Raw genomic sequence first — 44,378 nt, forward strand, 5'->3', positions numbered from 1 at the left:
GCTTTTAATCAAGGAATGAATACCTATTTAACAGATAACAAATATGGAACAGGAGAAGCTCATCAGTTGCGTTTAGCTTTTGAAAAGGTATCTGGGAAGGATTTGAATTGGTTTTTTAATCAATGGTATTTTAACAGTGGTCACCCAAAGTTAGATATATCATATGATTATAATAAACTTAGAAAAACGGTAACAGTAAATGTAATTCAATCACAGGCAAATGAGTTCAAATTTCCTTTGGCTATTGATATTTTCGACTCAGGGAAAAGGACAAGACATAATGTATTTGTTGACGGTAGAGACGCATCATTTACTTTACCTTATACCAGTAAACAGCCTAATTTGATTGTAATTAACGCTGATGGTGTTGTACTATGTGATGTAAGCGAAAATAAAGTCTTGAGTGATTATATTTTTCAGTTAAAACATGCAGAAAACTATATCCATAAAAGAGAAGCTTTATTGGAGGTTGCAAAAAAGCAAGATGATAGAAATGCTTTTGAGGCAATTGCTGCTGCATTAAATGATGAATTTTACAAGATTAGAATTCTTGCTCTGGAAAATATTAACCTCATTAATAAATATGCCAAGAAAAATGTGATTGCTAAAATCAAATCTTTAGCAATGAACGATAAGAAAACGCTGGTACAAGCAGCAGCGATTGAAACTTTGGGGAAGTTGACGGATCCTGAGCTTAAATCTGTATTTGAAAAAGGATTGACGAGCAAGTCATATGCGGTTTTAGGAAAATCTTTAGTTGGAATGTATTATGTTGATAAGAATCTCGCTATTCAAAAATCCAAAACATTACCGCTGGAGGTTAAAAAAATCATTGCTACACCTTTAACAAGAATATATTTAGAAGAAAATGACGATGATGAATTAAATTTTATTGCTAGTAATGTAATGTCTGGCATGTTTTTGAGTCAAAATAAAAAGATACAATCATTGTATAAGAAGGCTTACGATAAAATAGCCGAAAGTAATAACTCAAAAGCAATTGGTAATTTAGTAGAGGATATAGTAGATAAAGGAATTCAATACAAGCAATATAATTTTGATAAAGTAGGAATCAATTTATTGCGTCAAATGGTACAACGTCAAAAGACAAAAGCTCCAGAGAATAAATTAAAGAATATTGAAATCATAAAAACTGGAATCGCTAAATTATTAGAATAATTAATAATTTATGGATAATATTAAACTTCTAATAGGAACGGCAGCGGTAGTCATAGGATTACTAAGTTTTACAAAAACAGATAAGAACGGTTTAGCTGATGAAAGAGCAGAAGAACAAAAAGTAGCATATTTTGCTAGTGGTTGTTTTTGGTGTGTTGAAGCAATTTTTGAGAGTGTTAAAGGAGTAGAGGAAGCAGTATCGGGATATTCTGGAGGGAAAACAAAGAATCCTACTTATTATAAAATAGGAACAGGGCGCACAGGACATGCAGAAACGGTGGCTGTATACTATAATCCTAAGAAAGTAAATTTTCAAACCCTAGTTGATGTTTTTTTTGGATCGCATAATCCAACAACTGTAAATGGACAACATCCTGATTATGGAACACAATATAGGTCTATTGCTTTTTATCAAAATGAAGCAGAAAAAAACATCATAGTAAATACCATTAATAAGTTAAACAAAGAAAAGTATCGTGGTAAGATAGCTACTGAAGTAACGGAGTTTAAAAAGTTTTATAAAGCAGAGGATTATCATCAAAATTATGAAAGGTTAAACCCTAATAACCCTTATGTTAGAAACGTTTCTATTCCAAGGTTAAATAAATTCAAAAGAAAATTTCCTCATTTATTAAAGGAAAGTCATTAAATAAAAAAGCGATACTCTAAAGTATCGCTTTTTTATTTTAAAGGAGTTAAAATTAACTATCTTTTCTATACCAATACGCGGTTCTTCCAAGCAAAGAAAAGCCAATATATCCTCTAATTTTAAGTTTATTCTTTTCTTCAAGTTTAATATAACATTTGTATTCTTTTCCATTTTTTGGGTCAAGAATTTTTCCACCGCTCCATTCACTACCATCCTTTTTAAGGCCTGAAAGGATATTCATTCCTAATATTGGCTCATTTTTTCTTTTACCGCTACACTTATCACAAAGCGCATCCTGCCTGTTTTCATCCATTATTTCAATGATTTTAGCATAGGCTTTTCCATTTTTTTCATAAACTTCAATAACGCTATCTACTTCATTGGTAGTTTCGTCACGGTTTTCCCATTTACCAAATATTGATTGTGCATTCATATTGGTGGCAAAAAGGGTAATCAAAAAAGTAAAAATTAGTCTTTTCATATGTTATCGTATAATGTTTATTTTTTCTTATTTATATAGTATTTAACAGATTTCGTACCAATCTAGTATTATTTTAATTCAAATTTAATTCTTTATTAACAATAATAAAGAACATAAAAAGGCAATTGTTTCAAAAAGAATTCTTGCCCAATGCCAATGCTCCCAGTTTTTTAAAGAATTTGGTAACTGAATGTCTGAAATGCTTCTGTCAGCAAAGCTCTTATTAGCATTTTTGAAATATAAGAAATACGTTGTGAAAAAAGCTATCGTAGATGTTCCCATAAATAAAGCAGTCCATTGAAAGTTATTTGAAGATTTTATGATTAGTATTGAAGTTATTAAAGGAATTACAGTCGCAATGATCGTTATTGGGGCAAAGAAGCGATATATTTTTTTTCCATAAGTTTTATGAAGTTGAAAGAATTCATTTGGAGTAAGACTTTTCCAATAGGGAACCATGAGTATGGCTTCTGTGAGCTGTGTTCCTAAAAAAATCCCTAAAGAACCTGAAGAAATTGCGAGTAAAATATTCATCATTGTAGTTTTAATTTCACTACAAATTTGAAGAGTTGTGGGAAGTATTTCAATTACATATGTAAACAGAATTACGAGCGAAGTAATTTTTTTCTTATTCTGCTTAACTGAGTTCGAGAAATTCCTAGGTAAGAGGCTATATAATACTGAGGAATAATCGATTCTAAACCGGGAAAACGCTCTTTCATTATTAAATATCTCTTGTCAGCATCGAGTAAAGCCATTTCAATTTCTTTTTGCTCTTTTTCCAAAAAGTAGTATTCAGCAATTTTTCTACCTAAACGCTCTATTTCATGGTAGTTTTCATATAGTTTTTCTATTTCAGAGTACTCTGCAGCTAAGATGGTACAGTTAGTAAGTGCTTGTTGAGCAATTTTATTTGGTTGTTTGGTTAGTAGGGAAGTATAGGCTCCAATGATAGAAGGACCTACAAAAAATTGTTTGTTGTATTCTTTTCCGGCTTGATTAAGAAAGTATGCCCGAACAATACCGTTCTCAAGAAAACCGATTTGCCGAGCATATTCTCCTTCTCGAACAAAGAACTCTTTTTTCTTTAATTCAAGAGGTTGGAAACATTTTTTTAACTTATTAAATGTTTCGTCTTTTAAATCGCTAATATTACTTATATATTCTTTAAGCCGGCTCATAGAAACCTAAAAGATAAGTAATTATTTAGTGGATTTAGTCATATTTTGCATCAAAATTGTCATCCCATTTCTTTTGAACTCTCATAACTTGTTCAATAACATCTCTTACACAACCTTCTCCACCTTTTTTATCTGAAATATATTTGGATATACTTTTTATTTCTCGAGCACCATCATTTGGACTACATGGCATTCCTACTAATTTCATTACAGGATAGTCTGGTAAATCATCACCCATGTATAAAACGTTTTCATGAGTTAAATTGTATTTTTCAACCAATTCATGGTACTGATCCGTTTTATTATGAGCTCCTAAGTAAATGTCTTTAATACCTAAATTTGCTAGCCTTGTTCTTACACCTTCGTTAGTTCCTCCAGAAATAATACAAACTCTATATCCTGAATTTACAGCAGCTTTTAAGGCAAAACCATCTTTGATATTCATATTTCTTATTAATTGACCATCAGGCATAATAGTGATCATTCCATTTGTTAAAACGCCATCTACATCAAAGATTAATGTATCGATTTGAGGAAGTATCTCCTTATAACTTTTTTCCATTTATTATTGAATCTGTTAATGTTTTGTATAGTTCTTGTTGATTTTTATTAAGAATACTTAAATGTTTTTTAATTGTGTTTTTATCATTTCTAACCGCTGGCCCCGTTTGAGCTTCTTTTGGAGATAAAGATTCAACTTTTAAAGCAGTTTCTTTAATTAAAGGATACAGAACTTCAAAAGGCACATTATATTTATCACAAATATCATTCCCAACAGAGTATAAGTGGTTTGTGAAATTGTTTACAAATACTGCAGCCACATGAAGATAACTTCGTTGTTCAGAGCTAATATGGTATACTTTTTTTCCTATAGTTAAGGCTAGCTTTTCAAGCAGTTTAAGGTCTTTATCATTTTCAGCTTCTAAGCAAAAAGGAATTTCATCAAAATTTACTTCTTTGTCTTTTGAAAAACTTTGTAATAGGTAGAAAATTCCTTTTCGTCCCTTGTTTTTCAAAGACATCAGGGAAACCGTTCCAGAAGTATGGACTACAAGACCTTGTTCGATAATATTGGAAGAGACTTTTTCAATAGCATCATCAGAAACTGAAATTATATAAACATCCGCTTTTTTTAATTTTTGAAGATCATCAGTAAGTTCCGTTTGGTGTTCATATTCTTTTATTTGCTTTATATTTCGAGCATAAATTTGAGCTAACTGAACATCAGAAGCATTTAAAAAAGCTTTAATTAGGTGATTAGCAACCTTTCCACCTCCAATTATAACAACTCTAATCATACTGGCGAATTTATTGAATTTTATTCAAAGAGATTCGCTTATTTTTTGCATATTTGTGACATTATGATTGTTTAAGCCTTTCTACGGACATATAATTTTGATATACAAAACCTTGAAAACTTCTTGTCAAGGCATCATTTACTATTAAACAATTTACAATGACAATAAACAATCAAACTACATCTAATAATAATATATTATCACTTTTTAAAGACGCTATACTTGGTAGGCAACAAGATTTTACCTCTGGTAGTCTTAAGAAAGCAGTTTTTATGCTTTCTATACCAATGATATTAGAAATGCTAATGGAATCAATCTTTGCCTTGGTTGATATCATCTATGTTTCAAGAGTAAGTGTAAATGCAGTAGCTACAGTTGGTTTAACCGAATCAGTATTAACTTTGGTATATGCTGTAGCAATAGGGTTGAGCATGGCGGCAACAGCAATGGTTGCGAGAAGAGTTGGAGAAAAAGATATTAAAAAGGCTAATGAAACAGCAGTTCAAGTCATCTATTTAGGAATATTTATATCCATTTTTATAAGTATCATAGGAATAATGTTTCCAAAGGAAATTTTACAACTAATGGGAGGTGAGCCCGATTTAATTGAAGAAGGTTATGGTTATACTCAGATTTTATTGGGAGGAAATATTACCGTAATGCTTATTTTCCTTATAAACGCAATATTTAGAGGAGCTGGTGATGCGTCAATAGCTATGTGGACGTTGATCTTATCAAACGGATTAAATATAATTCTTGACCCAATATTTATTTTTGGTTTGGGACCTATTCCTGCTTACGGAGTAGAAGGAGCAGCAATAGCAACAACAACAGGTAGAGGAGTAGCAGTAATAGCGCAATTATTGATATTATTCTATGGAACTGGGAAAATAAAACTAGCAATTAAAGATTTAATTTTAAGAATACAATTACTGTTTAATATTGTTAAAGTATCTCTTGGAGGTATTGGACAATTTATTATTGGTACATCAAGTTGGGTATTTTTAATGAGAATAATCTCCGAATTCGGAAGTGAAGTCTTGGCAGGGTATACAATTGCTATCAGAATTATGTTATTCACATTGATGCCAGCATGGGGAATGAGCAATGCAGCAGCTACTTTGGTGGGGCAAAATTTAGGAGCACAGCAACCTGATAGAGCTGAAAAATCGGTATGGATTACAAGTAAATATTGTGCCTTTTTTATGGGAGCAGTTTCAATAATTTACCTACTTTTTGCAACAACCTTTTTAAGTTGGTTTTCTGATAATCCAAATGTGGTTTCTAATGGAGCATTATGTTTACGGGTAATGTCGGCTGGTTATATAGCCTATGCTTATGGAATGGTTGTTATCCAGTCATTCAATGGTTCAGGAGATACGTTCACGCCTACTTTAATCAACTTTATTTGTTTTTGGTTGTTTCAATTACCGTTTGCCTATACTATGGCAATTCATTTAGACTTTGGTCCTCAGGGAGTATTTTGGTCAATTACTATTGCGGAAGTATTAATTGCCATTTTGGGGATTTGGTTATTTAGGAAAGGGAAATGGAAGTCTGTAAAAGTGTAATCTATATTTTGTAATTTAGACGAAACTATTTCTATTTAACTATAAACTTTTAAGAATCAATGGCAAGTTCAAACAAATACGGAATTAATACCATATGTACTCATGTTGGAGAAATAAGAGATGAACAGTTTCAAGGTGCTATTTCACCGATATACATGTCAACGTCTTATAATTTCGATAATGTCGATGTAAAACGTTATCCTCGATATTTTAATACACCAAATCAAGAAGCTCTTTGTAAAAAAATAGCGGCTTTAGAGACAATGGAAGCTGGTTTGATTTTTGGATCTGGAATGGCGGCTATTAGTACAACTTTATTGGCTTTTTTACAGAAAGGAGACCATGTGATTTTGCAAGAAACATTATATGGAGGAACCTATAATTTTGTTGTGGAAGAATTCAATAAATTTGGAATAGAGTATACTTTTACAAAAAGCTTGGAAATAGATGATTTTGTTTCAGAAATTCGTGATAATACCAAAATTATTTTTATTGAAACACCTTCAAATCCTCTGATGAAAATTGTAGACATGAAGGCGGTATCAGATTTAGCAAAGCATTATGACATCATTACAATGATTGATAATACATTTGCTACCCCCATTAATCAAACTCCTAAGGATTTTGGTGTTGATATTGTTATACATTCTGCAACAAAGTATATGGGAGGGCATTCTGATATTTTGGCAGGAGCAGTAGCTGCTTCACAAGAGCATATTCATAAAATTTGGAATTTGGCCAAAAATTTAGGTGGAAGTTTAAGTGATTTTACTGTTTGGATGTTGGAAAGGAGCTTAAAAACCATGAATTTAAGAGTAAAAAGGCAGAGTAAGAACGCTTTGAAAATGGCAAAGTATTTAGAGAATAATGAATTAATTGAGAAGGTGTATTATCCTGGTTTAAAATCACACAAGGATTATCAACTGGCCAAAAAACAAATGAAATATTTTGGCGGAATGTTATCGTTTGAGTTAAAGGAAAACATTGATCCAATGGATTTTCAAAGGAATTTGAATCTGATAAAGCCTTCTATGAGTTTAGCGGGGGTAGAAAGCACCATGTTAAGTCCGGCACAAACTTCTCATGGATTGTTAAGCCCCGAAGCAAGAGCTGAACAAGGTATTAAGGATGGTTTGATTCGTTTTTCTGTGGGTATAGAAGAAACGAAAGATTTAATTGCTGATATCGAACAAGCACTAAAGAAAACAATAAAAGTAGAAGAAAATACTATATAACTATAAATAAATGAAATTAGACATATTAGCTTTTGGAGCTCATCCCGATGATGTGGAATTGGGGTGTAGTGGTACCATAGCCAAAGAAATTGCACTGGGAAAAAAAGTTGGAATAGTTGATTTAACACGAGGAGAGTTAGGAACGAGAGGTTCGGCAGAATTAAGAGATCAAGAGGCGACTCAAGCTGCTGAAATTTTAGGAGTAAGTGTTCGTGAAAATTTAAGGTTTGCAGATGGATTTTTTGTAAACGATAAACAGCATCAGTTAGAAGTTATAAAAATGATTCGAAAATATAAACCAGAAATCGTTTTGTGCAATGCTATTGATGATAGGCATATTGATCATCCAAAGGGAAGTAGTTTGGTTTCTGATGCGTGCTTTTTAAGTGGTTTATTGAAAATCGAAACTGAACTAGATGGAGTGAAACAAGAAAAATGGAGACCTAAGCAAGTATATCATTATATACAATGGAAAAACATTGAACCAGACTTTGTCGTGGACGTTTCTGGTTATATGGATAAGAAAATTGATTCAGTGAAAGCTTATGCATCTCAGTTTTATGATCCGAATAGTAAGGAGCCAGAAACTCCGATTACGAGTAAAAATTTTATAGATAGTATTAAATATCGAGCAAATGATTTAGGAAGGCTTATTGGAGTCGAATTTGCAGAAGGCTTTACATCAGAACGTTACGTAGCTGTAGAAAATTTAAGTAAATTAATTTAAAAAAATGTTTGGTGGGATAGGAAAAACCTTATATATTTGCACTCGCAAAACAAATGGTGGTTGTAGCTCAGTTGGTTAGAGCGCCGGATTGTGGTTCCGGAGGTCGTCGGTTCGAGACCGATCTTCCACCCGAAATTAAAGCCTTAGTATTTACTAAGGCTTTTTTGTTGTTTTTAATTTAAAGAATTTTATAGCCACTAAAATTAATAAATGATTTCAAGTGTTTCTTTGAATTTTGACAAAAGTTTGATTAATATAACAAGAGAAACTCAAAATGACTAAAAAGAAAATTGTTTGTTTGGGAGATAGTTTAACTGAAGGATATGGTGTAGATATTTCTAAAAGATGGAGTACATTGTTAAGTGAGGATCTAAATTTAGAAATAATAAATGCTGGTATATCTGGAGATACAACTTCAGGGATGTTATCGAGGTTTTATGAAACAGTTGCACGACATAAGCCTAATTATGTTATTATTATGGGAGGAACTAATGATATATGGTTGAATATACCTGATAATGAAATTATCGGTAATATTTTGGCTATGAGTAGGCATGCTAGGTTTTACGAAATAACACCTATAATAGGTATTCCCACTACTTTTTTAAATTTGGAGGACTATAACGACGAGAGCCCATTTATTTCAGTATCTACTTTTAGTAAACGTCTAAGTTCTTTTAAAAACTTGTTGAGAAAGGTTTTTATCGACCGAAACAAAACAATAATAGATTTTTCATCAAATATGAGTTCTGAAATGTTTTTAGAAGACGGATTACATCCTAATGAGCTTGGACATAATCAAATGTTTTTAAATGCTAAATTGGTTTTTGATGAGTTAGGTTTGCTTTAAGTTAAAAGGTTTTTAGAGCTAATGATTTTATTAGTATTATTTGATAATTGATAGTATGCTGCTTAAGAGTCCAAACAGAAGTTAAAATTTATGATTTAGCTGGCCAATTATCTATCTTTGACAAAGATGGAATCACTTAGCATTCCCTATGAAATAACTACTAAACTATAAAATTATGTCTTTAAAAATGAAGTCACTGGGCTTATTATTACTTATGGTTTTAATAGCATCATGTCAAGTTGAAAAATCAAATCAAAAAGAAAAACCAATCTCTAAGGAAGAAATTAAAATAGCTCAAGATTTAATTCAGGGAGCTTTTGACGATTTATGGGGTGGAGTAGATTCTACAAAAATTAACAAGTATCATACGAAGGATTTCATCATTTTGGAGCAAGGTGAAATTTGGGATAATGATCGTATCAAAGAATATATGAAAAGACAGCTCGCTAGACCTAATAGAGCAAAGAGAATTAATAAAATGGATTACATCTCTATTGAGAAATACGGAAACTCCATTCAAATAGCTTATTTCAACGAAGCGGATTTTACACGTGCAGATACTTTAGTTGGAAAAGCAAAATGGCTAGAAAGTGCTATAGCTGTAAAAACGAACGAAGGTTGGCGATTAAAAATGATGCATTCTACTGGAGTTCGCCAATAAAGACTATATAAATAAGTCTAATTTAAAAAAATGTGGCTAACTTAGATAAACTGCGCATCAACTTATTTCAAGGGGTTGATCTAGTTGAAAGTTTGGTTAACACGCAGCCAGTTAATCACGCTGCAATATAATTAAAATAAACTTTGAGTTACTTAAGATTTAGGAATATAAATTTCCTGATATAGTATTCAATCATATAGTTTATTAAGAATAAGAAAACCACCTAAAAAAGGTGGTTTTGTTTTAATTCTATTCAAATGTATATTTTAAGGTTCAAATATGTTTGAATCGCAATCAAATGGATGTGCACATAAGGCATTTGTTCCAGGAGGTAATGCTGGTGGGTTATTAGAGCAAAATTGTCTATAACAATCTCCTCCAAATAAATAAATGGTTCTACCACCAATTATGGCTTTTTGCTGGGTTTTATCCAGACTATTACCTAAGTTTAAAACTGTTTTTAACATAGTAGTTAATTTTAAGGTTATTTAAGTTATCAATATACTTAAAAAAGATCTACTTATTGTTAAAATAAAAGAGCGAATTCAAATTCGCTCTTTTATTTTAATTATACTATGAGTTGCTAGGAACACATTCGCATCTGCCGAAATCCCAATCGGTACCAATATCACATGGTTTAAGAGGGAAGCAACTTGCGCCTCCGTTGATAGATTGTAAGCTCTTTTTGTTTAATATTTTACCTATAGTATTTAGTTTTTTTAGCATAACAAATAATTTATGGTTAGTAGAAGACTAATATAAACAATTGAAAACCACAATGTGTAAAATTGCTGTTAAAAAGAATGAGGAGAAATAGTTATTAATAGGGCTTTATGAGGGCTATACATTTATTGCAGTTGGTCGAAGTTTAAACAAGCATTATATCAAAAAAGACTGCGCACCAACAAGTCTTTTCAAAAAATTACGCAACGAAAATCAAGCTAATACGCAGTTAAATGTTTTATATTTTAAAAAAGAGTAAGAATAAACTCAATCTTAAAAAATATTAACCATGATATTAGTCGGAAGGAAATCTAAAACTTACAATAAATAAAAAAAACTTAAAAGTAAGTTATAGTTTATTGGTTGGTTGTTAGGTTTATACACAAAAAAAGTCATTATTAATAATGATAGAACATTAGTATTACGGAATATTAACACTGCACATCAACAGATACTGAGAAGTTAGGAAAAATTAGAAAATTTGGTTAATACGCAGTCGCAACTAAAAGTTGATAAATATAGAAAATTATGGTTTACTTCTTTGATTTAAGAGGTTGCTAAAGCGTGAAGAAGGATTTATTTATATGGCAATAGAATATAAAAGGATCCTGAAAAACAAAAACAATTTTTTGTGCAAAGAAATTTACAATAATAATTTCCAAAAAGTACTTTACTAATTATATTTCTCATGGATTACCCTCTAAAAAGGTATTGAGCATAAAAAAAGACCTAAAACATTTAGTTAAAGGTCTTTTTATACAAGTTGTTTTTTGTATACTTATACCGAACACTGTTCAATACAATCAAAAATGCACTGACGTCTGTAACGAACAGGTACGTCTATACAATCATATCTAATGCATTGTGTTAAACAGGAATTTCCTCCATTAACTGTTTTTAAATTGTCATTTTCTAATTTTTTAACACCACTAAGGCTCAAAATTGATTTTAACATAAATATAAAGTTTTGGTTAGCAGCTGTTAAAATAGCAATAACTTGTGAAATAATAAAAGAGTATGGAATTTTTTAAAAAAAAGCTATCAAAACAAGGGAAAGAGTTCTTAAAAATATTTTGTTGTGTTGATAGCTTTAATGAAAACGAACTATTTAAAACTAATTTTTAAAGCTTGTAAATAATAACATAAAGGGGGATTGTTATTAAATACATGACAAAAGTACAATAGAAATTTCCACTGAAAATACTTGAAGTGTCTGTGATGTAGTGTTTTATGTTAAAATAGAAACAAATTGTCTAATATGAGAATAAAAGAGGTTGTTTATAATTGTTTGCATATCAGTTATTTGTGTTTTTTTGGAAGAAGTTTATGTCATTATAGCGAAGGTAAGTTCTTCAATTTGTGTTTTTCTGAACAAGAAGCATGAAATAGGAAGGAGTGAGGTAAACTAGAAAGAAGAAGCAAACCGATGTTAGGTTAAAGCGCTTCTTCTTTATTAATCATTATGTTTGAAAGTCTCTTAAATTTAAACTGAAATTGGAGTAATTATTGAGTTTATTAGTTGAATGGTAGCTAACTGTAGTTAAAACGTAGGTAATTAACGGAGATATGTTAGCTTATGTATTTATTCATAAGAGATGTATATGATAGGTGTTAAACAAATTTACTTATTGACTGAAATTTTAACTTAGCTGTTTAGAAAGATCTATCGATTAAAATGAAGCTTTCTTGTAACGAGTTTTACTTAAAACAGAAAAGGATATATGCCTATATCCTTTTTCTCCTCTTAAATATTTAGTAGAAATCCCCCAAAATCTACTCAACTATATGACACACAAAAACTTATTAAGTCACATGGTTGAAAAAAGGTAAAGAAGTATTTAGTAATAAAAGAATAAATTATTTTTTAGAAATAGTGTTGGTGAAAACTGCGTACTAACTGTGATTTTAGAAGGAACAAAGTAAGGTTAATACGCAGATAACACTAATCGCAAAAGCGTATATCAAATATCGAAAAAACTAATTGTATTTAATAAGGTAAAACACTGTAAATCAGTGTTTGTTGTTGGGTTTGAGTAGGAGGGTATGATAATGGGTTTATAATTCAATGATATTTATATATCTCCTTATTTAAGGATTATTTTGTATAAATATTCGAAATAGAAAGGAAAAAGACTGCGTATCAACATTTAACAAAGGTTATAGTTAGTAAAGTTTGGTTAATACGCAGATAACACTAAAAGTGCTACAAAGTTAAATGGAATAAATGAAAAATGAAACAAGTGAAACTACTGAAAAGAAGATCAGGGTTAACCATTAATGTATTGATATGTAATTACTTATGCCTTTTAAGGGAATGGTTAATATTCTTTAAATATTAAACTTAATACTGGGGTTTCAAGATGTTAAGTTTAAAATGTTAATTAATTTGAGTATTATCATTTAACATTTTAAAGCAACGCTCTTCGCCTAAAAACTTTGGATTTCCATGTTTTTCGGACCAAAAGCCCTCCAACAAGTTTGCCGTTAAACATTTATAAGCAACTACTCCTTTATATATATAAGAATTATCTCCTTCATACCAAAAATTAATAATTAATAAGTTGTCTTTATAAAAACCATTGCCAAATTGTTCTTGGTCTCCAATTTTCCACAAAGCATTAATTCTTTTGTTTTCATCAAGTGATAAGGTCAAATACCCTTTATAAGTATTTTTCTCTTGGTTCTGGTTGTTACCTATTATAGAATAGTGCCCAACTAAATCTTCTATCTGTATCATAAATCAGGGCAAAATTAGTCTAAAAAAGCTAACATGAGAATAGTTTTTGTAAAGAATATCGACGAGTGGTAGCTATATTTTAGAGGGTTAAACCACTGGTCTATATATAAAAGCATTTAATCTAAAAAGCACTGATAATCAACGTTCTAATTTTTTTCAAATAGGCTTTTGATTTATATTAGCTATCAGTAACCCCCCGAAATTCTACTAAAATGAAAGTACTAGTAATTGATGATGAAAAGTTAGTGTTACTCCCTATCAAAAAAAGACTTAAAGCTATAGGCTATGAGGTTGAAACAGAAACTAACGGTATTAAAGGACTCAAATTATTCGATTCATTCCAACCAGATTTAGTAATTATTGATATTCATATGCCTGAAATCTCAGGATTTGAAATTGTGGAACACATTCGAAAAAAAAGAGCAAAAGATACCCCAATTATGATGCTGTCTGGAAGCGTTGATGACGAAAGCATAATGAAAGGTTTCGATTTAGGAATTAATGATTACATGAAAAAACCTTTAAGTCTTAATGAAATATGTGCAAGAACAAAAAGACTCATAGGTCAGCCAGTCAATTTGAAATCAGAAGAGGTTGTTCTTGATAAAATTATGATTCAAAAAAGGAGCGTCGGTGTTGTAATACCATGTTATAACGAGGAAGAAAGACTGCTTCAGGATGAATTTTTAAGCTTTGTGGATGAAAACCCAGGTTATTATTTATGTTTTGTAAATGATGGTAGCACAGATAACACATTAAAAGTATTAGAAAACCTTAGAGAAGGAAGAGAAGATTATATTAAAGTATATAATTGTGAAAAGAATGGAGGTAAGGCTGAAGCGGTAAGACAAGGAATGCTTTACTTGGCTAAGAATACGAAATTAGATTATATCGGTTTTCTTGATGCTGATTTATCTACTGATTTTAACGATTTTGATGATTTAGTTACCACAATCGAAAATTCAAACTTTAAAATAGTAAGCGGATCAAGAATTCAGAGAATGGGAGCAAATATTGCGAAAGATTCTGCAAGAGCAATTATAAGTAAAACAATAAATTTAATTATCCGTACGATATTATCAATGGACTTTAAAGATACACAGTGTGGTGCGAAAATATTTGATAGAAAAATTGTCCCATTATTGTTCGGACAAAAGTTTTTAACAAAATGGTTATTTGATGTTGAGTTATTTATGAGAATGAAGAAGGAGTTTACATTACCCGTGGCCAAACAGTTAGTTTGTGAACAACCATTAAAGAGATGGGTACATGTCGATGGGTCAAAACTATCAATGAAAGACTCTATGAAAATCATATTTCAATTAGGTCAAATAGCATATGGATATAGTGATTACTATTATGAAAAACAGCTAGAAAAGAAAAACATCAAGTTAGATTTTTATGATATCGAAAGAAAAGTATTAAAAGAAAATACAGAGCTCACGCTGAGCTGACCCTAAGCTAAATTAGTCAATATGAAAAGTACAGATAACTATGTTATTTGTACTTTTTTGATTTAATATTTATCCTCATTAAAATTAAGATACCAGCCAAAATTGTTTTTGATAATAACTTCCTTTTCTTGTCTAACAAAATTCAAATAAGCTTCAGCTACGGGTGATAGCTTTTTATTTTTAAGCCAAATCAATCTCCAATTTGTTATAATAGGGAGTTTTTTTGACTTAATTATATGCAACTCTCCATTTGATAATTCGTTTTTTATACCAATTAATGGCAGAATCGAATAGCCTAAACCAGCAATTAAGGCTTGCTTAACAGCCTCATTCGAAGTTAACTCCATACTTTTTCGTTCTTTACCTTTTTTAAAGTATTCGTTCATAGCCATTCTTGTAGCTGATCCTTCTTCTCTATAAATTAAAGGTTTATCATTATCTATTGTTTTCGAATTTCCAATTAAATAGAGCTTATTTTCGACTAATATTTCTTCTTCGATAGCCAATTTTGGAGGCAGTTTAGAAACAAGAGCAAAGTCGATTTGATTATCTAGTAAATTTTTTAGTACCGTCATTTTGTTAGAAACATCTAACGTAAGATCAATACCAGGATGTTCTCGTAAAAACTTACTTAAAAAATACGGAACAACATATTTACCTGTAGATGCTGATGATATTCTCAACTTACCGGTCATTAAGCCGCTATATTCTTTTGTTTTATACTTAATGGCATTTGCTTCGTTAATAATGTTCTGAGCAATATTGGCAATTGATTTACCAAAATCAGTAACATAAAGTTTTTTTCCAATAATTTCTACTAGTGGAATATTGAATTGATTTTGGAAGTTTTTTAGTTGAATAGAAAGAGCAGGTTGGGTCATATGCATTTCTTCTGCAGCTCTTGTAATGCTCTTCTGCCTTACTACCTCTAGAAATATTTGTAACTGGTTTAAAGTATAATTCATAAAAATATTTTATGATTAGTATTTAAAATATAAATAAAAATATATGAACAAATATACTAATCTTTGCCCCCGAAATAAAAACAACATAATCGAAAATTAAAGAAATGATTAGCGAAATTAAAAAATCCCCCAAAAGTAATTCTGCTGAAATAAATGAAGTGAGTTTAAAAAAGTATCTGAAGGATACGGTACAAATTTTCAGAAAATATGGCATTGTTATTTTCGGGTATGTTCTACTTATTTTTTGGATAAGTGTAGTTATTTTAAGTAAGAGTTTATATCTAGAAGCGGTATTGAATGCTTCTTTTATTATTGCAAGCTTACTCTTCTTAAGATTAATGGATCAAAGTAAATCAAACTAAAAATCAAACTTCAACCCAAACTTAAACTAATTATTGAACCCTCAAACTCTTGAAATTATGATCGCACACGAAACTGCAACAACAGAAAAAATCTCCCAAGAAACTAAATTAGCAAATGGAGTATTTAACAACTCTCAAGCTAGAGATATTGTAAAAAACTTAATAGATTGTCAAATTAACTTCTACAAATTAGAAAACTTAAAATCTTGGGAAGCTTGTCACTCAGAAGAAAATACTCATTGGATGAAGAAAATAGATGAGTTAACTAAGAAAAAAGAAGAATTTAATAATCTTATCGATAAAGCTAACAAAGAAGGACTAGAAATTAACATTGAAAGTATTCTAGAAATAAAATTATCTGAAAAATAATTATACAATTTTAAAAATTAATATAATTAATGGATTTCCATCTTATTATAGATAATTTAACGAATCCGGCATTACTCTTTTTCTTTTTAGGACTTATAGCTGTATGTTTAAAAAGCGATTTAGAAATTCCACAAAATTCCTCAAAGTTCATCTCTCTATACCTACTTTTTTCAATAGGTTTTAAGGGAGGGCAGGAACTTTCCCATAGTAATTTGGACATGGAAATTGGTTGGTCTCTTTTATTCGGAGTAATGCTGGCTTCAATAGTGCCATTGTATACTTTTTTTATATTAAAGAAAAAGTTAGGAATATATAATGCCGGTGCAATATCAGCGGCCTATGGATCGGTAAGTGCGGTAACCTTTGTTACTTCCGTATCTTTTTTAGATATGCTAGAAATAAAATTTGGAGGGCATATGGTAGCCGTAATGGCTTTAATGGAAGCTCCTTCAATAATTATAGGTGTTGTATTAATAGCATTGTTTAATAAGAAGAAGAAAGACATGTCTTTTTCAATGCTTTTAAAACACGCTCTTACAAATGGAAGCGTACTCTTGATTATGGGTAGTTTGGTAATTGGTTTTTTAGCGAGTGATGCACAAGCTGAAGGAATCAAGCCATTTACAACTGATATTTTTAAAGGGTTTTTGGCTGTGTTTTTACTTGACATGGGAATCACAAGTGGTAAAAAACTAAACTCATTTTTGGAAAATGGATGGTTTACGTTACTCTTTGCAATAATTATTCCTTTGATAAATGGCTGTGTGGTTGCTATGATAAGTAGCTTGGTTACAGATAGTGTAGGAAACAGATTCCTTTTTGCCATATTAGCTGCTAGTGCCTCGTATATAGCTGTTCCAGCAGCAATGAAATTGGCAGCTCCTAAGGCAAACCCTAGTTTATATATACCTATGGCCTTGGCAATAACATTTCCACTAAATATAACAGTTGGTATGCCACTTTATTTAACCATTATAAAATCAATATCGTTTTAAAATATAAACAAGCTTTCGAGAGCGTAAAGTTCTCGATTTTCGTGGTTGTTTGAATAAAAGACAGCGCGTTTCAGAAAAAGTGGTTAAGACGAAGCGTGTTGTCTTTATGTTAAAGAAAAATTTTGTTCCCCCATAAAATCTAACAATGATTACAAAAAAAATTGAGTTAGCAATACAATCATTAAATAATGAAAACCTAGTTGCTATTCCTACAGAAACCGTTTACGGTTTAGCTGGAAATGCTTTTAATGAAAAAGCAGTTAAAAAAATATTTACTCTAAAGAAACGTCCTTTTCACAATCCTTTAATTATTCATATAAAATCGTATGAATATTTAGACAAAGTAGCTAAAGATATTCCTAAAATTGCAAAGGAGCTAGCTAAGAGTTTTTGGCCAGGACCTTTAACTTTGGTTCTAAAGAAGAAAGACATAATACCCGATATCGTTACATCAGGAAAAGATACCGTAGCTATTCGAGTACCAAATCATGCGTTAACATTGGAACTTCTAGATAATTTGGATTACCCTTTGGCAGCACCAAGTGCCAACCCTTTCAGTACTATAAGCCCCACAACTACTGAACATGTGGATGGATATTTCGGAAATGATTTGGAAGTAATTCTAGATGGAGGCGCTTGTGAAAAAGGTATTGAATCTACAATTATTGGATTTGAGGATGAATATCCAATTATATATAGGCTAGGATCATTATCTCTTGAAGAAATAGAAAATAAAATAGGTAAAGTATATACTAAAAATAAAAATGATGTTTCTCCAGTAGCTCCAGGAATGTTAACTCGTCATTATGCTCCAAGAACAGAAATGATTTTGGTTGATGAGCCTAAGAATAAATTGAAATACTTTTCCAATAAAAAAGTAGGAGTACTTTCATTTAAAAAGAAATTAAATAGTTTACTTCCAGAAGATCAGGAAGTTCTTTCTGAGTCAGGAGATTTAAATGAGGCCGCAAAAAACTTGTACGCCGCAATGCACCGTTTAGATTCTGGGAGATTCGATATAATTTTGGCAGAGCGGTTTCCTAATATTGGAATAGGTAAAACTATTAATGATAAATTAGAAAGAGCTACGAAGAAAGAAGAAAAGTTGGCAAATGAAATAGAATTAATTAAAGACCTTGAAAAAGATATTATTATTAACACAGTTTTCCCTGGACTTATACCGTAATATTTAAGGAGGTCAATTGACCTCCTTTTTTTAAATGTTTTGTATTGAACTTCTACGGAATAATGAAATTGAAACTAATTATTTAAAAAGTAGTATACTTAAAAAGCTTTTCTCATTTTTGTAGTTAAGTGATATACTTAATTTTCAAAGAAAATTAACCAGATTTCAGAATCAGATGATGAATTATTCCAAAGTAAAAAGACTTGGCCTCGTTTTAGGGCCATTGCTTTTTTTTATAATAAACAGTTTAAATATTGAGTTTATTTCAGACAAGGCAGATGCTGTTATTAGTGTAGCTATTTGGATGATAACTTGGTGGATTACCGAAGCTGTTTCTATATCGGTAACTGCGCTATTACCACTGGTACTTTTTCCTTTACTAAAAACTATGAGTATTGGAGATGTTGGAGCGAATTACGGTAGCCCAATCGTATTTTTATTTTTTGGTGGTTTTGTATTGGCTTTGGCTTTAGAGAAGGTAAACCTTCACAAACGTATTGCATTAAATATTATAAAATTAACCGGAACAACACCTAATAAAGTAATATTAGGTTTTATGATTGCAACAGGGCTGTTAAGTATGTGGATTAGTAATACCGCTAGCACTGTTGTAATGCTTCCTATAGCTTTATCTGTAATTCAGTTGTTAATAGATGATGAAGATGGTTTTACAAAGAAAGACAGGAATTTTGCATTATCAGTTATGTTAGGGATTGCGTTTTCAGCAAATGCAGGAGGTATTGCAACGGTTATTGGAACACCTCCAAATTCGGTTCTTATTGGTTTGTTAGAAAATGAATATAATATTGAGATTTCATTTGTAAAGTGGATGACATTTGGACTTCCTTTTTCTATAGTAATGATACTCATCGTATATTTAGTTTTGGTTAAGTTCATGTATCCTAATAGGGGCTTAGTATTTAATACTTCTGAGAACATAATTGATGACGAAATAGAAAAACTTGGGAAATTAACTAAAAGAGAAAAGCATGTTTTAGTGATATTTGCTGTGACAGTTTTCTTATGGATTTTTAGGGCTGTTATAAACAAATTGTTACCTTCATTGGGTTTAACGGATACTATTATTAGTGTTGCTGCGGCTTTGGCTGTATTCGCAATACCTCATAACATTAAAACTGGAGAATTTATAATTGAATGGAAGGATACAGAGAAGTTATCTTGGGGTATTCTAATATTGTTTGGAGGTGGACTAGCTTTGGCAAAAGGAATGTCGAGCAGTGGTATTGTTGATTTAATATCGGCAACAATAGCTTCCTATAATTTAGGCGTATTAATAACTGCTTTTGTTTTGATAACCTTAATGTTATTTATGACGGAACTAATGAGCAATGTTGCTCTTGTAGCGGTATTAGCGCCAGTTGTGGCGGGAATAGCAATAGGAATAGACGTTCCTGTAATTCATTTACTTATTCCAGTTACTATGGCTAGTAGTTGTGCTTTTATGTTACCAATGGCAACACCACCAAATGCTATTGTGTTTGCAAGTGGTTATATAAAGGTAAAGGACATGATGAAAGCAGGAGTTATTTTAAATTGCCTTGCGGTGCTATTGCTAATGGCTTTATTTACTTTTATCATACCTGTTTTGTTTTAAATAGGTATGTTGAATTATGTATAATAAAGAAGTTCTTTTATAAAGGCCAATTATCAGCGTATCCGGTTTTCCATTGTAGCGAAGCGATTTCTTCATCGGTAGCTAAACAAAGATCTAATTCCGATTTAATCAGTTCTTCTTCCATTTCTTGACCAATAAAAACGATTTCATTTTTGCGATCACCAAAAGTGGTATCCCATTGCGACTCTATTTGATCTCTATTTTCGATAAATGCAGCATATTGTGTTCGTTCTTCACTGGTCATGCTACTCCACCAAACACCGGCGCTATCGGCTTTTAAAGAGCCGCCTGCTTGACCCCAAACCAATGCCTGATTAGGTCTAGAAGCAATCCAAAATAGACCTTTACTTCTTATGACACTATTAGGAAACTTTTCATTGATAAACTCCCAAAAACGACGAGGATCAAAAGGTTTTTGATTTCGATATACAAAAGAACCTATTCCATATTCTTCTGTTTCAGGAGTATGCTCTTCTTTATTAAGTTCTTCAATCCAACCAGCACTTTGTTCAGCCTCTTCAAAGTCGAATAATCCCGTGTTTAAAATTTCCTTAGGGTTAACTTTACTAAATGTTGATTCAATAACTTTTGCTGAAGGATTCAGTTTATTTAGTGTAGCTCGAATAATACCCATAGTCTCAGAGTCCACTAAGTCAGTTTTGTTCAGTATAATAACATTAGCAAATTCAATCTGATCAACTAACAAGTCGACAATAGTTCGATAGTCGTTTTCAATATTGGTTAAATCTCTGTCCATAAGAGTTTCTGGACTACCGATATCATTGAAGAAGTTAAAAGCATCAACAACTGTAACCATGGTGTCAACATAACTAAATCTTGATAAATCGATATTATTTTCTTCATCAACAAAACTAAATGTTTGTGCCACAGGAATGGGTTCACTAATGCCTGTACTTTCAATAAGTAGATAGTCGAATCTATTCTCTTTTGCTAAGCGTTCAACTTCAACCATCAAATCTTCTCGTAAAGTACAGCAGATACAACCGTTACTCATTTCTACTAGTTTTTCCTCAGTTCGAGAGAGAACATTTTCGTTTTTAACGAGATTGGCATCAACATTTACTTCACTCATATCGTTAACAATGACGGCAACCTTTAAACCATCTTTGTTATGTAAAACATGATTTAATAAGGTAGTTTTTCCAGCGCCAAGAAATCCGCTTAAAACTGTTACAGGTAATTTCGAAGTATACTGATATAGTTCAGGATTAAAAAAACTTGTCATTTTTAATAAATATGATTTTGTGAGTAAGCAAAAATAAAGCATAAAAACACATAATGCAACTATGTTGCTTTAATGAAGAAGAGATAAATAATTATAATAAGATTAAAAAGGTATTAAATATTTGATTTTTATTGTTTTATGACTTTTTGTGTTGTAAGTTTATATGATAGTTATTAATCTATAAATTAATAAAAAAACAAAGATTATGAGAAAAAGTATAATACTAATTACACTTATTTTGGGGTTAAATGTTTCTAGTTTTAGCCAAACTTTACATGAAGGCACATGGATTGATGAAGAACGGGAAATGATTGTGCTAACTATAGAAGATGATGGAACAGATTATTGGTTGACTTATTATAAGGACAAATTCAAAATATTAAACTTGAAAGAACCTTATGTTTTAATCAATGAGGTTAAAGCTACAATAGAATTTGAGAAGAATTCTGACAATTTAAAGTTTAATAATTTGAAATTTATTCCTCAGTTAAACAGCAGAAAACACCAATTTGAGGGGGAATGGAAATCAGCTTCCAATAACACTCAGTTTAGCATAAAATTAGTTAATGGAGGAGTGTATTGGGATATTATAAAAAACAACGAGAAGCCTATTCGTTACTACCCTAAGCTTTCGAAAGATGGATTCAAGTTTAGTATTGGTAATGACATGCTATTTTTTAAAATAAAAGACAATATTTTAACCGATAATAAAGGAAATAAATATCATAAAATAGGATAATCCTGAATAAACGATTATAATTGAAATATAATGTTTTCAATTATAATCGTTTTAATTTTATTGGGCTTTAATTTGGGTATATGCACCGTAAAAATCTTCCAAATGCCAAGTTTTATCAATTTTCCCTTCTTTATTAAAATGGTGTAAGTCGAAGGCAGTAAGTTTAAGCCTTTTATTGGTTGCTGGTATAGTAAAAGCTTCGCCAGAATGCGTAACTTCTATTTCACTTCTTACGAAAACAAGGTTTTTATCTACAAGAATATGAGAAGGAGCCCCTTTCAAATCTGAGAACATGCTTGCAAAGTCTTCAGCATGCTTAATAAATCCTTTAATATCTGGAGTTTGTCCTGGGTCGGCAGGGAATTGTGTATAATCAGGTGCTAAAATTTCTGGTAATACAGAAAAATCTCCTGTTGAAAACACTCCGTAAAACTTCTTAATTACATCGAGTTTTTGTTGTCTGCTTTTTTCTTCTTTTAAAATGTATTCATCAACAGCTTTTTTCTTTTCTAGCTCTATATCTACGGTTTCTCTATGACAGGAAAACAAAATAGAAAATAAAAAGAGAGTTGATAAAAGGTAAAAGAATAATTTCTTTTGTTGGTTTTGGTTTTTAATGATCATGATGTTTGAATATTAGTTTTTTTAACAATAAGAACTTGTGGTTCAACATCGGGGGATCATTAAAAATACATGATTTATTTTTGTTAGGAAAGTCTTATTTCTATCGAAACAATAGCTTTTTGAATTATTCCACTATTAAACTCTGTTGTTCCACAATAAAGTCAAAAGCCAATTGTTCAAGTCGTTTACCATTAACTGTAGCCTCCCAAGGACCATGACCTTTACCTTCAAGTGGGTAATAAGCTAATGGAACTTGATTCGTTTCATATATTGCTTTTAAATCTAATGCGTTACTGTATAGAACCGTTGGATCTTCTGTTCCATGTGCAATCAATAAAGCAGGATCGTTATTATCAAACCTTTGATGATTGTATATTACTTCAAGAGCATCAACAGCAGCTTTTGATCCCCAGAAATCAATAATAGTATGTATTTCGTATGTTTGATTCATATGTGTACTTGATAGGGTTGGATCTTGAGTTACTGAAATTTCGTTGGTGTAATCCTCTAAATTTGAAACTCCTAAAGTAATGGCAGTAACGGCGCCAGCAGAACCACCTCCAACGGTAACATATTCTGGATTAATCTTATACATATCTTTGTTGGCCATAATCCAGCGTAAAGCTGCTTTGGCATCTCTGTGTGCAGGATACATAGCTAAAAATTGAGCAGCATCTCCCGAAGGAACAAAAGATGAGTAATCTATCCATTTTTGAGGAACCGTTCCTATATCATTTTTTAAACGATAGTCAATAGATGCGAATACCCAACCTCTTGAAGCGTAAAAGTTAGCCATGGCTATAATTTGTTCCTGTTGTTTTGAACCACCAGAAAAGCCTCCACCATGAATAAACATAAACAAGGGTCTGTTTTCCATAGTATTGTTGGGATAGTAAATATCTAAATACAAAGGCATAATAGATGAATTTGAACTATTAATACTATTATGACTCAAACCCTCGGCGTATTTAATATTTTCCTCAAAAACAACGGTATACGTTTCATTGTTTTTTACAGTAGGAGTGCCATTGGTTTCATTATTCGGTGAAGTACCGTCATTATTACTACAATTTATGAGAACTAATGACAATAAAAGGGGAAGAACGATATTTTTCATGCTAATACTTCAAGATTAATTATTTATAATATTAATAAGACAGTGAAATTAAATTAAGGTTTAATTAAAAAGTAGTAAAAGCAAATATTTTGATTACTCTAATTTAAGCAATTTGTTGAAATAATATTGCCTTTAAGGTAGAGATTCTATTTCTTTTAGTACTAAATCTGCTTCATACACTTTTTCATCACTTAGTTTTCTATTAATTGTAGATAATTTATGGGCTTCACTAAGTAACTTTTCGTATTTCGCTTGTAACTTTTCTTTCTTTGATTTCTTCTTGAAAAATGAAAACATAATTTACTTTTTTAACTTTTACAAAAATAAGCATCGTTTATGATAACATTTTATATGTTTAACATTTTTAATTTATGGATTTTCTATTCTATTGAATAATTTTTATTTTTTGGAGGTAATTTGAAAGTTTTGTTGTGATTTTCCGACCAATTTTCCATAAATACTAATTATAATATGATAGATAAATGTGATTTGCATTACTATGAAAAATTGTAATGTTTAATTATATTTACACAACGTTAAACAATAATAGTTATGGATATAGTTAATGAAGCTTTAGCATTTGAACAAGCAAAAATGAAGAATATGTCTACTAGTGACAGAGTTGTTGCGTCAAGAGAAGCAAAAAGACTAGTGTTAGCACTGAATGAAATTTACAAGAGAACAAAGGACTCCAATTTGATGGATATAATGAAGAGGATAACGACAAAAAAGAAGAGAATTGAGTCTAGGTTAAAGGGGAAACCATTGTTATAAGAATTTTCTTTTCTCGTAATAGTTTATAGTTAAAACTAAATAACTTTAAACGACAAGACTAACTCAGTAATGAGTTAGTCTTTTTTGATTTTATTTATAAGACAAACCTATTTGTTCTTTTACAAGATCAATTACCGATATTAAATCTAGGCTGTTTTTTAGTGAGTGTTTACTACTTTCAGTTTTGCCATTTTGTAAGCATTTGTTAGCTTCTTCAATTTCGTGTGAATAACCAATTCCCTTGTAAGGAATATCTAAAACTTCTTGATTTCCATTGATAGAAACCGTCAATTTATTAGTGTGATGAAATCGTTGATGAAGTCTTATTACTCCCTTAGTTCCATAAATAAAAGCTTCTGTGGCAGTATTGTGTTCAATAGTGGAGTCTAAATTTGCGATTGCACCGTTTTTGTAATTGAACAAAATAGAGCAAGAACTGTCAACGTTTGTTTCCGTCATTGAAGCTATCGCCTTAATACGGTCGGGTATTCCAAGTAAAAGCAAACTTAAATAAATAGGATAAATACCAATATCGAGTAAAGAACCTCCACCTAATTTCTTATCATAAAGCCTACTTTTCAGGTTAAGGTCTCCAATAAAGCCGAAATCCGCTCTGACAAACTCAATGTCCCCAATTTTACCACTATTAATAATTTCAAGCAGCTTTTCTGTGGCAGGAATAAATCGAGTCCATAACCCTTCCATTAAAAATAACTTTCGGGACTGAGCTTCTTGAATCATTAATTCAACTTGTTTGGCGTCCATTCCCATTGGCTTTTCACAGAGTACTGCTTTGTTATTTTGTAGACACAGCATTGTATTTTCGAAATGAAAAGGATGTGGTGTAGCAATGTACACAATATCAACTGTTGGATCTTTTGCTAGTTCCATGTAAGAACTATAAGTTCTACTGGCTTTATAAGTTTGTGCAAACTCTTTAGCTTTATCTATACTTCGCGAAGCTACGGCATACAAGTTCGCATTATTAGATAATAAAAGATCACTTGCAAACTTATGCGCTATTTTTCCGAGACCAATAATTCCCCAGTTTATTTTTTTATTCATTATTTAAGAAAGTAAATAGAAGTATTCAATTTATGCCTAATATACTATAATTCTACTAATGCCACGTTTTTTTACAATATCAAATTATTTATAGTTTGGAATATTTTTTCCTAAAATAATGTCTCTTCTTATGGACAATATACCTCCAATATTAACTGGTTTTGTGATACCAGAGCCTCCTCTGTTAGTAAGTTTGTTTTTTTGATTTTGTGTTAATAGTGGATCATCTATAAACACATAATTATCGAGATAGTATTCGTTTATATTTGGTTCTTTTACGGTTATATGAATGTGCTCTGGCTCGCTTCTATTTGGATATGCTGCGGGTCTAAACGTATAAAAAGTGTACTCCCCATTTTTTCCTGTCTTTACCCATCCTCTGATATAACCATGGGTTTTTCCCCAGCCAGTTTCATTTCCTTTCTTTTCATAAATTCCTTTTCTGTTGGTATGGTAGATGTATAGAATTATATTTTCCGCAGGAGTTTTCCCATCTTTTTTGAAAACTTTACCTGAAATTTTTAATTGAGGCTTGTTATCGTTAAAACCCGGTAATGTATCTGTAGGAGTTAGTTTTTTATTATATTCATAAACTGCTTCACAACCTTGACAGGGACCTCCCACTGTTTTTAAGGACTGAGATTTACATGAAATATGTAATAAGAAAATAAGGAGATTAAATAGTTTGAAAATTTTCATACTTAACTGATAATAAATTAATATTTCAGCGAATGTATAAACAACAAAGGTAGGTTAGAAATGAAACTGTTTAAGCTGAGGACTTATTGTTTTAACCCGTTAGTCTTTTTCAAAAGCCTTTTTAAAATCTGCAGAATATGTTCTACTCAATCTAACTACATTGTCGTTTTTCAATTGTATGTCATAATCTCCATTTAAACGAGACTTATATGAATTCACTTTTGAGAGGTTGACTACAGCAGATTTATGTACTCGAATAAAACCTTGTTTTTCCAATTTTAAACATATGGATTTAAGGGTTTCGGAATGTAAGAGTTTTCTATTTTCTAAATGAATCAAAACATAAGGAGTAGCGGAAGTGATTTGGACTATTTCCTCTATATTAATTACTATGTTGCTTTTCCCATTATTGATGACTAATGTTTTCAGTTCAGTTTCTTTTGTGGTATCAGAGCTTTTGGTTAAGCTAAACCAATATCGATACCCTAACACAAAAAGAGAATAAATAATTATGACCTTGTAAAGATCATGACCAACTCCATAGGATAAGAATTTGAAAAAGCCAAATCTACCATTATAAAATAAAACAGAAATAATTAGAGAAACAAATGGCAATAGAGCTAAATGAATTACGATAGGAAAGAAAATAAATGCAATTGTTTTTCTATAGCTCAATAATTCCTCATTTTTTAATTTGCTATAAAGAATCATCAATATTGGTATAAAGAGAAACCATATTGTTTTAAAGAGAAGGGATTCATCAAAATTGAAAGGACGATCTTTTCGTTTTGCAATTAAGAAATCTTGAAAAATGGTTAATGCAATTATTGAAAAGAAGATTAAAACAAGTACAAAAATTAGTTTTGTTATTGGTGATAGTTGATATGTTTTTGTTTTATTGTTTGCAAAAGTGTTCACTATTCCTCGTTGACTAATATGGTTTTAAATCAATAACTAGATAAGTATAAAGATACTAATTCTCGTTATTAGAAACTATCAAATACCTCAACAAATTATCGGCAAAAGCATTCGTAATTATAAGTTGTTAAGGTGGAAACTAATAGCCATAATTTTATACTTTTGCCAGCTGAACTAATCGAACCAAACAATTGAAACAAGCTGCGACATATATGAATAAGGTTATTTCTCTCTTTTTACTACTTTCAGGTATTACATTTTCTGGGTTATCTCAGACGAAAATAGATTCCTTACAGGAAAAATTGGTGAAAATTACCAATAAAGAGTTACAACTAAAGGTGCTTGATACGTTAACTACTGAAATGATACGTTCCAATCATTCGGAACAAAGAGAATATCTAGAAAAGTATGTTCAGCTAGCAAAGACATTAGGAAATTTCGATTTAGCCGCATCAAAAAGTAGGTTTATAGCCCAACAATTTATTTATTCAGGTCAAACTGATTCTGCTATTTATGTTGTAGAGGAAATGTTGAAGCATAAACCAGAGTTTAAGAAGAAAAGTTCTGAAGCACATTTATTATTGAAAAGGGCAGGGGCTTATTTTAATAAAGAATTACTCATTGAGGCGATACAAGATTATGACAAATCTGGAGATTTATTTATGCAAAGTGGGGATTCTATTTTTGCAGCTGATGCTCGTTTTTTCGCAGGGCATGCTTGCATGAATTTAAAAGATTTTTTAAAGGCTGTAAATCGTTTTGAAAAGGCATATGAGTTATATGATTTGTTAAATGATATTGATTATGCGAATTCGGTATTATCGGATTTAGGAGGGCTTTACGAGATGAATGGGTTTTATGATAAGGCAATCTTTGAAAAGAAAAAAGCATTGAGAGGAATTTTTAAAACAAAGAATTACAAAGGAATTAGTACAATTTACCTCCAGCTTTCAGGAAATTATTACCACAAAAAAGATCTTGAAACTTCAAATAAGTATATTGATTCAGCTCTTCATTTTTCTGAACGTATTTCAAATTCATTTAATCAAGCTCATGTAAAGACATTTGCTCATATCTATAAACTTCAATATTATTTGCATAAAAACGATTTAGAAAAAGCAGCAAAGCATTTTCAATTAATCGATAAACATAGAGAGTTAACTAATTCACCAGAATATTACGATGCGTATTTATTGTTGCATAAAGCTAACTATTATAGTAAGCTAGGTCGGTATTCTAAAGCCGAAATAGCATTAAAGCAATTATTAGGGAAGAAAGGACAAATTAACGATGTTAGTGCATACATAGATGCTGAGAAACAAATTGCTGCTTTATATGCGAATAAGAAAAATTATTCAAATGCTTATAAACATTTATTAAATCATTCAGAAGCGAGGGATTCTTTATATAATGAAAGAAAAACCAATACTTTTTTGTTTTACCAATCTCAATTTGAAGCGGAACGAAAGGATAATGAAATTTCTAAGAAAGAATTAGCTATTAAATTACTGGAAAAAGACCAAGAGTTATCAAAAAGTAAAAGAAAGATTCTATGGGTTATATTGATTTCCATTATACTCCTTTCTATAACAATTTCCTATTATATCTGGAGAATAGGAAAACAGAAGAGAAATATTTTGGCAAAAAAAATAGCAAGAAATAAAAAAGAATTAGAAGAGTTTACACAGTTGTTAATTGAAAAGAGTAGAACTCAAGAGTCGCTTTCAGAAGAAATAGAAAAGTTAAAAGAAGAAATAGGATCTCAAAAGTCGATAGAAAAGCTTCAAGATTTAACTTCATCTAAAATTTTAACTAATGACGATTGGTATAAGTTTAAAGAGAAATTCAAAAATGTGTACCCAAGTTTTTTTATAGAAATAAAAAGAAAAGGTTTCGACTTAACAAAATCGGAAGAACGTTTGGTTGCAATGGAAAAGTTATATTTAGATACGAAAGAAATAGCAAGTATGTTAGCTATTTCTCAAGATAGCGTGACAAGAAGTAGGTCTCGACTTCGTAAAAAAATCAATGCACCTAAAGGACATTCAATTTTAGAATTTTTAGAGGTCTCGTAAAGTGTTGTTTTTAACTTGTTGTATTGCAGGTTTTTGTGTTTTTGTCCGTTTTTTGTCCTGATTAATTTTTACATATTTTGAAGGTATTTTAGTTTTTTTGAAGCGTAATTCAAAAGCTAAAAGTTGTGAGAATAAAATTATTCTTGTTGTTCTTATTGGTAGGTCACTATGTTAATTTTGCTCAAGAAACTTATGTGCCTGATAGTAGTTTTGAGAACTACTTAGAAACCCATGACGCTAATGGAAATACTGTTGCTGTTGGAGATGTAACAAGTATGGGTAACGGTATAGCAAACGATAATAAAGTATTTACATCGAGAATAGATATTGTCGAAAACCTTAATATCTCAAGACTTAATATTGCGAATGTATCAGGAATAGAAGATTTTGTTTCATTAAAAACATTTAATTGTTCAAATAACGGCATTGTTAATTTAGATGTTTCGGAAAACCTCTTATTAACTTCTTTAAGTTGTTCCAGAAATCTTATTACTAATTTAGATATTACTAACAATACCCAATTAACAATTTTAAATTGTGCAGGAAATCAAATCAGTTCAATAAATCTTTTAAATAACACCAAACTTGAAAGTCTATCTTGTTATGAAAATTCATTAACAAGTATAGATGTCGCCCCCCTTTTACACTTAAATTCGCTAGACTGTGTCGATAACAATATTACTAGTTTAGATGTTTCTAATAATATCGAGCTAGAGTATTTACAGGTTTATGAAAACCTATTGACCAGTCTAGATTTAAGTAAAAATGTTAAGCTTATTGAATTATATGCTGAATACAATCAAATAACAAGCCTTGATGTTTCTAAAAATACATCACTAGTGGATTTATCCATTTATTCAAATCAGTTAACTTATTTGAATGTTCGTAATGGAAATAATGGAATTCTGGATCATCGTGATTTTGATATTCGAAACAACCCAGGGTTAACATGTGTTTCAGTTGATGATCCCGCCTATGCCACCGCTACATTTACAAAAAAGGATGGACAAACGAACTTTGTTACATTTTGTAGTACCACTAATATTCCTGATGATAATTTTGAAGCGTATTTAGAAACTCATAATGCAACAGGAGGTCTCGTTTCTGTTGGAGACCCAACGAGTATGGGGAATGGAATAGCAAATGATAATTTAGTTGGAACCGAAGCAATAGAGAACATAACTTATTTGAATATTTCAAACCAAGGAATTACTGACTTTACTGGAATAGAAGGATTCGTTGCTTTGAAACAGTTTAGGGCTTTTCAAAATTCAGTGACTAGTTTAGATTTATCTACCAATACAAATTTAACAGAAATAGCTTGTTCAGATATGGGGCTTACCAATATCAATTTAAGTGGACTAATGTCATTGGAAAAAGTGGAGCTAAGAAACAACAACTTAAATACAATTGATTTAAGTTCTAATAGCCAATTGAAGTATTTATATCTAGATTATAATAGTTTCAATACAATCGATGTAAATTCTAATACCGAGTTGTTAGATTTAAGATTACGAGAAAATTCACTTACGGAACTTGATATAACAAATAATACGAACCTAACTAGGTTATATTGTTCAGGAAATTCTTTAACAAGCATAAATGTATTGAACAATACGCTTTTGGAAACACTAAGTTGTGGAGAAAATCAGTTAACAAATCTCGATGTTAGCTCATTGATCAATTTGACCGATTTGTTTTTAGAGAATATAACAACGCTAACAGCATTAGATGTTTCTCAAAACACGAATCTAGAAGATATTGGGTGTAATGGAACTCCAATAAATACACTTGATTTATCCAGTAACACCAAATTAATTGAAGTATATACAAATGGAAGTCAAATTACAGAATTAGATTTGAGTAACAGTCCAAATGTTGAATATATAGAATGTCAAAATGGACAGTTAAGAGCTCTATATCTTAAAAATGGGAACAATAGTTCTAATATTGAATTATATGCTACAGGTAACCCGAACTTGACATGTATAACTGTTGATGACCCAACAGCTAGCTATTTGGCCAATTGGGAAAAGGACGCTACTGCTACTTTTTCAGAATATTGCAGATTGACCTATGTTCCTGACGATGTTTTCGAAAACTTTTTAGAAAATAACGGTTATGGAAATGGTATAGCAAATGATGATTATGTATATACTGCATTAGTTGAAGTATCTGAGGGAATTGTTTTTCAGAATAATGAAGTTGAAGATTTAACAGGTATAGAAGATTTTACAGAGATGTGGTATCTGATTTGCCGAAACACAAATCTTTCACAAATTGATTTAAGTAATAATAAAAAACTAACTACTCTAAGTTTGGCTAATAATAAGTTAACTAACATTGACTTATCTAGTAATACATTGCTTGAACAAGTTCTTATTAACGACAATTCTCTCGGTACTGTTGATCTAAGTAGCCTTTTTAATTTAAGAACATTGAATTTAGATAATACAGGATTAGCCGAGATCGATGTAAAAAACAATTCTTCGTTAGTTACTTTAAGAGTTGGCGAAAATGAGCTAACCCAACTTGATGTATCGACAAATTCAAATTTAACTCATATTTATTTAGCAAATAACAATTTAGAATTGTTGAATGTAGCCAATGGGAATAACCATGCAGTAAATCTTTTCGATTCAAGAGGAAATACAAATTTGAATTGTATACAAGTGGATAATGTTAACGGAGATTTTAGTTTATGGGAGAAAGAAGCCAGCTCGAGTTATGCTTTATATTGTGAACTTACTTATGTTTCGGATGCTAATTTTGAGAATTACCTTGAAACGCATGACACTAATGGGAATATCGTTTCTATTGGTGATGCTAATAGCTTAGGAAATGGTATTGCAAACGATAACCAAGTGGCAACATCAAAAGTTAAAAACGTTGTTAATTTAAATATATCTAGTCAAAATATTGCTGACTTAACTGGAATCGAAGCTTTTCTCTCACTCGAATCTTTAAATTGTAGTTATAACCAGTTAACATCATTGGATTTAAGTGCTAATTCTAATTTAAGAGTTTTGGATGCGGCAGAAAATGACTTGACATCTTTGGATTTTTCAGGATATAATTCTTTAGAGGAAGTAGAGTTGAGGTCTAATTCAATTACTAGTTTAATTATAGGTATGAATTCTCCGCTAAGAAAGTTAAGAGTAGGGAAAAATAGACTTACAACCTTAGATGTTAGTTCTTGTTCTCAGTTGGAAGATTTGTATGTACATCAAAACTTATTGGTGTCTTTGGATGTAAGAAATGGGAATAATGGTTCGATGCTAGATTTTTTCGCCAAATATAATCCAAGCTTAACATGTATTGAAGTAGATAATGCTTCGGCTTCCTATTTAACCACTTGGCAAAGAGATGATATAGCAAACTTTTCTGAAAACTGTAACACGGTAGTTTGGTCAGGTTCTAGTAACTCAAATTGGGAAGAAAACAATAATTGGGTAGGTAATGTAAAACCGATCTCAACAAATAATGTTGCAATTCCAAGTTTTACAACCACACCAAATATAGTTTCTAGGGTACTTGCCGAGGTAAACGATTTGAGTATAGAAGAATTTGCATCTTTTAACATTAATGACAATGGAGCTATTATTGTAAATGGTAACCTAAAAACAAATAATAATGTTTCCATAACGTCATCTGAGAATACTAGTGGTATTCTTATTGTTAAAGGAACGGCCAATGGATTAATTACTTATGAAAGATCCGGATTAGAAGCTAATAAGTGGAGTTTAGTAGCGGTTCCAGTGTCTGGTCAAAGTATAAAAGAATTCATAGAGAATCCAACTAACGATATAAGAGTAAATACTTCCGTAACGCCTAATCGATATGCTATTGCTTATTATGATGATAACTTGTCCGAAGGAAATAAGTGGCGCTATATTACAAGTGATGATATTCAAACAAATACTTTAGCTTTTGAAAAGGGGAAAGGATATATTATTTCTAGAGCTAACGACGGGGCAATAACATTTACAGGAAACGTTGAAACTTCTAATATAACAATTGGAGTACAAGAAAATAAATGGAATGCTTTGGGGAATCCATTTACAGCATATTTACCTATAAATAATAATTCGAATGAAAATTTTATACAAAGTAACTTGGGGAATTTTAATCCAGAAAATGTAGGTGTTTATTCCTGGAACAATGTTCAAAACAAATATGTAGCAAAAACCTTATTAAGTCCGATTACTTCTTTAACTGTAGGACAAGGTTTCTTTGTGAAGTCAAACGCGATTGGATCTTCGTTTAGTTTTAACAAGGATCACCGTTTGAGTGATAATTCTAATGTAGAAGTTTTTTCAAGAGAAATAAATAACACTATTCCAAGTATACAACTTTTAGTTACACAAAATGGAGTAACAGTAGAGACAGACATCAAATACTTGGCTTCCGCTACAAAAGGACTCGATCCTGGGTATGATGTAGGTAATTTTGGTGGTGCTTCCTTCGATGTATTTACACATTTATTAGAAGAATCAACAGGAAAAGATTTTACACTGCAGTCGTTACCTAATTTCGAATATGAATCAATGGTGATTCCTGTCGGGTTAAAATCGGATGAAGGTTTGGATGTGGTTTTTTCAACCAAAACGAAAAACTTACCAGAAGGATTGTACGTGTATTTGGAAGACACAAAAGAGAATACCTATACCGAATTGAAAGATGGTTCAGAATATAGAATACATCTTACGGAAAAAGAAGATGGAATTGGTCGTTTTTATTTACATACAAAATCAGAGACATTATCAACCGAAGAGAATAATCTTCACGATATAAGAATATATATGGACTGGAAAGATTTACTTATTAAAGGTAACTTAATAGGTAAAGTCAATATTGCGATATGCAATACGGAAGGAAAGAAGGTTTATGAAGTTGAAAAAAAGGAACTTAAAGATAAGTATGATTTGAGTGGTTTGTCAAGAGGAGTTTATATTGTTCGTTTGAAAACCGAAAAAGGAGTAACTACTAAGAAAATATTATTGAAATAGATATGAATAAAAAAATATCAAGAAAAGAGGCGCTTGAGAAAATAGGAGAGTATGGAAAGTATACAGCATTAACAGCATTAGGAACCTATTTGTTGTTAAGTCCTAAAAAAGCTCAGGCACAAAGCCCAGAACATCCAGGGAATGGATTCGATTAAGTAGGGGTACTTATTTAGACAAAAGTCAGCTATTATAGCTGACTTTTTGCATTATAACTATTCGTAAACTAATCATAGATTAATCAGCTAAATCAAGATTAATTCTCTCATATTGATCAATAATAATATCAAGTTTTTGTTGTTCTTTTCTAGCAATTTTTGGACGTAAGTAAAACCAATTAAAAGTTACCCATATGATTGTTAGTGTACTACAAATAATACCTAGCCAAAGAGTCATCTTTAATATATATTCGTACATATATAATCCAAGACCTAACGATAGTAGGATATAGTAAATACCCATGATTTTGGTTTGAATTTGTTTTTGTTGCCTTTTAATACTAATCAAGTTTTGAAGATATTCTTTAGTTTTTTCGAAATCGTTTAACTTTTTATACATACTAAATAGCTTATTATAATAGAACACAAAGAAAATCATAGAAATGATAGTGAGAATCATTCCCATTTTAGAAGTGATTAATTTCGGGTTATAGAAATACCAGATACCAGCAATAAATAAAATGGTTAGTGCAAATAAGGCATTGGTTGCAATTATTTTTAACCTACTTTTTCTACTCATCTTTTTGATTTTATTGGTCAATTCCTTTATATCAGGAGCCTCTGCCTTCTGCTGTTTCCAAATATTTTTTAAGTCTATATGATCAGTTGGCATTTTGTTTAAATTTTTGCGTTAACTTTTGTTTTATTCTATGAATCTTTACCCTCACATTCTGAGGAGTTATTCCTACAATTTCGGCTATTTGAGCTTGATTTACATCCTCTAACTCTAAAGAAATAATAATTCTTTCTATTTCGGAAAGTTCAGAAATATAATGATATAGTTGTTTGATTTGTCCCTCTATAGAAACTTCATAATCTTCTTTTATGTTGATTGGTAGTTCCGATTTTTTTATCCGTTTATCCTTTTCAATTTGTCGTAAGCAATAATTCGTTGCTATTCTAAAGATCCAGGTTCCAATATTCGATTCGTTTCTAAATTTGGATAGATTTTTCCATACGATGATAAAAATATCTTGAGTAAAATCTTGCGCTTTTGCATGGTTATTTGTGTATCCCAAACAAACTCGAAATATTCGTTCCCAAAATGTTTTATATATATCTTCAAAAACCATTAGTTGCTAAGTAAGTTTTCATTTAATTGATTAAAATACCATTCTTGATCGTCATACATAATAAAGTGCAACCCTTTATTAGCATATTGCAAATTAGCTGTTTTTAGGTTTTTATATTGATTTTCTATTTGAGTTTTAAAATTTTTAAAGTGCGATTGTAATAAAATAACAGAAGGGCATTCAATAGATTTAATCTTATTTCTTAAATCAGTATTTAAGAAGTCGCAATACATACTTCCGAAGGTTTTTCTATCAGAATCGAGACTCCATTTTACAATAAGATCTTGCTTACTTTTATTGGCAACCATAGTAATAATATTTGTTTTCTGCATTTGAAGAAATTCGTTTTCGGACATTGCCATGATTTGGTTAACCATGTGAGAACAATCATTGTTTTCCTTTACAGTGAAGGATGGATTTGTCAAGGCCATTAAACAAGGTAATGCATCAACAACAAAAATTTTCTTTACTAACTTAGGATGATCGCTGGCAATATTTAAAGCTAAGCCTCCCCCCATACTATGTCCCATGATAATGGGAGAATTGATTTTTTCATTTTTAATAAAATCTGCAATCTCGTTAGACCAATCATTAAATGTAGAATTTTCTTTGGGCATAACTCCTGCAAAACCAGGCATTGTTAGAGAGTAACATGTAAAGTCGTTCTTAAATTTTAAAACAGTTTCTTCCCAAACATCAGCCGAGCTTGCGAAACCAGGAATAAAAATAATGGCTTGCTTGCCATTTCCCTTTTTATCAATTTTAAAAGAATAAATGTTCTTTTGACCAAAAGAAATAAAAGTAATGGACAATGTTATGAATAAGGTAATTAAGTTTCGATATGTTCTCATGATATAAGACGTATTATTATTAATTTGCCCTTTTGATACGAGAAATCTAAAAATGTTACAAAGAGATTAAAATATTTTTGAATACTATTTGGGAAGTAATACGAAATTGCTTTAAACCTGGACAGTAGATGAGGTTAAAACAAGAATATGTTTACGGGTTCCGCTCATTACATAAGTTCATGAATTACTTCTTTCTAAATAAACATTTAAGAGAGTAGTTTTACGAGATAGTAAATCACTAGAATTAAACTAAAAATAGCACCGACATATCCGAATATACGACGAACAACATGACTTGAATGGTTTAGTTTTTCTATACTCATTTCACTCTCTCCTATATCAGACATGGAAATATACATAGCCCCAAAAATGATCCAAGACAAAGCCATTTCAAAACCATCTAAAAAATATACTAAGATTCCTGAAAGTACCAGAGAAAAACCAGCGATAAGATGTAGTCTCTCTATAGAGATAATATAATTTTTATTCATTTCTTTTATTTCGAACTAACAAACACATTCATCAGCACAACAACTTAAGTCCGATAAATACATTCCATTTACTTTCCAGGTATTTACTAGTAATTCAATACCTTTCTTATCATAATCTTCTTTTTTTAAAATATCTTCGACAATAACCCCAAATCGCTGCCTGAACTTATAAATGAAGCAAAATATATGATTGTCATGCCTTACCGATGGACCGGCCAGATACATGTTTTTTTGACCAAAAAATTCGTCAGTTTTTTCTTCTAATTTAGGAGTTCCATCTTCTCTTTCTATAACAAATTCTTCAATTGGATCTTTTACCAAAGAGAAACCTGTTGCACAAATTGGCATGTTATTGGCATTAATAATGGTATTGTCTTTAAGTTCAATTTGGTAGTTACTTTCAATTTTGGAAACGCCTATGACTTCTCCTATAACTTCACGGTATAGCTTCGATCTTTTTAATTGACGATATTTTTGATAAGTATATGGAGACAACACTTTGGAAGGATCACTCGTTTCCATACTGTCAATTTTATTTGGGTTAATTAAAGTTACTCTTTGATGGTTTTTAATTAAATCAAAAGCCATTTGTACACCGCTTTCATAACCACCAATAACAACAAAATCATTTCCTTCTATACAGTCAGGATATTTTATTAAAGAGCTGTGAATACAATGTTCAACTCCAGAAATATTTGTTATTTCAGGGTTTTGAAATTCCCCCGCAGCCCAAACCAAATATTTAGAAAAAAATACACCTTGATTAGTTTCTAACTTCCAACCTCCATTTTGCTTATGAACTTTCATAACCTCAGTATGAGTTTGAACATCTATGTCGAAATAATCTGCCACTGCGTCAAGATATTCGGCATATTCGTTACCAGATAAATGTTCTTTATTGAAAGAAAATGCAGGTGAAGTTGTTTCGCATATAGAATTCAAATCCATTTGTCCGAAGGCATTACTAGGAAAGGACGGTGTTATCATTTCCATAGTTTCAGGCCATTCAGAGAAAGAGTTCCCAACTTCTTTTTTTTCTAAAATAATATAATTAATATCTGTTTTATTTAATAAAGAAGCAATACCAATTCCTGCAGGACCAGCGCCAACTATAATTACGTTGGTTATTGTCATATAATTTTAATTTTATACGTTATATCAGGCTACGAAAGTAGGTTTAAAATAAAATAAATGCAACTTAGTTGCTTTTTTTTTGTATCGATAAAGTGTAAAATAAAGTTAGCGAGGTACTACCGTATTATTTACTTAATCTTAAAATTCTAAGGGCTCCTTGAATTACGAGTATAAAAACAATAGTACCGACTATTAAATCGGGTTTGTTAGAATGCAACCAATTTACAAGGATCCCTGCGGTGATAACACCGAAATTAATGATTACATCATTAGAAGTAAAAATCATACTAGCTTTCATATGTGCTTCTTCCTTGCTTTTTGACTTTTGTAAAATATAAAGACAAATCCCATTAGCAATTAGGGCAAAAATTGAAACGATAATCATAGTTGAAAAATCAGGTAATTTTTCTTCACTAAAAAAACGTCTCAATACTTCTATAAACCCAATAACTGCGAGAGCGACTTGAAAATAACCAGCGAGCTTAGCAATTTGCTTCTTTTTTGTAATTGTACCTCCAACTGCAAATAAACTGATTCCATATACAAAACTATCAGCTAGCATATCTAAGCTATCGGCTACCAACCCCATAGATTTTGAAATGATTCCTGTAGTCATTTCAATTAAGAAAAAGGCAAAATTTATTCCAAGTACCGTCCAAAGTAATTTTCTTTGATTTGAGTTTTCATTGAAATGGGTTTGGTCTGTTGGTTCTGTAGAAATCTTTTTTCCTCCCAAGTTTAATTCAAGAATTGATTTCTCAATCTGATCTGCATTTTCTTTATGAAATACAGTTAGTATTCTATTAGGTATGTCAAAATTTAAGCTAGCAATATCAGGAATCTCATCAAGTTTCATTCGAATAAGATTTTCTTCAGATGGGCAATCCATGTTTGATATTTTAAAAATAGTTTTGTTCATATGCATTTGGTAAGGGAAGGTTAAACATCCAAAGGAATATACCGTTCATTTATAATATTAATATGATGTATTTGATGAGCGATTATTGTGAGTCCAATTGCAGAAAGGGGCATTTCATATTCAAAAAATTCACAATTTGTTTCAAGCAGTTCATTGCTAAAAGATTTAAATAATATGATTGATGATTGACGAACAATTCGAAGCTCATTTAATAAATCTTCAATGGTTCGTTTATTTGCATTTGAGTTTTCAGCCATTATTTCCTGATCATGAGCATCAGGAATGGAGCCTTCATGTCGAGCAAAAATGATAGCTCTATAACACCATACTCTTTCCCAATCAATTAAATGTTGTAAAATGGTATGGATAGTCCATTTTCCTTCGGCGTACGTTCTTTGACCGATTTTTTGTAATTGATCAATATTTATTTCATCAATATCCTTTAAACTTAGTTCAAAGGCTTCAATCAGTTCTCTTCCTTCATTAAGTTTATATACATATTCTAAAAATTCATGATCTTTTTTATTGTTTGATTTTCCCATTATTTATCGTGTGTGAAATCTAAGTGATTGTAACAACTTAGAATTGAGTTAAAAGTTAGTAAATATTTTTTGTAATCAACGGATGTTTGTTTTTCTAAGGAATATCATTTTTTTACAACTGAGAAAATTAATAATAAGCGCGGTTATTAAATATTTAGTAATAAGTTTTTGACTTATTACTCTTTTTAAGAGTAGATGACGTCAATAAATGTTGCAAATTGAAAATGAGTAAATGTTAAGATTTTGGTAGTTAGGTTTTTACTTGCTGAATTGATTTTAATGATTCTAAATTTCTAATTTTCCTTTAGTCTTTTTATTTTTGGTTTAACATAAAACTACAATTAAATAGAATTAAAGTGGATAAAATAAAAATAGGAATAATAAATGTTTCTGACCGAGCGAGTAGAGGTGAATATGAAGATTTACCAGGTAAAGAAGTATGTCGATTAATGGATTTATGGTTACTTAATAGCTGGGAAAAAGAATATGCCGTTATTCCAGATGAGGAAGATTTACTTAAAGAAGCTATGATTGACATGGCTGATAACAAAGGTTGCAGTTTGATTGTAACAACGGGAGGTACTGGACCGGCAGTTAGAGATGTAACACCTGAAGCCACTATTGCAGTTTGTCAAAAAATATTACCAGGATTTGGAGAACAAATGAGGCAATTTAGTTTGCAATATGTTCCAACAGCAATATTATCTCGTCAGACGGCTGGAATTCGTGGAAATACCTTAATTGTAAACCTACCAGGTAAACCAAAATCAATTAGAGAATGTTTGGAAGCAGTTTTTCCAGCAATACCTTATTGTATTGATTTAATTGATGGTCCATACATGGAAACAAATGCTGATGAAATGAAGGTGTTTAGACCAGGGAAGAAATAAGGAAGAATTATAGAATTCATTCTAAAAAGAAGAAATTTTAAGTTTGATTTTCTATACTTTTAGTGTGTTTTGACGATTAATATTTGTCGGCTTTTTATGAAGAATAGAATTTTTAACTTATAGTAATTTTATTGCTGCCCGTTTTCCAATATTTTTTTATATCCAAAGCCATTTTCCTGACTTTTTTGCTTTTGTCATTTAGAGCTATTTCAATAATGTTTTTCTTTATTTCTTCGTGTTTAAATCTTTTCATAATCACTAGAGTATTGAAACGAACCTTCCATTTTGAGTCATTTATTCCAGCCATAAGAAGTTGTTCTATTCCTTCAATTACCCCTATCATAGAATTAATTTCTTTGCCTAAAACATCAAAATAAACTACTTGCCACGAGCTTTTAAGTCCTTCATAAAGTATTTCAAAATTATGGCTTTCAAGTTTCTTGTTTGACCATACCAATTCTATGGTTTTAAGAAGTTCAATTATTTGATCTCTATGTCTAAGATAAATATGGCTCAAATCTGAATTTGGATAGTAATTATCCAATTCCTTCAATTCTTGTTTGCCATTAAAAGGTTCTTTCATGTTAGTGGTTTTGAATAATTGATGATATCAATTTATATAAAAAAAATAGTTTGGACTGAAATATTATTTTAATTGTAAGAATTTGAGTGATAAGATTTCAAAAATGAGCTATATCATATTAGGAATAAGAAGTTTGTATTCTAGTATAGAAAGAAATAGTTCAAATAGTATTAGTATTTGCTCAGAATTTCCGTTTCCAATAGTTGATAAATATTTGGATTATTATGAGTGATTTCTCATAAGATTAAAAATTGTCAGATGGGAAATATAATCTAAAAAAAAATGTAAAAAAAAAATAAAAAACACGTCAATATTTAGGTATTAATTAATAGTTTTATCAAAATTTATAACCACGGGGGGATATAAATTTCTGTGTGAAAAGACAATACTAACTTAAATAACATATTGCTGTGGAATTTACTGGGGCAACTGAGTTTGTAAATAAATTACATTCAGCTCAACAAGAAGTCTATCTTGGGCAATTAATGAACCCAAAAAGTTCATTATACAATATCGGAGGGTACGTAATATTTAAAGGAGATCTAGATTTATGTAACTTAAGAAAAATAATAAATAAACTCCCTTTAGTTTTTGATACTTATAACTTTGAATATGATTTAACCGGCGGTGAACCATGTTTTTACTTAGATAAAGACAATTTTAAATGTATTAATCTAGAGGAGTTAGATTTTTCATTACAAGAAAGGTCGAAAGAGAAGGCAAAAAAATGGATGTATGACAAGTTAAATACGTCTTTTGATTTAAGTAAAGATCAACTATATCATTATACAATAATAAAGATTTCGGAAGATGAATATTGGTGGTTTGGATATGTTCACCATTTAGTTTTTGATGGATACGGATTTGCTATTAAAGTGAATTATGTAGTAAATGAATACGATAGACTGAAAAGGGGAGAAATAGTAGCTTCAAAATCATACCCTAGCTATATCAATAGCATAATAAAAAATCAAAATTACCTGGAATCGAGTCAGTATGTAAAAGATGCGACTTATTGGAAGAAAAAGTATAATCTGATTCCAAATTCAATATTAAGTAGAGGAGAAAATAAAAACCTTAAAGCAGACAGATTAACAATAACTGTACCTGAATCATTAAAAGAATCACTTAATAGGTTAACGAAAAATACAAGATCAAACATACCCCAAATTACAATAGCGGCTTTACTCATATATTATGGTAAAATAAATACGCAGGAGTTTTTTAGTTTTGGGGTTCCAGTTCACAATAGAGGAAGTAGAAATGAAAGAGAAACTTTGGGTATGTTCTCGGGAATACTTCCTTTTAAAGTTAAATATATTCCAAATCAAGTTTTACTCGATTTAATTACAGAAATTCGTTCAGAATTACTTAAAGATTATAGACACAGACAATACCCTATTTCTCATTTAAACAGATCACTTAACCTGTTATCTTTGAATAGAGAACAAGTATTTGATTTAGTTGTTAATTATGAGAGATTTCCTTTTCCAAAATCGTTGCATAATCTTGAAATTGAAATTAAAAATTTAGCTAGTACTTCAGATTTCCCTGTCCCTTTATCTTTCAGATGGTGTGATTATGGAGAAAATTCTCCTATGGAATTGCATGTTGACTATAAAGAGGGGTATTTTGAGAAGGGAGAAGTAAACGATCTTGTAAACAGGTTGTTTTTTGTTTTAGAGCAGTTTGAATCTTCTTTAAATAATCCTGTAAATAGTCTTTCTATTTTATTTAAATCAGAGAAACATATATTATTAGAAGAATTTAACTCCACAAAAGTTCCTTATCCAAAAGGAAAGACTTTGGTAGATTTATTTTCAGCTCAGGTTTTAGAAACACCAGATTCTATAGCAGTGGTTTATTCAGGTGAGTCATTGAGTTATTTGGAGTTAGATAAGCGATCAAATCAATTGGCTCATTATTTACTAGAACAAGGAGTTAAACCTGATGATTTAATAGGTATTTGTTTGGGGCAGGGGCTAGAGATGATTATCGGAATTTTAGGAATTATAAAATCTGGAGGTGCTTTTGTGCCAATAGATCCTGATTATCCGCAAGATCGAATAAATTATATTTTAGAAGATACTGGTGTTAAATTGTTAATCACTAGTGGAGAGGAGGTATTGATAGAAAAAGAGTTTTTAAATATTACCTTAATAAGGTTAGATATAGAAGAGAAGTTAGTATCAAGTTATCCCTCAAGTAGCTTAGATGTAGTATTAAGCCCTTCGAATTTGGCTTATGTTATTTACACATCAGGAAGCACAGGATCGCCTAAAGGGGTGATGATTGAACATTTGAACTTACTTAATTTTCTTATAAGTGTTCAAAAAAACTTAAATATAAATGAATTAAGGAGCTTACTTTCTTTGTCAAATTTTACATTTGATATTTTTTACTTAGAAATATTTGTTCCGTTAATAACTGGAGCTAGAGTTATTTTAATCGAAAAAGAACTAAGAAGAAGCGGAAATGCTCTCAAGTTATTTATAGATGAATCTGAACCAGATTTAATACAAGGTACGCCCTCTACATGGAAAATGTTGATAGATAGTGGGTGGAAGAATAGAAGTAGGAGTATAATAATTTCTGGAGGAGAAACTATTAAAGAGTCATTAAAGAACAAACTAACTTCTTTAAATGATAGTGCTATTTGGAATTTATATGGTCCAACTGAAGCTACGATATGGACAACGTTTAATAAAATGAGTTTATCAAATAAGGTTTCTATCGGAAGCCCCATTGGTAACACAGAGACTTATATTACGGATTCAGAGTTGAATTTGCAACCTATAGGAGTTGCAGGAGAGTTATGTATTGGCGGATTAGGAGTCGCAAGAGGGTATTTAAACAGACCTGAATTAACAAAGGAAAGATTTGTACCGAATCCATTTAAAGAAGGTGGACGTATTTATAAAACAGGAGATTTAGCACGCTGGCTATCGGATGGTACTATAGAATTTATAGGAAGGAAGGACAATCAAGTAAAAATACGAGGCCATCGAATTGAGTTAGGAGAGATAGAGAATGTGTTGTCTGATTTCTCAAAGGTTGTGCAATGCTGTATTGTAGCAAAAGAAGATGATTTAGGAAATAAGTATTTGGTAGGTTATGTTGTTTTATCAGAAGATTTAGACAGAGAAGCATTAAAT

At 30.8% G+C, this 44,378-nt stretch carries 44 protein-coding genes and 1 tRNA gene (1 of these 45 cut by a window edge); 21 read left to right on the forward strand and 24 right to left on the reverse strand.

Annotated features, from left to right (window positions below):
• A protein-coding gene (locus ACKTTV_RS09775; protein ID WP_408030656.1) for a M1 family aminopeptidase crosses the window boundary here: on the forward strand, window positions 1-1,179 show its 3' portion. 1,272 nt of this gene lie to the left of the window's left edge; the window shows 1,179 of its 2,451 coding nt (coding positions 1,273-2,451); its start codon lies off the left edge, out of view; the stop codon is at window positions 1,177-1,179.
• A 10-nt stretch (window positions 1,180-1,189) separates the two neighbouring features.
• The gene (msrA, locus tag ACKTTV_RS09780; RefSeq protein ID WP_408030657.1) at window positions 1,190-1,828 is read left to right on the forward strand and encodes a peptide-methionine (S)-S-oxide reductase MsrA; all 639 of its coding nucleotides are present in this window, start codon (window positions 1,190-1,192) and stop codon (window positions 1,826-1,828) included.
• Between the two features lie 52 nt (window positions 1,829-1,880).
• On the opposite strand, the gene ACKTTV_RS09785 is transcribed toward msrA, so the two are convergent.
• The 5 genes from ACKTTV_RS09785 to ACKTTV_RS09805 all read right to left on the reverse strand — a co-directional run bounded on the left by ACKTTV_RS09785 (window position 1,881) and on the right by ACKTTV_RS09805 (window position 4,788).
• Window positions 1,881-2,309: a DUF2147 domain-containing protein gene (locus ACKTTV_RS09785; protein WP_408030658.1), complete on the reverse strand. Its 429-nt coding sequence runs from the start codon at window positions 2,307-2,309 to the stop codon at window positions 1,881-1,883.
• A gap of 84 nt (window positions 2,310-2,393) precedes the next feature.
• Window positions 2,394-2,843, reverse strand: a complete 450-nt coding sequence (locus tag ACKTTV_RS09790) for a hypothetical protein (RefSeq protein WP_408030659.1) — start codon at window positions 2,841-2,843, stop codon at window positions 2,394-2,396.
• Between the two features lie 71 nt (window positions 2,844-2,914).
• Window positions 2,915-3,490 carry a Crp/Fnr family transcriptional regulator gene (locus ACKTTV_RS09795; RefSeq protein WP_408030660.1) on the reverse strand — a complete coding sequence of 192 codons (576 nt, stop codon included), beginning with the start codon at window positions 3,488-3,490 and terminating at the stop codon, window positions 2,915-2,917.
• 34 nt (window positions 3,491-3,524) lie between these two features.
• A complete protein-coding gene (locus tag ACKTTV_RS09800; RefSeq protein ID WP_408030661.1) occupies window positions 3,525-4,052 on the reverse strand; it encodes a KdsC family phosphatase in 528 nt (175 codons plus the stop codon).
• The gene (locus ACKTTV_RS09805) at window positions 4,036-4,788 is read right to left on the reverse strand and encodes a Rossmann-like and DUF2520 domain-containing protein (RefSeq protein WP_408030662.1); all 753 of its coding nucleotides are present in this window, start codon (window positions 4,786-4,788) and stop codon (window positions 4,036-4,038) included. The genes ACKTTV_RS09800 and ACKTTV_RS09805 overlap by 17 nt, the downstream gene beginning before the upstream one ends.
• A gap of 158 nt (window positions 4,789-4,946) precedes the next feature.
• On the opposite strand from ACKTTV_RS09805, the gene ACKTTV_RS09810 reads away from it, so the two are divergent.
• The 6 genes from ACKTTV_RS09810 to ACKTTV_RS09835 all read left to right on the forward strand — a co-directional run bounded on the left by ACKTTV_RS09810 (window position 4,947) and on the right by ACKTTV_RS09835 (window position 9,832).
• Window positions 4,947-6,359, forward strand: coding sequence for an MATE family efflux transporter (locus ACKTTV_RS09810; RefSeq protein WP_408030663.1), 1,413 nt, complete (start codon window positions 4,947-4,949; stop codon window positions 6,357-6,359).
• 59 nt (window positions 6,360-6,418) lie between these two features.
• On the forward strand, window positions 6,419-7,594 hold the full coding sequence (locus ACKTTV_RS09815; RefSeq protein WP_408030664.1) for a trans-sulfuration enzyme family protein: 1,176 nt from the start codon (window positions 6,419-6,421) through the stop codon (window positions 7,592-7,594).
• A gap of 10 nt (window positions 7,595-7,604) precedes the next feature.
• Window positions 7,605-8,321 (forward strand): bacillithiol biosynthesis deacetylase BshB1, encoded by a 717-nt coding sequence (gene bshB1 / locus ACKTTV_RS09820; RefSeq protein WP_408030665.1) that lies wholly within the window; start codon window positions 7,605-7,607, stop codon window positions 8,319-8,321.
• A 55-nt stretch (window positions 8,322-8,376) separates the two neighbouring features.
• A tRNA-His gene (locus tag ACKTTV_RS09825) sits at window positions 8,377-8,452 on the forward strand.
• 143 nt (window positions 8,453-8,595) lie between these two features.
• The gene (locus tag ACKTTV_RS09830) at window positions 8,596-9,171 is read left to right on the forward strand and encodes a GDSL-type esterase/lipase family protein (RefSeq protein WP_408030666.1); all 576 of its coding nucleotides are present in this window, start codon (window positions 8,596-8,598) and stop codon (window positions 9,169-9,171) included.
• A 187-nt stretch (window positions 9,172-9,358) separates the two neighbouring features.
• Complete coding sequence (locus ACKTTV_RS09835; protein ID WP_408030667.1) at window positions 9,359-9,832, forward strand: nuclear transport factor 2 family protein; 474 nt, start codon at window positions 9,359-9,361, stop codon at window positions 9,830-9,832.
• A gap of 266 nt (window positions 9,833-10,098) precedes the next feature.
• Here ACKTTV_RS09835 and ACKTTV_RS09840 read toward each other — a convergent pair whose 3' ends face one another.
• From ACKTTV_RS09840 to ACKTTV_RS09850, 3 genes are all read right to left on the reverse strand, one after another.
• Window positions 10,099-10,299, reverse strand: coding sequence for a hypothetical protein (locus ACKTTV_RS09840; protein WP_408030668.1), 201 nt, complete (start codon window positions 10,297-10,299; stop codon window positions 10,099-10,101).
• 106 nt (window positions 10,300-10,405) lie between these two features.
• A complete protein-coding gene (locus ACKTTV_RS09845) occupies window positions 10,406-10,558 on the reverse strand; it encodes a hypothetical protein (RefSeq protein WP_408030669.1) in 153 nt (50 codons plus the stop codon).
• Between the two features lie 2,374 nt (window positions 10,559-12,932).
• Entirely contained in the window at window positions 12,933-13,292 is a 360-nt protein-coding gene (locus tag ACKTTV_RS09850; RefSeq protein WP_408030670.1) for a hypothetical protein, read from the reverse strand.
• 212 nt (window positions 13,293-13,504) lie between these two features.
• Here ACKTTV_RS09850 and ACKTTV_RS09855 point away from each other — a divergent pair, with 212 nt between their 5' ends.
• Window positions 13,505-14,746, forward strand: a complete 1,242-nt coding sequence (locus ACKTTV_RS09855) for a response regulator (RefSeq protein ID WP_408030671.1) — start codon at window positions 13,505-13,507, stop codon at window positions 14,744-14,746.
• A gap of 62 nt (window positions 14,747-14,808) precedes the next feature.
• Here ACKTTV_RS09855 and ACKTTV_RS09860 read toward each other — a convergent pair whose 3' ends face one another.
• Window positions 14,809-15,711 (reverse strand): LysR family transcriptional regulator, encoded by a 903-nt coding sequence (locus tag ACKTTV_RS09860; protein ID WP_408030672.1) that lies wholly within the window; start codon window positions 15,709-15,711, stop codon window positions 14,809-14,811.
• 104 nt (window positions 15,712-15,815) lie between these two features.
• Between ACKTTV_RS09860 and ACKTTV_RS09865 the strand changes: the two genes are divergently transcribed.
• The 5 genes from ACKTTV_RS09865 (at window position 15,816) to ACKTTV_RS09885 (ending at window position 20,238) form a co-directional block, all read left to right on the forward strand.
• Entirely contained in the window at window positions 15,816-16,073 is a 258-nt protein-coding gene (locus ACKTTV_RS09865) for a hypothetical protein (RefSeq protein WP_408030673.1), read from the forward strand.
• Between the two features lie 57 nt (window positions 16,074-16,130).
• Window positions 16,131-16,442, forward strand: coding sequence for a hypothetical protein (locus tag ACKTTV_RS09870; protein ID WP_408030674.1), 312 nt, complete (start codon window positions 16,131-16,133; stop codon window positions 16,440-16,442).
• A gap of 29 nt (window positions 16,443-16,471) precedes the next feature.
• The gene (locus tag ACKTTV_RS09875; RefSeq protein WP_408030675.1) at window positions 16,472-17,437 is read left to right on the forward strand and encodes a sodium-dependent bicarbonate transport family permease; all 966 of its coding nucleotides are present in this window, start codon (window positions 16,472-16,474) and stop codon (window positions 17,435-17,437) included.
• Between the two features lie 145 nt (window positions 17,438-17,582).
• A complete protein-coding gene (locus ACKTTV_RS09880; protein ID WP_408030676.1) occupies window positions 17,583-18,623 on the forward strand; it encodes an L-threonylcarbamoyladenylate synthase in 1,041 nt (346 codons plus the stop codon).
• Between the two features lie 178 nt (window positions 18,624-18,801).
• A complete protein-coding gene (locus tag ACKTTV_RS09885) occupies window positions 18,802-20,238 on the forward strand; it encodes an SLC13 family permease (RefSeq protein WP_408030702.1) in 1,437 nt (478 codons plus the stop codon).
• Window positions 20,239-20,275: 37 nt separating this feature from the next.
• Here ACKTTV_RS09885 and ACKTTV_RS09890 read toward each other — a convergent pair whose 3' ends face one another.
• Window positions 20,276-21,505, reverse strand: coding sequence for a GTP-binding protein (locus ACKTTV_RS09890; RefSeq protein WP_408030677.1), 1,230 nt, complete (start codon window positions 21,503-21,505; stop codon window positions 20,276-20,278).
• 205 nt (window positions 21,506-21,710) lie between these two features.
• On the opposite strand from ACKTTV_RS09890, the gene ACKTTV_RS09895 reads away from it, so the two are divergent.
• Window positions 21,711-22,244, forward strand: a complete 534-nt coding sequence (locus ACKTTV_RS09895; protein ID WP_408030678.1) for a hypothetical protein — start codon at window positions 21,711-21,713, stop codon at window positions 22,242-22,244.
• A 57-nt stretch (window positions 22,245-22,301) separates the two neighbouring features.
• Here ACKTTV_RS09895 and ACKTTV_RS09900 read toward each other — a convergent pair whose 3' ends face one another.
• The 3 genes from ACKTTV_RS09900 to ACKTTV_RS09910 form a co-directional block, all read right to left on the reverse strand.
• Window positions 22,302-22,868: an ester cyclase gene (locus tag ACKTTV_RS09900; protein WP_408030679.1), complete on the reverse strand. Its 567-nt coding sequence runs from the start codon at window positions 22,866-22,868 to the stop codon at window positions 22,302-22,304.
• A gap of 124 nt (window positions 22,869-22,992) precedes the next feature.
• Window positions 22,993-23,985 (reverse strand): alpha/beta hydrolase, encoded by a 993-nt coding sequence (locus tag ACKTTV_RS09905; RefSeq protein WP_408030680.1) that lies wholly within the window; start codon window positions 23,983-23,985, stop codon window positions 22,993-22,995.
• Between the two features lie 132 nt (window positions 23,986-24,117).
• Complete coding sequence (locus tag ACKTTV_RS09910; RefSeq protein WP_408030681.1) at window positions 24,118-24,282, reverse strand: Lacal_2735 family protein; 165 nt, start codon at window positions 24,280-24,282, stop codon at window positions 24,118-24,120.
• A 255-nt stretch (window positions 24,283-24,537) separates the two neighbouring features.
• Here ACKTTV_RS09910 and ACKTTV_RS09915 point away from each other — a divergent pair, with 255 nt between their 5' ends.
• Window positions 24,538-24,759 carry a hypothetical protein gene (locus ACKTTV_RS09915; RefSeq protein WP_408030682.1) on the forward strand — a complete coding sequence of 74 codons (222 nt, stop codon included), beginning with the start codon at window positions 24,538-24,540 and terminating at the stop codon, window positions 24,757-24,759.
• 90 nt (window positions 24,760-24,849) lie between these two features.
• Here ACKTTV_RS09915 and ACKTTV_RS09920 read toward each other — a convergent pair whose 3' ends face one another.
• From ACKTTV_RS09920 to ACKTTV_RS09930, 3 genes are all read right to left on the reverse strand, one after another.
• On the reverse strand, window positions 24,850-25,824 hold the full coding sequence (locus ACKTTV_RS09920) for a Gfo/Idh/MocA family protein (RefSeq protein ID WP_408030683.1): 975 nt from the start codon (window positions 25,822-25,824) through the stop codon (window positions 24,850-24,852).
• 84 nt (window positions 25,825-25,908) lie between these two features.
• Window positions 25,909-26,523 carry a dioxygenase family protein gene (locus tag ACKTTV_RS09925; protein ID WP_408030684.1) on the reverse strand — a complete coding sequence of 205 codons (615 nt, stop codon included), beginning with the start codon at window positions 26,521-26,523 and terminating at the stop codon, window positions 25,909-25,911.
• Window positions 26,524-26,622: 99 nt separating this feature from the next.
• Window positions 26,623-27,198 (reverse strand): LytR/AlgR family response regulator transcription factor, encoded by a 576-nt coding sequence (locus ACKTTV_RS09930; protein WP_408030685.1) that lies wholly within the window; start codon window positions 27,196-27,198, stop codon window positions 26,623-26,625.
• 455 nt (window positions 27,199-27,653) lie between these two features.
• Here ACKTTV_RS09930 and ACKTTV_RS09935 point away from each other — a divergent pair, with 455 nt between their 5' ends.
• From ACKTTV_RS09935 to ACKTTV_RS09945, 3 genes are all read left to right on the forward strand, one after another.
• Window positions 27,654-29,516: a tetratricopeptide repeat protein gene (locus tag ACKTTV_RS09935; protein ID WP_408030686.1), complete on the forward strand. Its 1,863-nt coding sequence runs from the start codon at window positions 27,654-27,656 to the stop codon at window positions 29,514-29,516.
• 125 nt (window positions 29,517-29,641) lie between these two features.
• Window positions 29,642-34,525, forward strand: a complete 4,884-nt coding sequence (locus tag ACKTTV_RS09940; protein WP_408030687.1) for a T9SS type A sorting domain-containing protein — start codon at window positions 29,642-29,644, stop codon at window positions 34,523-34,525.
• A gap of 2 nt (window positions 34,526-34,527) precedes the next feature.
• Window positions 34,528-34,680 carry a hypothetical protein gene (locus tag ACKTTV_RS09945; RefSeq protein WP_408030688.1) on the forward strand — a complete coding sequence of 51 codons (153 nt, stop codon included), beginning with the start codon at window positions 34,528-34,530 and terminating at the stop codon, window positions 34,678-34,680.
• 79 nt (window positions 34,681-34,759) lie between these two features.
• Here the strand turns inward: ACKTTV_RS09945 and ACKTTV_RS09950 are convergent, their stop codons facing one another.
• The 7 genes from ACKTTV_RS09950 to ACKTTV_RS09980 form a co-directional block, all read right to left on the reverse strand.
• A complete protein-coding gene (locus tag ACKTTV_RS09950; RefSeq protein ID WP_408030689.1) occupies window positions 34,760-35,353 on the reverse strand; it encodes a hypothetical protein in 594 nt (197 codons plus the stop codon).
• On the reverse strand, window positions 35,343-35,813 hold the full coding sequence (locus tag ACKTTV_RS09955) for an RNA polymerase sigma factor (RefSeq protein WP_408030690.1): 471 nt from the start codon (window positions 35,811-35,813) through the stop codon (window positions 35,343-35,345). Before ACKTTV_RS09955 ends, ACKTTV_RS09950 begins: the two co-directional genes overlap by 11 nt.
• Entirely contained in the window at window positions 35,813-36,664 is an 852-nt protein-coding gene (locus ACKTTV_RS09960) for an alpha/beta fold hydrolase (RefSeq protein WP_408030691.1), read from the reverse strand. Before ACKTTV_RS09960 ends, ACKTTV_RS09955 begins: the two co-directional genes overlap by 1 nt.
• Window positions 36,665-36,870: 206 nt before the next feature.
• A complete protein-coding gene (locus tag ACKTTV_RS09965) occupies window positions 36,871-37,155 on the reverse strand; it encodes a hypothetical protein (protein WP_408030692.1) in 285 nt (94 codons plus the stop codon).
• Between the two features lie 15 nt (window positions 37,156-37,170).
• Window positions 37,171-38,289, reverse strand: a complete 1,119-nt coding sequence (locus ACKTTV_RS09970; protein WP_408030693.1) for an NAD(P)/FAD-dependent oxidoreductase — start codon at window positions 38,287-38,289, stop codon at window positions 37,171-37,173.
• Between the two features lie 124 nt (window positions 38,290-38,413).
• Window positions 38,414-39,208, reverse strand: a complete 795-nt coding sequence (locus ACKTTV_RS09975; protein WP_408030694.1) for a cation transporter — start codon at window positions 39,206-39,208, stop codon at window positions 38,414-38,416.
• Window positions 39,209-39,228: 20 nt separating this feature from the next.
• Window positions 39,229-39,750: a DinB family protein gene (locus tag ACKTTV_RS09980; RefSeq protein ID WP_408030695.1), complete on the reverse strand. Its 522-nt coding sequence runs from the start codon at window positions 39,748-39,750 to the stop codon at window positions 39,229-39,231.
• A gap of 356 nt (window positions 39,751-40,106) precedes the next feature.
• On the opposite strand from ACKTTV_RS09980, the gene mog reads away from it, so the two are divergent.
• Window positions 40,107-40,640 (forward strand): molybdopterin adenylyltransferase, encoded by a 534-nt coding sequence (gene mog / locus ACKTTV_RS09985; RefSeq protein WP_408030696.1) that lies wholly within the window; start codon window positions 40,107-40,109, stop codon window positions 40,638-40,640.
• A 112-nt stretch (window positions 40,641-40,752) separates the two neighbouring features.
• Here mog and ACKTTV_RS09990 read toward each other — a convergent pair whose 3' ends face one another.
• A complete protein-coding gene (locus ACKTTV_RS09990) occupies window positions 40,753-41,223 on the reverse strand; it encodes a hypothetical protein (RefSeq protein WP_408030697.1) in 471 nt (156 codons plus the stop codon).
• Between the two features lie 410 nt (window positions 41,224-41,633).
• Here ACKTTV_RS09990 and ACKTTV_RS09995 point away from each other — a divergent pair.
• Window positions 41,634-44,378: non-ribosomal peptide synthetase (locus tag ACKTTV_RS09995; RefSeq protein WP_408030698.1), on the forward strand; the 2,745-nt coding region annotated here is incomplete at its 3' end.

The sequence above is a fragment of the Tenacibaculum xiamenense genome (assembly GCF_964513065.1).
Lineage (GTDB): Bacteria > Bacteroidota > Bacteroidia > Flavobacteriales > Flavobacteriaceae > Polaribacter > Polaribacter xiamenense.

Coding starts and splice junctions, on each gene's coding strand:
- msrA (WP_408030657.1), top strand. CDS start 1,190: ATGGATAATATTAAACTTCTAATAGGAACGGCAGCGGTAGTCATAGGA.
- ACKTTV_RS09785 (WP_408030658.1), bottom strand. CDS start 2,309: ATGAAAAGACTAATTTTTACTTTTTTGATTACCCTTTTTGCCACCAAT.
- ACKTTV_RS09790 (WP_408030659.1), bottom strand. CDS start 2,843: ATGAATATTTTACTCGCAATTTCTTCAGGTTCTTTAGGGATTTTTTTA.
- ACKTTV_RS09795 (WP_408030660.1), bottom strand. CDS start 3,490: ATGAGCCGGCTTAAAGAATATATAAGTAATATTAGCGATTTAAAAGAC.
- ACKTTV_RS09800 (WP_408030661.1), bottom strand. CDS start 4,052: ATGGAAAAAAGTTATAAGGAGATACTTCCTCAAATCGATACATTAATC.
- ACKTTV_RS09805 (WP_408030662.1), bottom strand. CDS start 4,788: ATGATTAGAGTTGTTATAATTGGAGGTGGAAAGGTTGCTAATCACCTA.
- ACKTTV_RS09810 (WP_408030663.1), top strand. CDS start 4,947: ATGACAATAAACAATCAAACTACATCTAATAATAATATATTATCACTT.
- ACKTTV_RS09815 (WP_408030664.1), top strand. CDS start 6,419: ATGGCAAGTTCAAACAAATACGGAATTAATACCATATGTACTCATGTT.
- bshB1 (WP_408030665.1), top strand. CDS start 7,605: ATGAAATTAGACATATTAGCTTTTGGAGCTCATCCCGATGATGTGGAA.
- ACKTTV_RS09830 (WP_408030666.1), top strand. CDS start 8,596: ATGACTAAAAAGAAAATTGTTTGTTTGGGAGATAGTTTAACTGAAGGA.
- ACKTTV_RS09835 (WP_408030667.1), top strand. CDS start 9,359: ATGAAGTCACTGGGCTTATTATTACTTATGGTTTTAATAGCATCATGT.
- ACKTTV_RS09840 (WP_408030668.1), bottom strand. CDS start 10,299: ATGTTAAAAACAGTTTTAAACTTAGGTAATAGTCTGGATAAAACCCAG.
- ACKTTV_RS09845 (WP_408030669.1), bottom strand. CDS start 10,558: ATGCTAAAAAAACTAAATACTATAGGTAAAATATTAAACAAAAAGAGC.
- ACKTTV_RS09850 (WP_408030670.1), bottom strand. CDS start 13,292: ATGATACAGATAGAAGATTTAGTTGGGCACTATTCTATAATAGGTAAC.
- ACKTTV_RS09855 (WP_408030671.1), top strand. CDS start 13,505: ATGAAAGTACTAGTAATTGATGATGAAAAGTTAGTGTTACTCCCTATC.
- ACKTTV_RS09860 (WP_408030672.1), bottom strand. CDS start 15,711: ATGAATTATACTTTAAACCAGTTACAAATATTTCTAGAGGTAGTAAGG.
- ACKTTV_RS09865 (WP_408030673.1), top strand. CDS start 15,816: ATGATTAGCGAAATTAAAAAATCCCCCAAAAGTAATTCTGCTGAAATA.
- ACKTTV_RS09870 (WP_408030674.1), top strand. CDS start 16,131: ATGATCGCACACGAAACTGCAACAACAGAAAAAATCTCCCAAGAAACT.
- ACKTTV_RS09875 (WP_408030675.1), top strand. CDS start 16,472: ATGGATTTCCATCTTATTATAGATAATTTAACGAATCCGGCATTACTC.
- ACKTTV_RS09880 (WP_408030676.1), top strand. CDS start 17,583: ATGATTACAAAAAAAATTGAGTTAGCAATACAATCATTAAATAATGAA.
- ACKTTV_RS09885 (WP_408030702.1), top strand. CDS start 18,802: ATGAATTATTCCAAAGTAAAAAGACTTGGCCTCGTTTTAGGGCCATTG.
- ACKTTV_RS09890 (WP_408030677.1), bottom strand. CDS start 21,505: ATGACAAGTTTTTTTAATCCTGAACTATATCAGTATACTTCGAAATTA.
- ACKTTV_RS09895 (WP_408030678.1), top strand. CDS start 21,711: ATGAGAAAAAGTATAATACTAATTACACTTATTTTGGGGTTAAATGTT.
- ACKTTV_RS09900 (WP_408030679.1), bottom strand. CDS start 22,868: ATGATCATTAAAAACCAAAACCAACAAAAGAAATTATTCTTTTACCTT.
- ACKTTV_RS09905 (WP_408030680.1), bottom strand. CDS start 23,985: ATGAAAAATATCGTTCTTCCCCTTTTATTGTCATTAGTTCTCATAAAT.
- ACKTTV_RS09910 (WP_408030681.1), bottom strand. CDS start 24,282: ATGTTTTCATTTTTCAAGAAGAAATCAAAGAAAGAAAAGTTACAAGCG.
- ACKTTV_RS09915 (WP_408030682.1), top strand. CDS start 24,538: ATGGATATAGTTAATGAAGCTTTAGCATTTGAACAAGCAAAAATGAAG.
- ACKTTV_RS09920 (WP_408030683.1), bottom strand. CDS start 25,824: ATGAATAAAAAAATAAACTGGGGAATTATTGGTCTCGGAAAAATAGCG.
- ACKTTV_RS09925 (WP_408030684.1), bottom strand. CDS start 26,523: ATGAAAATTTTCAAACTATTTAATCTCCTTATTTTCTTATTACATATT.
- ACKTTV_RS09935 (WP_408030686.1), top strand. CDS start 27,654: ATGAATAAGGTTATTTCTCTCTTTTTACTACTTTCAGGTATTACATTT.
- ACKTTV_RS09945 (WP_408030688.1), top strand. CDS start 34,528: ATGAATAAAAAAATATCAAGAAAAGAGGCGCTTGAGAAAATAGGAGAG.
- ACKTTV_RS09950 (WP_408030689.1), bottom strand. CDS start 35,353: ATGCCAACTGATCATATAGACTTAAAAAATATTTGGAAACAGCAGAAG.
- ACKTTV_RS09955 (WP_408030690.1), bottom strand. CDS start 35,813: ATGGTTTTTGAAGATATATATAAAACATTTTGGGAACGAATATTTCGA.
- ACKTTV_RS09960 (WP_408030691.1), bottom strand. CDS start 36,664: ATGAGAACATATCGAAACTTAATTACCTTATTCATAACATTGTCCATT.
- ACKTTV_RS09965 (WP_408030692.1), bottom strand. CDS start 37,155: ATGAATAAAAATTATATTATCTCTATAGAGAGACTACATCTTATCGCT.
- ACKTTV_RS09970 (WP_408030693.1), bottom strand. CDS start 38,289: ATGACAATAACCAACGTAATTATAGTTGGCGCTGGTCCTGCAGGAATT.
- ACKTTV_RS09975 (WP_408030694.1), bottom strand. CDS start 39,208: ATGAACAAAACTATTTTTAAAATATCAAACATGGATTGCCCATCTGAA.
- ACKTTV_RS09980 (WP_408030695.1), bottom strand. CDS start 39,750: ATGGGAAAATCAAACAATAAAAAAGATCATGAATTTTTAGAATATGTA.
- ACKTTV_RS09990 (WP_408030697.1), bottom strand. CDS start 41,223: ATGAAAGAACCTTTTAATGGCAAACAAGAATTGAAGGAATTGGATAAT.